We start from the raw sequence: 57,671 nt of genomic DNA on the forward strand, positions 1-57,671 counted from the left end.
ATAGCAGACGATAAAAATAATCTATTAAAAAAGGTTCCAAGCAAAATTTTATTGCTTGGAACCTTTTTGAGACTGGTTATGTCCCAGCCTCCGTCCTTTTTTATCACCTTAACAAATTCGAGCCTTCCCTTACATTTCCCGCAAACATAGCGAAAAGTATCCACTTTTCTTTTGCGCCTATAGACAAGATGACATTCCTTGCATCGATATATGACCTGCCGCTCAACCTTCTTATCCTTCTTAGATATAATTGGCGTGCAATGCCTAGGAGCCTGCACGGCAGCCATTAGTTCTTTAAAATCCTTATCTCGATGTTGATATCCCTTTCCTTGCAGGTGCAGATGATAGTGGCATAATTCATGCTTAATAATGCCTTCTAACTCCTTCATTCCGTGCACTTCGTAATACTTTTCGTTGATCTCAATATTATGTGTACGCAGCAAGTAACGGCCGCCGGTTGTCCTTAAGCGCCTATTAAACAATGCTCTATGCAAAAACGGGCGGCCGAATGAAGTTAAAGAAATTCTCTCTACTAATTGTTGTAACTCTTCATTTGTCATAGCCCAGCCGCCCTCTCATTATTCTTGAGGAGAAACCATGGTTAAAGATACTCTTCCCTTCGCCTCATCTACCTGCTCTATCCAGACTGTCACAATCTCGCCGACTGTTACGACATCTAATGGATGCTTCACAAAGCCTTTTTTTAATTTAGAAATATGAACAAGGCCATCCTCTTTGACACCAATATCTATAAATGCGCCAAAATCAACAACATTTCTCACTGTTCCCTGCAGCTCCATTCCTTTCTTTAAGTCCTCGAGCTTCATTACATCCGTCTTCAGCAAAGGAGTCGGCAGTTCATCCCGAGGATCACGCCCTGGCTCCTGCAAGCTGCTTATAATATCTTTCATTGTAAGTAAGCCGATACCTGTCTCCTTTGTTACCTGTTCAACATCCAAACGCTCTAGCTCCTGCCTCAGCTCGGAAGTTCCGATGTGGCTCGTTTTAAAACCAAGGCTTTTAAGCAAACTCTTCACCTCAGAATAGTTTTCAGGGTGAATAGATGTCCGATCAAGCGGTTCTTTCCCCTCCGCAATGCGGAGGAATCCAATACACTGCTCGAAGGTTTTCAGGCCAAGGCGCGGCACCGATTTCAGCTGTGACCGACTCGTAAACCTTCCATTCTCTTCCCTGTACTTCACAATATTTGTTGCGACCGTTTTGTTTAGCCCCGCAACATATTGTAAAAGCGAAATGGAAGCAGTGTTCACATTGACACCAACCTGGTTTACAGCTGTTTCTACTACAAAAGACAGCGAGTCGTTCAGCTTCTTCTGTGAAACATCATGCTGGTATTGCCCCACTCCTATAGACTTCGGATCAATTTTTACCAGCTCTGACAATGGATCTTGAAGCCTTCTTGCAATTGACACGGCACTCCTTTCTTCTACTTGAAGGTCAGGAAACTCTTCCCTTGCTATATCAGAAGCTGAATACACGCTGGCTCCGGCTTCATTGACAATAACGTAAGCTGCGGAGTGTTCACCTTCCTTTAGTGTGTCGGCCACGAATTGCTCTGTCTCCCTTGAAGCTGTGCCGTTTCCGATCGCAATAATTTCTATCTTATAATCCTTAAGAACCTTCCTTAACATCTCTTTTGCCTGTTCCTTTTTGGAAACAGGCGGATGTGGATAGATTACCCCTATGTGCAGCATTTTCCCTATCTCATCTACTACAGCAAGTTTGCAGCCCGTCCGATAAGCCGGATCCACTCCCAATACAACCTTTCCTTTCAACGGCGGCTGCAAAAGCAGACTTCTTAAGTTTTCAGAGAAGATGTGAATAGCCTGGTCTTCTGCTTTCCCAGTCAATTCATTTCGAACTTCCCTCTCTACTGATGGCTGAATAAGCCTTTTGTAAGCATCCTGCAGAGCCTGCAGCATGTACCTTCCGCCATCTGTTTCTTCTTTCACCTTGAAGTACCTTGCCATATAGCGGACCATCTTCTCACTATCTGCCTCGATACTGACCTTTAAAACGCCTTCCTTCTCCCCCCGATTTAACGCAAGAACGCGGTGCGGGACGATACGAGCAATGGACTCTTCGTAGGCATAATACATCTCATATACGCCCTTTTCATCGCCTTCTTCATTTTTCACTGCTGATTGGACCTTTCCTCTTCTGAATGTTTCATCTCTTATCCACTGACGAATAGAGGCATCATCAGCTGCCTGCTCAGCAATAATATGTAAAGCTCCTTCTAATGCTTCTTCGGGCGTTGCCACCTCTTTTTCTTTAGATACATACTTTTCCGCTTCCTTCATCACCGAAGCGTGCGGCATAGCTAGAATCCACTTGGCCAGCTGCTCTAAGCCTTTTTCTTTTGCGAGGGCGGCTTTTGTGCGACGCTTTTGCTTATAAGGGCGATATAAGTCTTCCACCTTCTGCAGCTTCTCCGCTCGCAGCACCTGCTCCTTCCACTCATCCGTAAGCTTCCCCTGCTCTTCAACCAGCCGGATTACTTCTTCTTTACGGTTGACAAGGTTTTGCAGGTAGTTCCAGCGAGTAATAATCGACTGAATGGTTACTTCATCGAGCGCGCCTGTCCGTTCCTTTCGATAACGGGCCATGAAAGGAACCGTATTTCCTTCCTCCATCATCTCGATTACCGCACGAACTTGCTTTACCTGCAGCTTCTCCTCTTCCGCCGCTTTTTTTATTAATTGCTCCTTCGTATAAAGACCTTCCATACGCCCGTCTCCTTTCAATTTTGTTTTCATACAGAAAAAAAGCCTGCATTCATTAAAGCAGGCTTCCAACAATATAAGTAGCGTCGTCATTCGAACGAAGTGACTCTTCTTGAAGAATCGCAGAAATTTGTTGAACAGATCGGTTTTTTAGCATGTTTTTCACATTAAGAAGGTTAAGGCCATCAGAGTGTAAAAGAAATTTACAGTTCGACTCATAGCTAAAGCGCTGGGTTCGGTATTTCTGCGGGCGCCCTGACAGGTAACCTGTCACTGGCAGTGGATAGGTTAATTTCCCTTCATCTGTATACAGATAGAAACGAATGTTCCCTACACAGCTATACTCGAACTCCTGTGTATCGAAATACACCTTCAAGATCCCGACAGCTGCTCCTCTTTTTTGGTAAAGAACCCGATTGCTTATGTTCATCAGACTATCTACCGACTCGGCATGGTGTTCCTCCACCGCTTTCACTACTGCATTGGAAGAGTGATAAGCGAACTCTCCACTGCCTAATCCATCAGCTAGTACACAAATTAAATACTCGTCTGTCATGTGAATATAGTAGCTGTCTCCACAAAAGCGGTTGTCGTTCTTAGCCGATTTCTTAGCTACTACTTCTAGGTGCTCGTTTTGAAGATGAGCCATTAAGACAAACGCTCCGTTTTCAACGATTCAGCGTCAATCGCTTCCTTCAGTTTCTTGATAGCCCGTCGCTGCAGGCGCGAAACGTGCATTTGAGAAATATTTAATTTCTCCCCCGCATCCTTTTGGCTCATGTTCTCTAAATATGTGTACTGAATAATTTGACGCTCTCGATCAGAAAGCACGTGAAGTACTTTCTCTAGCACAAGACGCTGGTCCACTTTCTCGTACCCCTGCTCTTGACTTCCGACAATGTCCAGCAGTGTGACGGTGCTGCCTTCAGAATCAGCTTCAATAGAATGATCCACGGATAACGCTTGATAGCTTTTTCCCATTTCCATCGCTTCTAATACTTCCTCTTCCGAAATATTTAAGAAGCGGGCAATCTCTTCTACCTTTGGTGATCTTTGTAATTCTGAAGTTAGCTCCTCTACAGTGGATTTAATCTTCGGGCCAAGCTCTTTAATACGTCTCGGTACATGAACACTCCACGTTTTATCCCTTAAGAACCGCTTAATCTCACCGACAATCGTTGGCACCGCAAATGCCTCAAAGCTCTTTCCATAAGAATCGTCGTACCTTCTTATCGCACCGAGAAGCCCCATCATGCCAACCTGAACGATATCCTCATGATAAGACTTTCCTTTTGAATATTTGCGAGCAATGGATTCTACCAGTCCCTGATAATGCTTAACCAGCTTCTCTTGTGCTTCCTGGTCCTCTTCGGACTGGTAACGCTGTATCCATTCAATTACTTGCTGCTTAGATTCGTGATTAGGTTGAGATGGTTTCGGCATCCCTCTCCACCTGCTCTCCTTCAAGGTACTTTGTCATAAATAAAGTGACCCCTTCATTTTGGTGAACCTTTACTTCATCCATCAATGTTTCAATGAGGAATAAACCTAAGCCTCCTTCACGCAGAAACTCAACAGAGCCTTCTTTATATGGCCCTAATGCTTTTTTCGTTTCGCGGAAATCAAAGCTCTTTCCACTATCTGAAACCATGACCTCCAAATGCTTTTCGTAAAGAGCAAATCCTACTGTGACTTCACCCTTTTCATCGCCCTGGTAAGCGTGCTGAACAGCGTTAGTGATGGCTTCGCTAGTAGCTATCTTCAAATCTTCGATCGCATCATATGTAAAACCCATTCTGCTCGCAATTCCAGAAAGCGTTAGACGAATAACGCCTACATACTCCGGCTTGGCTGGGATCTTCATCTCGATGTAATCAAACGCACCCATGTCAAACGCCACCTTCTACTTCAGTATTAATATTCATAATATCGGCTAGTCCTGTAATATCAAATAGTCGCTGCAAGCGCTCAGAAAGCCCTACAAGCTGTAAAGAGCCTCCCTTAGCATTCAGGCTCTTGAAAAGTCCTACAAATACACCAAGCCCTGTACTGTCCATATACTCTACTTCCGACAAATCTATGACTAGCTTAGCGTTTTCTTGCTCCGCATGAGGCGTTACAGTCTCACGAAGTTTAGGAGCTGTATACGCGTCAATTTCTCCAGCCACATTCACTTTTGTGTATTTTTCTGTTTCTTTTATATCAATTTTAATGTTCATTATATCCACCTCTTTTTTAATACTTCGACATTTAAAAAGTATACCCAGTTAAGAAAAATACTAAACATGTATTTATTTAATTCTTTTTATAATAATCAGCGTAAAGTCATCTCTTAACTGGAAATCTTGCAAATACTCAAGCTCTTTATATACTTTATTGACAATCTCTTGGGCTCCTAAGTGGATATACTTCTTGATATATTCCTTTAATGTATCTACTTCGACAAAGCCATCCTTTGTACGGCATTCAGTCACACCGTCAGACATTAAAAGAATAATATCGCCTACTTCTACTTTCTTTTCATATTGCCGATATTTTGTCTTTTTGTCGATGCCAAGCAAGAGTCCCCGCGCATATATCTCCTCAAAATCTTCTATTTCATGGTTATAAAAGAAGCCGGGCTCATGGCCTGCAGAGGCATAGTGGAACACATGTGAATTCGTATCATACATACCGTAGAACATCGTGATGAACATCGTCGGGTCTACGTTTTGCTCTACGACTCTATTCAAGCTTTCAAGCACAAGGCTTGGCTCTTGCCTTCCCTCTGGAAGACTGTCCATGGAGTACTTGATCATAGACATGCACAAAGCAGCCGGTATCCCTTTTCCGATCACGTCCGCAATTGCTACACTGACAGCTCCCTGTTCATCCTGCACGAAATGATAATAATCTCCGCTCATTTGTCTTGCCGGAACACTGAGCGCTCCGATTTCGAGACAGTCCACATCAGGTATTTGCGTGCCAAGAAGCGTCTGCTGCATGTTCGCCGCTACTTCTATCTCGCTTTTCAACTCCTGCTGAATGGTACGCAAGCTTTGATGTTCACGATAAGCAAGCCCATAACTCATCATCACTTCAAGTAAAATATCGAAGGAAGGCATGACAGACCCTAAGCTTTCAGCCCCCATTTCTGCCAGCGCTGTTCTATGGAGACTGATAATTTCCTCAGGAGAAATTTTGTACTCAATGGATTTCCTGCTAAATTTCTGGCTGAGGTATAGAGCTTTCTCATCCTGATCTTTCATATAACTCTCAAGAATTTCTTTATATTTTTCGTACATTACGTCCCTAAATCCCATAAAACGCCCTCCTTACCGGAGCCACTTGATTGCTTTAATCAGCGTCCCCTCTCCGGGATTTGACTCAATGTGGAACTCATCTACTAGTCGCTTTACGCCAGGTAACCCGGCTCCCAACCCTCCGGAAGTGGAAAAGCCATCCTCCATTACTTTACGAAGGTCACTAATACCAGGGCCTTGATCCTCTGAGATGATAACGAGCCCTATTTTGCCTCCGGATTCCGTTTTCTCGATGCATACTTCACCCTGCTCAGCATACAGATAGATGTTACGCGCCAACTCACTAATAGCTGTTGTAATACGGGCCTGGTCAACTGTACCGAAGCCAAGATCCCTGGCCACGTTGCGACCGAGTTGCCTTGCAGCAACAATGTCCCATTCGTTTATTATTTTGACACAAGAATCCATCGATTAGTCCTCCAGTTCCCGTTGAAGTTTCTCCAACCCTTTTTCTAAGTCAAGCGCTGTCAAAACATCTTCAAGACGTATGCCTAGTTCAATCAGCGTAATAGCAACGGCTGGCTGGATTCCTGTGATCATAACTTTTGCGCCCATCAGCTCTGACATGCTGATGACATCCCCAAGCACCTTAGCGATGAAAGAGTCGATAAAATCAATGGAAGTGAGGTCAATCACTACCCCTCTAGCGCTTGTTTCATGAATTTTATGCAATAGGTCTTCCTGGAATTGTAAAGCAGTTTGATCATCCAGTTCCCATTGGATAGAGATTAATAAGGTATCATGGAGTTTTAAAATTGGTATTCTCATCGTTTCTCCTCCACTTCGATGATTTTTCGTTCTGTCATTTCAAGCGCTTCCTCAATTCCTTTTTTAAGCGTGCTTGTTGTGACAATCTGATCCAAATTAATGCCTAGTGTAACAATTGTTTGAGCGATTTCCGGACGAATACCGACAAGCATACATTTTGCGCCGACCAGACGCACAGCATCTGCTGCTTGAATAATATGATGGGCAACCATTGTATCTACTACAGGTACGCCTGTAATGTCAATTAGTACGACTTCAGAACGATGAGTAACAACACCATTCAGCAAATTCTCCATAATCAGCTTTGCCCGCTCCGTATCAATCGTACCGATCAGCGGCATAACAGAAATCTTTTCGAACACCGGAATCAACGGTGCAGATAGTTCTTGAAGGGCGATCTTCTGTAAAGAAACAGTCCGCTCCCATGTGTTTGTATATGAAGCGATAATGGCATCATTTAAAGGGAACATCCAATGGTCGAATTCCGTCACAAATTCCATGAAATTGTCACGGTCAACTAACCCGTCCTTCCTCATTCCATCTGAAACAATTTGGCGAAATGTTTGCAGCCCCAGTGTTACTACATTCAGCGGCCAGCCGAACTTTACGATTTTTTCAGCAAATCCCGTCAACTTCGCCTGAAATTCCCGCTCTGTTTCAGTGAAGTTCGAAATGAGGAGCTCAATAAACTCGCTGCTCGTTTTTGTGAACATTTGAGGAGACATGGCTGTAAATGTCCGTTCATCTGCTTGTTGACGCATTTGCTCAATCCAGTCATTCAAAATTTCACCTTTATGAGTTTGTACATAATTAAAAATTAGCTTACGCATTGAGACATCTCCAATTCTTTTTTTAAACGGCTGCCCAGGTTCTTTTTTCTATGTCGCGCCGTTCTATATGTAAGAACTATTGCCGCTCGTCTTGATTACGTTCATTTTAACAAGTTCAACTAAGAAAAGGAACTTTAGAGTTTTTCCAGTTGATGATTCATCTTCTTGATTTTGAATAAACTAGCAGATCCGATATATATGTTTGTCTTAATTATCCTAATCCCTGCTCCGCTTTCAGTTATATATGTTTAATAAAAGATTATAATTATTTATTATAATCTTTATTTCGACAATAAAAAAGCAAGAGCCTGCCTGTCGGCTAAAATTGCTATTAAAAAAATAAGACGCCCGCTAGAAGAAGCTAGTGAGCGTCTAGATTAAAATTGAATAAGTCCTAAACTAATTTGCAAGGCTTCGTCTACTTTTTCCATCATTTCTTCATCGAGCTGAGTAATTTTGTCCGTTAAACGCTGCTTGTCGATGGTTCGAATCTGTTCAAGCAAAATAACGGAGTCACGTTCAAAGCCATAGCGTTTTGCATTAATTTCAACATGGGTAGGCAACTTAGCTTTTTGAATCTGTGCTGTTATAGCAGCAACAATAATAGTGGGACTGAACCGATTCCCAATGTCGTTTTGAACTACGAGAACAGGGCGCATGCCGCCTTGCTCTGAGCCGACGACAGGGGACAGGTCTGCAAAATATACGTCACCACGTTTAACTATCACACGGATTATCCTCCACTTACTAAACGTTCCACTGTGTTGCCAGCCTCATGCTCAGCCTGCACAGCTTCTGAGGCGAGCGCTAAATTAATCTTAGCCATTTCCATGTATCCACGACGCATGGACTCCATTGTCTGGCGCTTTTTTCTTTCACGAAGATACATTTTAGTTGCTCTGTAAATAAATTCGCTACGATTAATTTTTTCTAGTTCCGCATATCCGTCTAGTTCTTTGACGAATTGTTGAGGCAAACGAATTAACACTTCTGTTGTTGCGCTTGTTTCAGACACGAACTACACCTCCACCAAATCACTACACCCGTCTCTTTAACTGTCCTTTTCATAATAACACCTTTTTTTCTGAATGGGAAGGTGAAATCTGCATTGTTATGCATTCCCTTGAAAGGCTTCAGTCCTAAAAAACTTAAAAAACCGTTGCTTTCCCGCTCGAGATTATCTATTAAATTAGATCAAAGGATTGACAATCTCGACAATTTTTCCAGATTTTTTGTAAACTCTTGGTACTCGAGCCGTAATCATGCAAGGCACTTCATAATTAATGGTGTCCATTTTAACTGCAATTTCATCCATGGTAATTTCTTCTTCCTGCTTGCCGATTAATGTCACCTTTGTTCCCGGAGACATATATTCAGGCAGACGTATCATGCATTGATCCATACAGATCCGGCCGACAATCGGCACTCTTCTCCCATCTGCTATTACTTCCTGGCCTTGCAGCCTGCGCAGCCAGCCGTCTGCATACCCAACTGGAAGAGTAGCAATCCACTCCTCCCCTTGTGCTTCGTAGGTAGCCCCGTAACTGATCTTTTCTCCGCGCTTCAGCTTCTTAACTTGAGCTATTTTCGTATGGAGGGAAAAGGCCTGCTTAAGCGGGAAGGGCAGCAATGGCTTAATATCCGGTGAAGGTGAGAGTCCATACATGGAAATACCAAAACGAACAGCATCGAAGCGGGCTTTTGGAAAGCGCAGCGAAGCAGCACTGTTTGCACAATGAACAAAAGGCGGCTTCTCTTCCAGCGCTTCGACCATCTCTCTAAAAGCACTGTATTGGTCCTCGAAGTACTCTGTATCTACTTCATCCGCTGTAGCAAAATGAGTAAACACCCCTTCTAAAGCCAGCTTTGGGGATTGACGTATAAAGGCCTCAATCTCTCGAAGCTCTTCCTTCGTCTTCACTCCCAAGCGGCCCATTCCTGTATCGCATTTAATATGAACACGGAGTACCTGCTGATCCTCCAACAGCTTCTCCGCTTCCTGCAGCCACTCTAACTGAAAAACAGTCAGAGAAATGTCTCGCTCCGCAGCCAAACCCGCTACATCCGGCCTGCTTGCTCCCAGCACAAGCAACGGCACGGCTAAACCGGCTTTTTGAACAGATAACGCTTCGTCAAAAAAAGCAACAGCCAGACCTTCTGCGCCAGCCTCTACAGCTGTCTTCGCTACTTGAACATCTCCATGTCCGTAAGCATTCGCCTTAACAACGGCAAATAGCTTTTCATTCTTACCAAGAAGCTTTAGCGCTTCCTTCACATTATAGGCAATATCATCAAGATTAATCTCTGCCCACGTATCTCTATAAAATTTTTGTTCTTTCTCCAATGTGTGTCCCTTCTTTCCTGTCGCTCACATGGTAAACTTCTGCTTTTATTTTTAGCTACAAGCCTCTCTATGTCAATAAGAGGCGAAAGCAGTCCTCATCGATCAAGAGCACAAGAAAAAAAGGAACGTTTCCCATCCGTTCCTTTCATGCATGATCACATTCTCCTATTTTTCCATTGCAGCCTGCATGGACTGAGCTACTTCAATCATCTCTTCCTTGCTTAAATCTTTAGAAGCGACCATATAATCTACACCTTTATAATTCCAGGAAAGCGATTGTTCTGTTATTTCCCCAAAAGCAAATCCTAAGTTCGCTACTTCTCCACTCATGCTTGCCGTTTCAACAGAAGCAGTCGGAAGGGCACTTGCTTTTTCCTGAATAACTGTAAATGCCTTGTTGCCGCCATACGTGAGTACAATACGCTTCCCTTCTGCGGTCACCATTTCATTTTCCTCTAGAAGCTCGCTGCCCATTGACTTGGCATCCGGATAAAGAACAGTGAACTCCTCGTCCTTAGACTGAGCAACAACCGGCATTTCCAATTGGGCGCCCGTCATATTCTTTTTTACATCAAAAGAAGAATCTTCAAACTTTGCATCGAAATCCACCTTCTTAAAATTCACCGTTAATACCGGTTTACGGTCTGGATCCATCACTTTCACAGAAACAGGGCTTAAATCCTTCTTCTGGAAGGTAATTTCCTGTAAAGGAAGCATGTGGCTATTCGGGTACCTTGTCTTCGTTTCGAAGACATAGTGGTTGTCTGTCTCCTTGAAGGTAGCCTCTTGATCACTCTGAATGTCCTTCACAAGCGCTTCAAATAAATAGGCCTGGCTGCTGTTGTTTGGCCATTCACTCTGGAACTTAAAGCTTTTGTTCAAGGAAGGTGTCAGTACGTACACACCCGAGTCATTCTTGAGAATCATTTGGCTCTGGTCCTTCTTCGCTGTCGATAGCTCCACTCTGTAGAAATTATTCTCCTTGTTCCATATTTCCACGTTGTAGGCCTGCTTCTCTTCTCCTGCCTGCAGTGTCATTTGTGCTGTTGCTTTATATCCCTTCATCTCCTCTGCCTTGTTAGCTAAATCCTTCTCTACATCCTCTTTCGACTTCTCCCCGCATGCCGCAAGAACAAATAAAGCAACTAGGCACAAAAGCCAGACGAGCTTTCTTTTCTTCATCCATCACAACCCCTTTCGCATTAAAAATATATGAGACAACCTTCTAAAATATGATTGTCCGAAAAGGGGCTGTCCGGTTTATTTTTCAATGATGACTTGAGCAGCCGCATACTCTCTGCTGTGTGTAATGGACAAATGCACTCCTTCTGAAAAAGGTGCTTGAATATAAGGCTTTCCTTTCTCATCCGAAAGGATCTCGATATCCTGAAAGGAAAGCTGCTCTCCTATTCCACAGCCCATAGCCTTCGCAAATGCTTCCTTCGCAGCAAACCGGCCAGCCGCATATTCATAACGGCGGCCACCGCTTCTGCTTTGATAACTATCCAGCTCAGTCCCTGTAAGTACGCGTGCAAGAAACTTAGGCTGCTTTTCTATGAGCCTCTTGATTCTGTCGATCTCTACAATATCTATGCCAATTCCTTTAATCATACGTTCACCTATTCTCTCTTTTTCGTTCCATACCACGAATAAATACTCTTTGCCTCCGAAGAAGATACGTCCACCATTCTCACTTCTTTTCCAGCCATGCCGCTTTTGATGGTTGCACGTACCGTCGCAAGTTCCCTTTGGCGTTGGCGCCATGTCCGGCTTAATTCAAGCGATTGGATACGGTTCTTCTGCATAAACGAAGTGTGAAGAGCAAGGCTTCTTGACCGAATGGCCAACTGGCCTTCGTGAATATGCCAGCCAGCTGACTTATAACACATATATCCGTATGCAGCAGCTAGAAGCAGCGCCGTCAACGCCCAAAGCCCCAAAGGCCAAAGCAGTACAATGACCAGTACCACCGGAATCACTATGTACAGACAAGCTCTTATCATGTACCTGCCTGCAGCCCTTAAAGGAGCACCCTGAAATTCAACAGCAAAATCATAGGAGGGAAACAGCTCTGACAGCATGGGCAGGGCCTTCTTTTTCCTAATCATCGGCATGATCACTGTATTCATATTCCCTTCCTCCAGAGCAGCACCTCCCGCACTTTCCAGGCGAACCATACAAAAACCCAGCATTTGTCTCAATGGGTTTTCAATTATTGTTATTCCTTGTATGCGGTTAAACGGAATAGTCATTTGCTGCTTTTCCAGCAGCCCCTTCTGAATGATCAGGTCCTCTTCACCTTTTCTTAATGTGAAATTCGCATACTTCAATAAAGTTAAAATAAAAGATATGATCCAAGCGAACAATAGAACAAAAAAAGCACTGACCGCTACAAAAATCGCTCCTAGCTGAACGAAGTGGGAAGCTTCTTCAAAAATTGCCTCATATGGGATCACTTCCTGAAATTGAGACAGGAAAGCAGCGGCTGCAGAAATCACTACCCCCACACCACCTGAAGTAGCGGCCAAGAGCAGCAAGTCTGTAAAATGGGCCCGGTAAAAGGCTTGAGTCTCCTCTTCTTTCTCATAACTAGATGTTTCCTCTTGTTCCACGACCTGTTTCTTCCTGCGTTTCTCCCGCTGAATCGCCTCTTGCAAGCTCTTAGCCTCCTCGATTCCGATGGCTGTCAGTTCCGCCTCCGATTTAGAGCCTTGACTTGATCCTGCGGTTTCCACCTTGACTTTCATCAGCCGAAAGACTTGATGAAGCACCCCTTGAGAAACGTCTAGACTTTGAATGCGTTCGATTGGAATATAGCGCTTTTTCTTAACAAACAATCCATACTCAATTCTTAGTTCGCTCTCTTCTACCCAATAAGTAAAGCGCCACCACCTCACTACACTGGACACGATAATAAATAAAACAGCCGCCCCAATGGCTGCCAGAGGAAGATACCTCCAAATGCTCGACCCTTCTCCGTCCCCGAGAAACAATAAAACGACGACTGGAATGATAAGCTCCTTTAATTCCTTTAGGGCCGTTAACAGTACAGATGCAGGATGCAGCTTTTTCCGCTCAGACATCTTCCTTCGCCACCCTTGCCAGTGATGAAATGACCTGCCTCATCTCTTCTGCTTCCCCCATCTCCACAGCGGGAATCTCATGTACAGTAGCGGCCGTTGAAACCTTAATCGTTCCTAGCCCATACTTACGAAGCAGCGGTCCCTGTTCGGTATCAACATGCTGGACCCGAATCATCGGAATCAATGTATGGCGCACGATAAGCACCCCTCGCTGCAACTCAATCTCCTGCTCTCGCACCTCGTAGCGCCATCTCTTCCACCTGAGGCTTGGAATGATTACGATAACTGCCAACGCCTCTAGTATACCCACAGCCGCCAAAATCGCTGCAATCCACCATGGCCAGCTTTGTATGTATATTACAGCTATAACCCCTGCAATAATGACCCACGCCACAACTGTCCCGATCGCTCCTGATATTCTCCACACCCTTAAGGCCTTCTTTGAGATTCTTTTCCCCAATTCCTCCATCCTTTATCCACACCCTTCATCTCACCTTTTCTCCTTCACAACCTAAACGTCTTGTCTTCAGCAAACCTCTTACCTAAATGATACTACAACCCAAAACACTTTAGCTTCTTTCTCATCCATTTATTTCTAACTTATTTTTATGTATAAAAAAGACTGTTCTCATGCCGGCAGCTGCTGGCACGAGAACAGTCTTTACTCCAATTACTTAGAGCTGTATTTTCTTCTTGAATTGCCTCTTCTGTCTCTATTTCTGTCTCTGTTATAGTTGCGTCCGCCGCCTTGGCGACCACCAGAGTTCTTTCTGGAGCCTGATGACTTCCCGCGGAAGCCGTCTTTCTTCTGCGGCAGCCCCATTTCATCCGTTATGCGGATTGGTGTGCGGTCCGGCTCTTTCGTAATCAGCTTTAATGCAGCTGCTACTAGTTCTTCAGAATCGTACTGATCCAGCAAATCTTTCGCAAAAGATTTGTATTGGTCCAGATTATTCTTCACAACTGATTCAGCCAGATCATTTACAGCCGCCTGCTGCTGACCAATTAATGCGTCATCCCATGTCGGTGCATCCATAGGAGTCATTTTCTTTTTCGTTGTTCTTTCCACTTCACGCAAGTAGCCCATCTCTCTTGGCTCTACAAGCGTAATGGCTACGCCCTCTTTGCCGGCGCGTCCTGTACGGCCAATTCTGTGGACATAGCTTTCAGGATCCTGAGGAATGTCGTAGTTATAAACATGAGTAACGCCAGAGATGTCCAAACCGCGGGCCGCAACATCTGTTGCCACGAGCACATCGATTTTCCCTTCTTTAAAGCGTTTCAGTACGGTTAGGCGCTTCGCCTGAGTTAAGTCTCCATGAATTCCTTCCGCTTGGTATCCACGCAAGCTTAACGCATTTGCCAGCTCATCTACACGTCTCTTCGTACGTCCGAAGATAATAGCAAGCTCCGGAGATTGTACATCAATCAACCGGGAAAGCACATCGAATTTATCGCGCTGATGCACTTTAATAAAATGCTGTTCAATATTAGAAACAGTCATTTCCTTCGCTTTCACACGAATAGTTACAGGGTTATTCATAAATCTTTCCGCTATCGCACGAATTTGCTTAGGCATAGTCGCTGAGAACAGCAAAGTTTGACGTTCAGCCGGCATGTGAGAAAGAATAGCTTCAATATCTTGAATAAAGCCCATGTTCAGCATTTCATCTGCTTCATCCAATACGAGCGTCTGCAGGTGTTCAAGCTTTAAGGTTCTTCGGTTAATATGGTCTAGAATCCGGCCTGGTGTTCCTACAATAATGTGGGGGCGCTTTTTCAGTGCGCGAATCTGACGTTGGATATCCTGTCCGCCATATACTGCCAGGATTCCGATACGCTTGCCGCTTCCAATCTTGTACAGCTCTTCAGAGACTTGGATCGCTAACTCTCGAGTCGGTGCAATAACAAGCCCTTGAACCGTGTGATCATCTGTGTCAACCTTCTCAATCATCGGAACACCAAAAGCAGTTGTTTTTCCTGTTCCTGTCTGAGCCTGACCAATCACATCATTACCTTCAAGTGCAGTTGGAATCGTCTGTGCCTGAATCGGTGTCGCTTCTTCAAACCCCATTTTGTCAATTGCCTTTAAAGTGGGTTCACTTAAGTTCAAATCTTTAAATTTCGTCAATATTTTCTTCTCCTTCTGTTTCAATTGCCGTGACAAACAAAAAATACTCTTCCTATGAAGAGCAAAAGTTACTGCCATCATATCATTTTTTTCCATTCATTTCAATGATGAACAGCAGATAGCTGATGATCGCTCAGCCTACCAAAGTGCTTTAACTATATTTAAATGTAAGGAATGGCTTAATCCAGTATTATTAGTCAGTCACATATCGACTAACGGACAACCATATTGCACGTGCAGTTCGATATCTAATTCACTTTACTACTTTCTGTTAAGAAAGTAAAGATTTTTTCAAATAAGCCTTCCGTGTCTCCTGTGAGGCAAACATGATGTTTTGCATCCGGCACATAATAAAGCTCTTTCTCCTTGGATGCAATATGCTGGTAAATGTATTCTGCACTTTTAGGCGGCACAATGCCATCAGCTAAGCCCTGGACGATAAGTGTCGGTATTTGAATGGTTGCAAATAGCGGTTTGACGGAGGCTGCGACGCGCCGGAATTGGAAGACGGATGACAATGGTGTGGAGAATAGCTTCCTCTTGTACCTGGCAAACAGCTCATTCTCCCTCAGTCTGCCTCTTTTCCAATCTCCCGCTATATCCTTAAGATCTCGCAGCAATTGCCCCACATAAATATATTTAGCCGCTGCACTCAATAATATAAGCTTCTCCACAGAATATTTTTTTGCTAAATAGACAGCAATCAATCCGCCCATGGAAAAGCCGATTACGTACACGGTGTCGCATTCCGTGGCTAGCTCCTGCATTTCCTTCTCGGCACAGTCCAGCCACTGCTTATAAGTCACCCCTTTTAATGCCGGCGGCTCTCCATGGCCCGGCAATGTCGGCACAACAATCTTCCACGAGGTTCTCTCCGATAGATAGTCAGCCAGCGGCTGGACTTCATAAGGAGCACCTGTAAAGCCGTGAATACATAAGCACCCAATCATAGCCATCACCAGTTCCCTTTCAGACAATTCTTATATTGATTCCTTTATTCCCCTTCTTTACCCAAAAGAGCGCTTCCTTAAAAAGAACAGAGGAGGTCCCGAAAGTTTTACTCGGACCTCCTCTGTTCTTTATTATTCTTGATGAGATAATGCTTCTATAACCTCTTCCAGCCTTACTCCTCTAGAAGCTTTCACCAAGATTAATTCATTCCCCGAAATTAAAGAGCGCAGCTTCTCCGCCAGCTCCTTCTTATCTGTAAAAGCAAAAATACGCTCCTCATCAAGCGAAGTCTTCGCCCCTGCGGCAATGAACTGACCCAGCCGTCCAAAGGTGAATACGTAATCAATTGCCTCTCCATCGATCGACTGACCAACTTGGTAATGGAACAATTCCTCATCCAAGCCTAGCTCCAGCATGTCACCGAGCACAAGGATTTTCCTGTCAAAGCCTGGCATCTTCTCTGCCAGTTCAATTGCTGCTTTCATAGAAGTGGGGCTGGCGTTGTAGGCATCATTAATAAACTTCGACCCTTTTATACCGTCTACCCACTCCATCCGCATTTTCGTTAATTCAATGGAAGCCAACGCCGTTTTCATTTCCTCAAAAGACAAGCCCGCTGCCTGCGCTGCGAGCATAGCAGCCATGGCATTTGATACATTATGACGCCCCAGCACCGGCAGGAAGAATTCAATATCAGGGGCAGCATTTACTATGAAGCGGCTGCCATCTTGAAGCGTTTCAGTTTTCAAAGCGTGTAAGTCATTGCTTTCTCCAAAGCCGAATGTCTTTGTTTGTACATCTGTTTCCTCAAGAGCTTCTGTTAAAAGCGGCTCATCCCCATGATAAATCAAAGTGCCGTCTGCCGATAAGCCAGCGATAATTTCAAGCTTAGCCTGAGCAATCGCCTCTCGAGAACCTAAATCTTGAAGGTGTGACTCACCAATATTAGTAATGATGGCAAGGTCGGGAGACGCAATGTTAGTAAGCAATTCAATTTCTCCTTTATTGCTCATCCCCATTTCAATAACGGCCATCTCCGTATCTTTTCTTAAGGAAAGGAGAGTTAGAGGCAGACCAATATGGTTATTGTAATTTCCTTCGGTCTTTTGCACCTTAAACCTTGCAGATAAAAGACCAGCAGTAATGTCCTTTGTAGTTGTCTTCCCGTTGCTGCCGGTAATACCAATCACAGTAGTGGCTGACAGCTCATTGCGGTAAGCCTTCGCTAGCTGCTGCAGCGCTTTTAAGGTATCCTCTACAATCAGGATAGGCAAATTCTCCGGAGGGTTTGGCACATCCTTTTGCCAGAGAGCCGCTGCGGCACCTTGGGCGATCGCCTGCTTAACATAATGATGACCATCTGTATTTTCTCCTTGAAAAGGAACAAACAGCTCGCCGTTCCCAGCCTTGCGCGAGTCAATAATGACTCCTTGCACCACCCGTTCTCGATACTGCTCAACATCGTTTTCTATTTTGATCATGTTTGCTATTTGTTCAATAGTCTTACGCATCATGAAATTATTGTCCACCTTTAAACTGTATATTTGAGTTGCTGCTTCTCTTCATACCGTTCCTTAGCAAGCTCAATTAATTTCTCAATCAGCGCTGGGTAATCCACACCTGTATGCTTCCAAAGAAGCGGGAACATACTAAATGGGGTGAATCCAGGCATCGTATTAATTTCATTAATCACTAATTCGCCGTTTTCCTTTAAGAAGAAATCGGCGCGTACAAGGCCCGAACAATCGAGCGATTGAAAGGCAGTAACCGCCATTTCCTTCATGTTCTTCTGGATGCTCTCTGGCACATCTGCAGGAATGATTAAGGCAGTGCTTCCATCCTTATACTTTGCTTTATAGTCGTAGAAATCCGTTTGAGGAATAATCTCGCCGATCACCGAACAGCTTGGTGTGTCATTACCGAGCAGACCGATCTCGATCTCCCTCGCTTGGATTCCTTCTTCTACGACAATTTTGCGGTCAAATTGGAATGCTTCTTCATAAGCGGCATCCAGCTCTTCGCGATTGGTGCATTTGCTGATACCAACACTCGAACCAAGGTTCGCCGGCTTCACAAAGCATGGATATCCAAGCTTTTGCTCTGCCTGCTTATATGCTGCCTCCTTGTCATGCTCCCATGCTTTCCTTGTCAGCCAGACATACTTCACCTGCGGCAGCCCTGCTTGAGCGAAGATGTTTTTCATAATCACCTTATCCATACCGGCGGATGAGGAAAGAACTCCATTTCCAACGTATGGGAGATTCATCACTTCAAGCATTCCCTGTACTGTACCATCCTCACCGTTCGGGCCATGAAGAAGCGGGAAAATGATATCGTATTTTCTAGCAGCTAAGCTTTCTAATGCTGATACTGCTTCATTCGTTTCAAACTGAAGGTCAGATACTTCATTGACCGGGGCCGTTAATGTTTCGCCTTCGATCCAGTGCCCCTCAATAGTAATATAAACAGGGTAGACCTCGTATTTATTAAAATCAAGCGCACCGGTTACAGCCTTAGCTGTCTCCAAGGAGACCTCGTGCTCTGCCGATTTGCCGCCATATAGTAAACATAATTTTGTTTTCATAATAGCCCTCCAATATGTAAAATGAAAAAATTTCATTGCTTTCTATTCTATCATGCTTTAAGGAAAGAAAAACTACCTTTCCATGAAACTATCTTCCCTAATTTTAAGGAAAGGTGAAGCAGAATCTTACGCATACAATACTAATCAGAATTTTACATTTATTAATCTTTCTATTAACTTTCGTGAAAATAACTTGTATACTCTTTTTTATAAAAATACAAATGTTCATTTCAGGAGGACACATAATGAAACGCTTTGGCTTACTGCCAAGAATTATTGTTGCTATTATCGCCGGAATTATCGTAGGCACCTTTATGCCTGATTGGTTTATAAAGATTTTCGCCACTTTCAATGGAATATTTGGTAACTTCCTTGGTTTTGTTATTCCATTTATCATTATTGGATTTATCGCTCCCGGTATCGCTTCCATCGGCAAGGGTGCGGGCAAGCTGCTTGGCCTAACTACATTATCCGCATATATTTCAACTATTGCCGCTGGCCTTATCGCTTTCTTCGTTGCTCAGTCGCTGTACCCTTTGATTTTATCAAATCAGGCAGCTAAAGCTTTCGATGACCCGTCAAGCGCTCTTTTAGCCCCTTTCTTTGAAGTGGAGATGGCGCCTATTATGAGCGTGATGGCTGCTCTCTTATTTGCTTTCATACTCGGATTAGGTATGGCCGCTATAAAAGGAAACACTTTGCAATCTGCCATGAATGAATTCCGGGAAATTATCGAAAAGATTATTGAACGCGTGATCATTCCATTATTGCCCATTCACATCTTTGGCATCTTTGCCAACATGACACAAGGCGGCCAAGTCAGCGCCATTATGAGTGTATTTGCAAAAGTATTTGTTATGATTATTATTCTTCATGTTCTATACTTATGCCTCCAATACTCTACAGCTGGTGTTTTACGCAAACAAAACCCGTTCTTTATGCTAAAAAGCATGCTGCCTGCTTATTTTACTGCACTTGGCACGCAATCGTCAGCTTCTACGATTCCTGTCACTCTTGAGCGGACGAAGAGCCTTGGAGTAAAGGAGCGAGTAGCTGACTTTTCCGTCCCGCTCTTGGCAACCGTGCACTTGTCAGGAAGTACTATTACTATTGTCAGCTGTGCAATGGCAGTAATGATGTTACAGGATGCAGCTTATTCAATCGGAAGTATGCTTTCTTTCATTTTAATGCTCGGGATCACAATGATCGCCGCGCCCGGTGTTCCAGGTGGAGCAGTCATGGCGGCGCTTGGCCTTCTTGAAACCATGCTTGGATTTAATTCTACTATGCTTTCACTGATGATTGCCCTCTATCTTGCTCAAGATAGCTTCGGCACTGCATGTAACGTAACCGGTGACGGTGCGATTACTGCGGTCGTTGATAAATTAAACAAAGAATAACAGCGAAAGTGCCGAACCAACTCCCGGAATTGGTTCGGCACTTTATTTTTTAATCATTCAAAAACCGAATACTCCACTCTCTTGCCCTTTTGTCAAATACAAAGTATCCGTCCGGCTCTCTTTGGCGGCAATCCGTATATTCCTCAAACATTTCATCCATGTTGATATAATCCCCCACGACCCATACAGGCACTTCCAGCTTGAGGCGGTTGTGCATGGCTTTTGGCAAAGAGACGACCATCCCCTCTTTCATCTTATCTGCAAAGGAAGAAATCATTTCCTTTGGCACAGGCGGGATGGGATCTCCCTTTTTTAAAGAAAAGATCGATTTTTCCACTTTGAAAAAACCCAGCTTGAACGAAATCGCATGGCCCAGCATAAAGTAAAAATCAGGCAGATAGCGGTAATATGTCTTATTCATCCATTTATCTGCCTCAGATAAATAAACATACCGGTTATTTAATTTGCTGTAAAAAGGAAGCTTCAAGTGGTTTTTACAATGTCCCAGATAAAGCAGCTCCGCCACTTCTCTTCCTTCTAATTCATTCAGTCCCTCTATGTCATCAAAATCAATCCAGCAAAACCCGCTATATTCAGAGATAGGCTCTTTCAAAAGCTGAGGGATCTCTTCGGCTTCTACGTAATTCATTCTTGTGTTCATATTAAAATCCGCTTTGTCATATTCATGCTTTAGCAGAAGCAGGTGATTGAGCTCTTTTGAAAGGCTGCGTACAAAGTCATGGAAGTCAATCCCATATGATATTGTATACTGATATTTTGTATTTAAATGAATATAAATAATACCTTCGGTGAACCCCTGACTTTTCAAAACAACGACCCCCGGTTTTCCAAAAATGCAAACGTCTTACTTATTATATAGTATTTTAGCAGGTGAAAGGAAAAAGGCGTTTCAAAAATACAGAAAACTTATAAGTTCTATATCTTTTTTGCTCTTTCACTTTTGACGACCTTCGTTTTATAATGAGGAATAACTGTCAATGTTCTCAACAAGGAGGGATGCTTATGCTGCAAAATTTAACGGAAGACCAACTTACCCTTCTTATTATCAAGGCAATGAAAGAAGGCAAGAAACTAGAGCTGCAAAAGCTGCTGGATGATTTACACCCATATGATATGGCGGCTATTTACACAAGCTTGCCTGAGAAGCAGCAAATACGCTTCCTTCGCCACCTGAGCATCCCGGTTCTTACAGATATGATTCAGGAAATGGAACGGGAAGATCAGCTGAAAGTATTGAAAAAAGTGGGGAAAGAACGCTCCCGTAAAGTCCTTGATGATATGGATAATGATGACCTTGCTTCATTAGTAGACGACATGTCCCCCGAAAGGATGAAGCAGTTCCTTGCCGGAATGAAAAAAGAAGAGTCTACCATTATCCAAAGTATGATGTCGTATCCACCAGAAACAGCCGGCCGGATCATGACCAACCGCTTCGTGTGGATCCGCCATACCTTCACGGTACGCGAAGCAGTTGATAAGTTAAAAACCTTTGCAGAGTTTGCAGAAACGATCAACTATTTATATGTAACGGATGAAGACAAAAAGCTGGTCGGCGTTGTTTCTTACCGTGACCTGCTTCTTGCAGATACGGATGACAAGGTGATGGACGTTATGTCCAGCCGTGTCATTTCTGTCCCTGCCTCTACAGATCAGGAAGAGGTTGCACGGCTTATTGAACGATACGACTTTCTCGCCATTCCTGTCGTTAACGAAGAAGAAGTTCTCGTGGGCATCGTAACGTTCGACGATATTATTGATATTGTCATTCAGGAAGCTAATGAAGATATCGAAAAGTTATCAGCCTCCGGTAAAGCAATTGACTTTGACACGAAAGCGTCGGTCGCTGCTTTCCGCCGCCTTCCATGGCTTGTCCTGCTGCTATTTATCGGTTTGGTCTCAGGAAGCATTATTGCGGGATTTGAAGAGACACTGGCAAAAGTAGTCGCTCTGACCTTTTTTATGCCCATGATTTCCGGCATGACAGGGAATACAGGCACACAGTCTCTTGCTGTTGTGGTACGTGGACTTGCAACACGTGACATCGATACTAAAACAGTCGCACGTCTTGTTTCGCGTGAGTTTGGAGTGGGACTTCTCATCGGCCTTATATGTGCTATCCTGATTTTCCTGATTGCTTTCTTCTGGCAAGGAAGCGCTACTCTAGGAATTGTCGTCAGCTCCTCTCTCCTTTTAACGCTGATTATTGGTACCTTGGCCGGAACGATCATCCCGCTCATCTTGTATAAACTGAATATTGATCCAGCTGTTGCTTCAGGGCCATTAATCACTACGATTAACGATATTTTTTCATTACTGATTTATTTCTCCATCGCCTCCTGGTTCTTAGAGCAGCTTCTCTAGATTCTGCAGCCTGTCCAAGTGGTTCCTTTTCCCTAAATTTGTCCAGAGAAAAGGAACCATTTTTATATAGTCTCGATGTCATACTATGCATTCAAATACATATATATTACCATCTGTCATTTGACTGAATAATCAGTATTTATTATACTGGTTATAAGATTCCTGGACGTTAAGGGGTGATTCGATGGGACATTGACTGTTCAACATCTATTCTCTCGCAAGTATGCTTTCCTAAAAAGACACCTTACCGACGTATGCAAGCAAACCGTCGACTGTCGTGATTAGGTACAGCTCATTTAACAGGAGGTGACTCCTTGTCCGTTGCTCTAACGGATTGAGGGATTTACTTGGACATATTGAATTTAGTGCTCATCGTCATCCTTATTGCTATGACCGCTTTCTTCGTGGTTTCAGAATTTTCTATTGTAAAAGTACGCAGTTCCCGAATTTACCAGCTAGACGAGGAAGGACATCCAAAAGCTCGATCTGCCAGACTTGTGCTCTCTAATCTTGATGGCTATCTATCAGCTTGCCAGCTTGGAATTACAATGACGGCCTTAGCACTCGGATGGATTGGCGAACCTGCTGTAGCGGTGTTGCTAAAGCCTTTGATGCAGGCATTAGCTGTTCCTGCTTCTTTGTCTCACGTCATTGCTGTCGGAGCTGCTTTTTTTATCATTACCTTTCTTCATGTCGTTCTTGGCGAGCTGGCTCCGAAGACATTGGCTATTCAAAAGGCAGAATCCATTACACTTGCTTGTGCTAGGCCGCTAACTGTTTTCTATAAAGTCATGTATCCGTTTATTTGGACGCTTAACGGTGCTGCCCGCTTTATTACAAGCTTATTCGGGATCCCGCCTGCTGCTAAGCATGAAGCTGCCCATACAGAAGAGGAGCTGCGCCTGATCTTGTCGGAAAGCTTAAAGTCTGGTGAGATTAATCCGTCCGAATTTAAGTATGTGAATAACATCTTCAAATTAGATGAGCGTGTCGCTAAAGAAATTATGGTACCGCGTACAGAGATAGTGACTCTATCAAAGGAGATAACCGTACAAGAACTCGTCGGGATAGTCAAAGAGCAAGGGTTCACCCGCTATCCTGTGATTGATGGAGATAAAGACCATGTTATTGGTATTGTTAACTTTAAAGAAGTCTTAACTGATTACATTAAAAAGAAAGAGAATACACAGCTGTCTATTCAACCGTATATTCGTCCGGCTATCCATGTGATTGACTCGGTTCCGCTCCACGAGCTTCTGCTTAAGCTCCAGAAAGAACGCAGCCCAATGGCCGTTTTGATGGATGAATACGGCGGAACATCAGGTCTTTTAACCATTGAAGACATTATCGAGGAGATCGTCGGAGATATTCAGGATGAATTCGATACAGATGAAACACCACTTATTGAGAAAATTACAGAGGGGCATTACATTATCGACGGCAAAGTGCTAGTCGACGAAGTAAACTCGCTTCTTCAGTTAGATTTGGAGGACGAAGATATCGATACGATCGGCGGCTGGATCTTAACCCATAATTTCGAAGCGATCCAGGGAGACACAATTATTCACGGCGGATATATCTTTACAATAAAAGAAATGGAAGACCACCAAATTAAATCGGTAGACATACAGATAAAACGCCCAGTGACCTTGCACACTTCGCTTCTTCCTGACAAGCAGCCGGCCTTGCCTTTCTCTGAATCAAAAGCAATGTTTGAACAGTAATAAAAAAGGGGATGACAAAAAAGTCATCCCTTTTTTTATCAGCTTCTTATCGAAAGGAGCCGAAAAATAAACAAGTAACCTTTATAGTGGAGGAATGCTATGCTCATAGCTCTTATAGCTTTAGCAATGATCTTTATTTATACCGTTGGGGCTACTGCATTCATTCGTTTAACAGGCATAGGCATTTACAAACGAGGGGGTACAGAAAACAAGATTGCCCTAACATTTGATGATGGCCCAGACCCTTTCTATACTCCCCTCTTGTTAGAACTGCTGGAGCGTCATCGAGTAAAAGCAACCTTTTTTGTTGTAGGCACCAAAGCACGGGCTCATCCTGCTATCATTCAGGACATACATAAACGTGGTCACGTGATTGGCATTCATAACGATCAGCATATATCCAATTGGCTGTTACCTCCCCTGCTGTTTAAAAAACAACTAAGAAAAGCTCAAGCAGCCATACTTGAAATAACTGGAGTGGCACCCTTATATTACAGGCCGCCATGGGGGCATTTTAACTTATTTACACTTATAGCTTCTAGACCACTGCATATAATTATGTGGACGGCTATTCCCGGTGACTGGAAAGAAGATGTCGATCCTTCTAGGCTCGCCCATTTATTAAAACAGGCAAGGTCAAAAGGCGCGGTCATTACCTTGCACGACAGCGGCACTACATTTGGTGCTGATAAACACGCACCCAAAAATACCTTGCAAGCATTAGAGTTATTTTTATCGGATAAATCCTCAAGTAACTATAGCTTTGTAACTGTTCATGACCTTTTCAGTGAAGCAATCCGAAGCGGGGAATGATATGGAATCCCAAATTATTTATTACTTTCATCAATATGGATACATTATCCTATTTGTTATTGGTTTTTTCGGTATCGTGGGCATACCTGTCCCGGAAGAGAGCTTTTTTGTTTACATCGGCATATTAGCCAAAAATGATAAGTTATCCTTCTCTCTAGCCTGGCTCTGCCTTTCCACCGGCGCCTTTGCCGGTATGCTGACAAGTTATCTGCTGGGACGTAAAATAGGCAAGCCACTTCTAGAGCGCTATGGAAGGTATTTAGGTATGAGCAAAGAACGGTGGCGGAAGTTCATTCTGCATTGGGATATGAAAAAATCTCTATTTGTCGGTTTTTTTATACCTGGCATCCGGCAATTCAACCCCTATTTTGCAGGCATGTCACGGTTAATTCTAATTTTGTTTGTTCTCTTATCTGCCGCAGGCTCTCTTTCATGGACGTTCACCTATATGATAATCGGTTATATCATTAGTACCTATATAAAGATTGACCCTGAGTACCTAGCAGCAGTTGGCATGATCCTATTTATCCTCTTTGTTATTCAATTGATTTATAAGTGGAAAAAATCCAAAAAACCTTTATCTCGCCAACAAAGCTAAAGGAGGTGTAGCCTGTGAAAATTTTATTGCTGCCATTCTTTCGTATGCCTTCAGGGCATCATAAAGCAGCTGAAGCAATTATAAGCCACCTATCAGAGCTTGAAGAAGACATAGACATAAAAACAGTAGATATATTAAGTTATTTTCACAGTGGCATCGAGAGAGTTTTATCGAACACCTACTTAAAGTGGATAAGTACCCGGCCTGCTTCTTATAGTAAGTTTTATCATTCATTTATGTACGCCGCTGATCAATTACCGAATCGAAAAATTCAGATTTCTGCTTGCTTTTGGGACAAATACATGGAGTGGCGGATGGCAAAGGTATTAGAGGAAGAAGCACCTGATCTCATTATTTGCACACATTGCTACCCATCCAAATTACTGAATCGTCTAAAAAAGCAAAGGAAGGGCTATCCACCTGTTATCAATGTCTACACAGACTTTTTCATTAATGATATTTGGGGCAAAACACATATCGATTTCCACTTTGTTCCCCATAAAGAGGCCAAAGAACAATTGATGCAACACTATGCCTTAAAAGAGGAACAAGTTTTTATTACAGGTATACCAATCCACCCAGCCTTTCACAAGGCGGCTGATAGCCATCAAAAAAATTGTGTGTTAGTAGCCGGTGGCAATAATGGGCTCGGCCAGCTGCATACATTTATAAAACAACTGTCCAGTGAACAGTTAAATTATACTTACAAAATTCTTTGCGGCAATAATAAGAAGCTGTTTCATTGGGTTACTTCTCTCCAGCATGAAAAAATAATAGCCGTTCCTTACACTGGTTCTCGTGAACAAATGAACAGCTATTACGAAGAAGCATCTGCTATTGTAACAAAACCTGGAGGCATCACAATCACGGAAGTTCTGGAAAAGTCCTTGCCTGTCTTTATTTTTGATGCACTGCCCGGCCAAGAAGAAATCAATATGAGTTACTTGCAAAAGCAGCGCTTGATATATCAAATGGACACAGGTCAGGCCATCGAACAGCAAATCACCCAGGTGATTGATAATGAAGAAATTTTGACGTCGTGGCAGCAAAGGCTCTCCCGTTACCAGTCGGAAAAAGAGAAAGATATCAAAACAAGTTTAATCACCATACTGAAGGAAAACCAAAATCTATATATATCTTCATTGAAAAAATCAGCCTTTCCTTCTTATCTCGGCTGATTTTTTCAATTTCCCCTTACATATTCCTGACTCATGATATAATCTATATGGTTTACTTCTATTTTTTATATCAAGCAATTAAACAAGGAACTCTTTTTTACATATCTTCGCAACAGACAGCTCCCTAAAGGTCTTGTCTATTAAATAACAATGATGAACTAAAGAGAGGCGATGAAATGCAGCAGTGGATCGAATCCATTATTGAACAGTTTGGTTATTTTGGTATATTTTTTCTCATCTTTCTAGAAAACGTATTTCCCCCCATTCCATCCGAGGTCATTTTAACACTTAGCGGGTTTTTAACGACGAAAACTGAGTTAACCAGCGTGGGCGTAGTCATAGCCTCTACGTTGGGCTCCGTTGCTGGAGCCTTGCTTCTGTATGGCATAGGGCTTCTACTTGATGTGGAGCGGCTTGAAAAGATCATAGGGCGATATGGCAAGTGGCTGCGGCTCACGATTGATGATGTGCACAAGGCAGACGCCTGGTTTGATCGACATGGGCACTGGACGGTACTTTTTTGCCGCTTAATCCCCTTGATTCGCAGTTTAATTTCCCTCCCTGCGGGCATGTCCAATATGAAACTGGTTTCTTTTGTCCTGTTTACGACACTTGGAACACTTGTCTGGAATACAGCGCTGGTTTCTGTAGGATCGGCAGTCGGAGAGAATTGGGAGCAAATCCTCGTGTACATGTCTTATTATTCTAATATTGTTTATGCCTTAATTGTCATCGGAGCAGCGCTTGCTGTTTGGTGGTATATCCGGCTTCGCAGAAAGCGTACAACAAGACGATAATCACTCTTTTTCTCTGTAAACATACGATGATAACGAAAATAGCTTCTATGTAACGGGCAGCTGAAATGGTTTTTAGACAGCCTAAAAAGCCGATTTTTCTTCCTCGGGAGAACGATCGGCTTCTGTCTTTAAAAGATGGGCTGCGGACAGGTGATGATTTTCTTCGCAGTTATGTATAAACGTTGCAGACTTTATTTTGTCAGGCCTTCGCTTGATTCTCAAGTTTTGGATAACCTTTTAAAGAGTTGAATACTTCCATACGGGACTTTGTTTTTGACACTTTTACTCCTAATTGAGCAATTCGTTCAATCATTTGTAACACTCTTTCATGGTCTCTTCCCAATTTCTACACCTCTTTAAAATTTTTTGTGGTTCTCTTTACGGTTAATATCGAAAATGGTTTCGTTTATTTGAATATTTTTCTTTATCTCTATCTTCCCCCTGCTTCCGTTTATTAATCCAATAAGGATAATTTTTTCACTTGATCGACAAAATTATACAGAAGTCTTGTCCGTTGTAGAAATCTTTCACTTTCCTTGTTAACATAGGAAGGAGTCACTTTTTTTAAGCTAAGAAATTAATCGCAAAGCTGGTGAAAAGAATGGATATAAGTATATGGGCCTCGCTTGCCTACGTTGTGCTGCTTCTCAACTTTGCTTTCTCAATCGCCGTCATTTTCATGGAAAGAAGAGATGCGGCTGCTACTTGGGCATGGCTGATGGTTTTGTTCTTTATCCCTGTACTCGGCTTTATTCTGTACTTGATCTTTGGCCAAAACTTAAGCAGACGGCGCCTCTTCGACTGGGATGATAAAGTAAGAATCGGTACCGAGGCAGCTATTCAGAAGCAGATGCATGATATAAAAAATGAGATGTTCCGCTATGATAACCCTCATACGGAAGAAAATAAAGACCTAGTATATATGCTCCTGCGCAATAATGGGGCCGTCTTAACAGAAGATAATGACGTATCGATCTTCACTGATGGCAAGGATAAATTCACAGCCCTGCTTGAGGATATCCGACGAGCCAAGCATCACATCCATTTACAATACTATATCTTTCGGGTAGATGACTTAGGCAAAGAAATCATTCGGGTGCTAACCGAAAAAGCTAAGCAGGGTATAGAAGTTAGAGTGCTGTATGATGAAATGGGTTCCCGCCTCACCCGAAAAAGACATTTCAAATCACTGATTGAGGCCGGCGGCATTGTGGAAATCTTCTTCCCTTCTAAGATCCCCTTCATTAACCTGCGGCTCAACTACCGTAATCACCGCAAGCTCGTTATTATTGACGGCGAAATCGGCTATGTTGGAGGCTTTAATATTGGGGATGAATACCTTGGCCGCAACCCGAGATTCGGTTACTGGCGTGATACGCACCTGCGGATTGCGGGAACAGCCGTTCATGCGATTCAAACCAGGTTTATTCTAGACTGGAACCAAGCCTCTAAGCGATACGATATCCATTACTCTGACCGGTACTTCCCTAAAAAGCCATCTCAGAACGATGTTTCTATGCAGGTTGTGACAAGCGGACCTGATTCCGAATGGGAGCAGATCAAATACGGCTATATTAAAATGATTTCTTCAGCACGTCAATCTGTTTATATCCAAACACCTTACTTCATTCCGGATGACAGCCTTCTTGATACATTGCGGATCGCAGCCCTGTCCGGTGTGGATGTAAGAATTATGATTCCAAACAAACCGGATCACCTGTTTGTATACTGGGCTACCTACTCCTATGTTGGTGAGCTATTGAAAGCAGGCGCAAAAATATACATTTATGACGCAGGATTCATCCATGCCAAAACCATAGTTGTGGATAAAAAGCTAAGCTCTGTTGGAACAGCCAACATCGATGTGAGAAGCTTCCGCCTCAACTTCGAAGTGAACGCCTTCATTTACCATCACGAAACTGGAAAGAGACTGGCCGACATCTTTGAGCAGGATATGAAACAGTCCTTCGAATTAACACAACAGCTGTACAAACAGCGCTCCAACATTGTGAAGTTTAAGGAATCCATCTCAAGGCTCCTCTCTCCAATTCTATAAAGAAGGCAAAGAAGATGAAATGTGATTGTACGTTTCATCTTCTTATTTTATATCTTTATGCAGGAAGTCAATAGAAATCTTAAAAAAAATGTGACAACTTAGTTAAAATATTTTGAATTTTCAGTTAAGAAGTTTTATAATATAAGATACAAACTACTAATGAGGTGATTATATGAATCCAGCTATTACGCAACGGCTAAATAAACAAGGATTGATTTTCGCCGCTGTCCACTCTGTATTCTTCTTGAACTTAGCCTTCGACTTTATCAACTTCTACTGAGCAGTTTGTCAGGCTGGGAAGAGCCGCTTTTCGCCAAAATAAGGTCATACCTATAGGTACAAGCATGAACCCCACAGCCTGAATCAGCCGTTTAACGGTTGGTTCTTTTTGCGTTTTGCATCACACCGTTAGCGGCAAAAAGAGCCTCCTCTATCTCTTCTTCCAGCTTCCTCACAAGTTCGTCAACGGTTTGCTGCCTGCTAAGGCGTGGACTTTGACCAGACCAGAGAGACATCAGCTCTTTCTTATTTAATTCTCCGGCTTTCTTTCTCATTTCGGCTGTTAACACGTGCTGAAGAGGATAAGGCGGAAGTTCTCTCTCCTGACCCTTTAATCCTTCTGTAAAATGGTTGGAAAGACCTTGTGCTGTTTTGCCCGTGAATGCTTTTGTATACACAAGATCTGTTTCACTGGCTGTAAGAACAGCCTCCTTATGAAGGGGATGCGCCCCGCTTTCTTCCGTTACGAGAAACGCTGTTCCCATTTGTGCGGCTGAAGCACCTAGACAAAGGGCTGCCGCTACGCCTTGCCCATTCATTAAACCGCCTGCCGCAACTACAGGAACACTGACCTCCTGAACCACTTGAGGAAGCAGAGACATCAGACCAATCATATTCTCTGGCGCTTGAAATGTCCCCCTATGTCCACCCGCTTCACTTCCTTGCACGACGATGGCATCCATTCCTGCTTTTTCGCATGCCTTCGCTTCATCTACCGTGGTAGCCGTGCCTACTGTGATAATACCGTTGTTCTTTAATTCTTCGATGGCGGCTTGCGGCGGCAGCCCAAATGTAAATGAGCACACCTCCACTTTCTCCTGCACAACAACGGCCAACTGTTCCTCAAAAGAGGACGAAATAACTGGCTCTGCTACCGGGCTTCTCCCTACCTCCTCTAAATAAGGTGCAAGGAGTTCATTGGCTTTGGCCACTTGTCCTTCCGCTGCATGTACTGGCTCTGGTACAAATAAATTCACGCTAAATGGCGCATTTGTTTGTTTCTTTACACGCTGGATAAATTCCTCTGTCTTCTCACCCGATAAATACCCTGCCCCTATGCTGCCAAGCACTCCCGAACGGCAGGCGGCTGCTACGAGTTCAGGGGTTGTTACTCCTGCCATAGGTGCCTGCCATACAGGCAGCTTTATATTTAATCCAAGCATATACTCACCCTCCATTCTACTGGTTGCTTTTTAGCACAATATTCTTTTAAAATAATAAAAAACGAACAAAGGAGAAAACGAATGAACAAATCAGAACTGGAATCAAGAATTGCTGAACTTAAAATGGACTATATGCGCATTCAGGGAGATATTGAAAAGCTCGAGTCCACTGGGAATGGTGTAACAAAAGCAGAAGAACAGCTTATTCGTATTGAAGATGAACTGAAGAAATTAAATGAGCAGCTTGTAAAGCTCTCATCTTAATAAAGTATTCTGGGCCCGTTTATTTCTGCAACAGGCTAAAAAAACATCAAGCCACAAGACAGAGTATTTAACGAAAACTAGACCCGTTTTCTCGGGTCTTTTTTGCGTTCATTAACGACTTAAGCTTAATAAATGTATATAAAAATATTTTACCTTATAATCTGCAATTAAATGATTTTTCTAAAAATTAAGTTCCTAATGTTTTTTAACACCCAAATTCAACTCCTTAACTTGTCAAAGCTGAATTCTCTTATATAACTTGCATAGAGCTTCTTATTTCTTTATTTTGCTTTAAGGCTAAATACAGCAGTGTACATTGTTCAAACGATTGAATATCCATATTTAGAATTTGGCTCAGCTGGTTAAGACGGTAAAGAAGCGTGTTTCGATGGACATATAATTCTCTGGCTGCCTGACTGACATTCATCCCTTGTTCACAATAGACAAGGAATGTTTTAGCTAATACAGGAGCATTGGAATGAGAGAGCAGCTGTGCCAAATAATCATCCAGATCCTCAGAGAAAGACGTGCTTACTTCCTGAATAAATGTATTCAGAAGAATGTCCCAATCATTAAATGCAAAGACGCTGGAAGAGGCTCCCTTCTGTTTCCTGCCAGCCTCAAGTGTTCGTTCCGCCTGTCTATACGAGCGTCCTACTCCCGAAAATCCGGTGTAGCTATTCCCGTAAGAAATGCATACTTCATTAGGGATGGAGTGGTTTTTGAGCAGCTGCTTCAGCCTCTTCAATGCCCCTTCACACCTTACCCTTAGCTTGCTAAAATCCTCGCTCTTCACATACTTGAGAACAATCCATTGTTTCGGATTAATGGGACTGATAATATCTTGCGGGTGATCCTCAAATAAATCGCTGAGCATTAGGAACAAATCATATTGAGAAAGGTGAACAGGATGCTGCTTATCCCCCTTTGATGAATGCAAGTGGGGCATATCAATTAAAATGCAAAGACGCGGGTAGCGAAAATGAAAGCCGGACATCTCGCAGTAATTTTCAAGTGTCTCCTCATTATCCCACTCCTTAAAGTGGATTAAATGCTGAATAAAGAGCTCTGTTGTCTTCATTTGAATATAAAAAGATTCTGCGCGGAATGACTCTCGAAGCATCATTTCTACATAGGATTGTACAAATTTGACATACCGCTCTACCTGTTCAGGCTCACCAATGATTCCCAGCACACCGATTAGCTGCTGCTGAAAGCGAACGGGTGTTGCAACACCCGGCAATACGTTATTCTTGTTTTTGATTTTATCTCTCGTAAAAACAACCGACCTCCCCGCTTTAATGACTTCTTCCGTCACCGCGTGGTAAGAACCGATCCTTTCTAAATCATTACAGCCTATGATCACTCCTTCTGCGTTTGTGATACTTATAGAAACATCCAATACACTAGAAGCCTGGTCTACGATGGATTGGGCAATTTGTTCAAAGAACTTCACACTGCCACCCCCGCATTTATAAATATTTAGAGACGAATCCTGATACCTTAGTTAATTTTGAGGTTAATTATAGCAAATTTTTTGTATAAGTTGCATATTGAGCTAAATATTTTTCTGAATATAATGAATATTAAATTAAATGAGGGGGCGTATAGCATGACAAAAGCAGATATTATTATCGTGGGCGGTGGAGTGATGGGCTCCAGCACAGCCTATTTTTTAAGAAAAAGCGGGTACACAGGAAGAATCATCGTCTTTGAAAAGGATCCCATTTATGAATTTTCCTCCACCCCCCGCAGTGCTGGAGGGATTCGTCAGCTATTCACAACAGCTATCAATATTCAACTAAGCCGCTTTAGCTTAAAACAATATGAAGCGTTTCCTGAGGCCATGGCTCTGGATGGTGAACCAGCAAAGATCGATTTCCGGCAAAGAGGCTATCTGTTCTTAGCCACGCAGGAAATGGTCTCGTCCATTCATGAACAGAAAAAACTGCAAAATGAATTGAATGTACCCTCCCAATTTCTTCTTCCCGATGAACTTCGTTCGATTATTCCCGAACTGGAAGTCAGTGATCTTGCTGGCGGGCTCTACTGTTCAGAGGATGGTTATTTAGATGCTTACTCGGTAATGAAAACTTATAAAAAACATGCACAAAGATTAGGTGTTGAATACATTTTAAAGGAAGTCGACACCTTTCTAACGGAAAATGGACAAATGAAAGGGGTTCGCCTGCTTGATGGCGAAGAGTACCACTCACCGATTGTCATCAATTGCGCTGGGGCATGGGGAGCTCTATTAAGTGAAAGAATCGGACTGCCATTACCTATCGTACCATTGAAAAGACAAGTCTTTCAATTCGATCCATCAGTACCGCTCCAAAAGCCTCTTCCGCTTACAATCGACCCAACTGGAGTGTACTTCCGCCATGAAGGCGACCGCATTATCAGCGGTTTTTCTGAAAATATAAAACCCGGCATCGACTTCTCTTGGAAGCGCTCTCATTTCGAGGAGCTGTGGCCTGTCTTAGCTCATCGCGTTCCTAATTTTGAAAGCGTCAAACTCGAAACAGGCTGGGCTGGTTTATATGATTTCAATACAGAAGACCAAAATGCCATTATTGGAGAGCATCCTCAAATGAATGGCTACTACATGGCACTTGGGTTCAGCGGTCACGGTATGCAGCAGGCCCCGGGAGTCGGCCTTGGGCTAGCTGAATTAATTTATAAAGGAAAGTATGAAACATTAGATCTGACTCCTTTGCGCGTATCACGTTTTGCAGAAAACGACTTAGTGCTTGAGCAGGCGGTCGTGTAACTCATCAGGAATGAAACTGAGCCTCTGATGTTCTTGCGCGGAGGTTCAGGCAGCTCATTCACAGCACGTTATACAGACATCTCATCCGCTGCTTATTAAGGCTGCGGACATCTCTATAATTGATCAAATATTCCAGTAAAGAGGTGAATATATGTGTTAATCCTAAGCCAAGAAAGCGTAGACCAGGCAGTAAGCCTAACGGATGTCATGGATGCCGTCGAGCTGGCTTACCGTCTCTATGATGAAGAACAGTTTCATATGGATGCGAGGACCCATATGTCTTGTGACGAAAACACGTTGCTCCTCATGCCTTGCGCTGCCAGCGATTCAATCGGCACAAAAATCGTCACCGTTTTTCCCAACAATGAAACCCACCCGGTTACGCAAGGACTCATGCTCTTAACAGATCGAACAACTGGTGAAGCAAAAGCTCTCTTAAATGGCACCTATTTGACCGGCTTGCGCACCGGGGCACTAGGAGGGCTTGCTGCTCGTTATCTATCACCTCGCTCTGCCTCCTCCCTCGGCTTAATCGGTACAGGCGTACAAGGATTTTATCAACTGCTGGCTATTAGTGAAGTACGTCCCATTGAACACATCTACTTGTTTAACCGCACGAAAGAAAGAGCTGCCACTTTTAAACAGGAGATCCAGTCTCGCTTGCCTACCCATGTAAACATACATGTAGCTGACAGCCCTGAACAAGTTACCCGCCACTCGGACATTATTGTAACGGCCACCACGTCTGAAACACCTGTCCTGCCTAATGAACGTCATATGTATAATAGCAAAACCATTATTGCCGTAGGATCCTTTCAGCCACACATGAGAGAATTGCCAGATGAGCTTTTTAAGCAAGCTGACTACCTGTTTATTGACACACTTGACGCTATGCAAGAAACAGGAGACGTCATTACTCCCATCAAGAATCAATGGATCCACAAGTCTCAATGTATTCCCTTTTCCAGCATAGTCGCCGGTCACGTATCGGTTTCCGCTTCTAAGGACCGGCCCATGATTTTCAAATCCACCGGCATGGCCCTCTTTGATGTCATCGCTGCTCAAACCATTTATGAAAAAGCCGTGCGGCAAGGGGCCGGACAAACAATTAGCTTATGAATTCACTTAAAGGGGTTGATACAGTATGAATACTATAATCACAGTAGAATTTATTCTTTATTGCTTTTTCGTATTAGGTGTCGGTTATCTATTTAGCCGCAAAGAAATGGACCATGCTTCTTTCCTGCTTGGCGGCAAAAAGATTCCCGGCTGGGTGCTCGCCTTCTCCGAAAGAGCAACCGGTGAGTCAGCTTGGCTGCTCCTCGGTTATACCGGGTTCGTCTTTGCGACGGGTCTTTCGGGTGTATGGGTAGCAGTCGGCATTACTCTAGGTATTGTTTTTGCCTGGTTGTTTCTGGCTAAACGATTTATGAAGGAAGCGGAAGAACATCAAATCATGACTTTGCCTGGTTATCTAGCAAAACGTTTCGGCAGTCATGGCAAAATTATTCTTTGGATGTCAACCATTTTAATTGTGAGCTTTATGATGTTCTATTTCGGCGCTCAGATTGCGGGTGCTGGCAAGACCCTCTTTACCGTCTTTAATATCAACCCGACAACCGGTGCGATTCTCAGCGTGGCCATTGTTATCGTCCTTTCCTATCTTGGCGGGTTCACCTCAGTTGTATGGACAGACATGATTCAAAGCTTAATGATGCTCGCCACATTAGTCATATTGCCTATTGTTGCTCTCTTCCATATACAAGCTGCTGATCTTTCCATCAGTGAAGCTTTAGCTTCAGCTGGACCAGCAATGGACTCTTGGACAGGCGGCGTCACTGGATTTGCCCTCGGTCTTCTCCTTTTCAATAACTTTGCCTGGTTTTTCGGTTTCCTTGGCGGCCAGCCACAGCTTAGCGCCCGTTTTATGGCACTTAAAAATGAAAAAGAAGCAAAAACCGCAAGCCGTGTCGCTATTATTTGGACCATTTTAGCCTACGGCGGTGCATTTATGATCGGCCTCACAGCGCTGACGTTATACCAAGGCCAAGGGTTTGCCGATGTAGAAACAATCCTTCCATTTATGGTTCTCGATCTATTGCCACCTTGGATAGCGGGACTGTTGCTCTCTGGTATATTGGCAGCCATTATTTCCACAGCAGACTCCCAGCTGCTCGTTATTACCAGCTCTGTGAGTGAAGATATCTTTAATAACGCTCTGAACAAGAAGCTGACAGAAAAGCAGCTCGTGATGATATCAAGGATTACGATTATTACCGCAGGGCTGTTAGGCTTAGGAATTGCTTTAACCTCTGATTCACTCGTTTACCTTGTTGTCAGCTGGGCGTGGGCCGGAGTGGGCTGTACACTCTCTCCTGCTATTATTCTCACTTTCCTTTGGAAACGATATTCGGGAATCGGGGTGATGGCTACGATTCTATCCGGCTTTATTAGTACAGTTCTCTGGATTTCTACTCCTCTTGAAGCAATTATTTCTTCCCGGTTTACGACATTTTTCATTGCCGCCTTCTTTGGTATTGTGTTCAGCCTGCTCTTCCCAGCTAAAGAAAACAGCAAAGTAACAGAGGATACAGGTATGACGACGGAAAGCATTAGCTAAACAGCCGCTTTCCAACATAAAAAGCTGTCTGAAAGCCAATAATAATCGGCTTGCAGACAGCTTTTTCTATGTTATGATTTTTACCGAATTCTGTTGGTCTAGTAATACTTCCATGACCTTTCATACACCTCAATGAGGTTAGGGCGAATCAATGTGTTAGGCTCTAATTCAACCAGCCGCCCGTTCTCATCTTCTATTTGCTGATCTTCATCTTTTCCAAATTGGGCAAGCGCCGGCAACAGCTCTGTTGTTAAATAGCGGGTTTCTGCCTGAATCTCTATTTCCTCTATTGAAACCGGCTGACGCGAAGCAAGGACAAACCCCCAGCCGCCAAAGCTCGGAATATCCACATGCAGATTTTGGGTAAAGAGCCCTGTGGATTCGATTGTCTCATTAATCGTCCAGTATACTTGCGGGGCAAAGACCGGACTTGTTGCCTGTACCATCATCGTCCCTCCAGGCGTCAAATGATTGCGAAGCAAAGAATAAAACTCTATGGTGTAAAGCTTGTTCAACGATTCATTATTCGGGTCAGGCAAATCTACTATAACTATATCATAGAAGGTTTGCTCCTCTTCAAGAAAGCGGAAAGCATCCTGATGGACCACCTTTACTTTCTCATTTGTCAGCGATTGCTCATTCAACTCGGTCAGTAAATGATGTTCATTCGCCAGCTCGACCATCTTAGGATCAAGATCAACGAGTGTGATGGACTGGACATCCTTATACTTTAGTAACTCTCTGGCAGCCAGTCCGTCGCCGCCCCCTAAAATAAGCACTCGCTCACGGCTGTCTGCTGCGGCCATCGCCGGGTGGACGAGCACCTCATGGTAACGATGCTCATCAGAAGAGCTGAATTGCAGCTGGCCATCTAAATAAAGCCGTGTATCTCCCGCTTCGCGCGTTAATATGATCTGCTGGTAGTTGGTTTGCTCGGAGTATACGATCGGGTCTTTGTACAGCTTCTGTTCAAAGTGAAAGGCCGCTTCCTCCCCGAATAGAATACCAGCAATAATGATGACGAGAAGGAAGCCTCCCGCTCCCGCATGCAGAGTAAACCTAGGAAGCTCCTCTCGAAACTTAATCGCGATCCATAAAGCCACAGCTACGTTGATTAGCGCGACGATAAAAGCCGTTTTAACAAGACCAAAATATGGGCGAAGCAGAAACAGGAACAAGAGGCCGCCGATTAAGCCGCCAGCATAGTCGGAAAAGAGGACTTTGGCCGTGCTTTTACGGAGTGTAACTCCGATATCGTTCGCTTTGCGAATTAAGACAGGCAGTTCTACTCCAGTTAATGTTCCAACCATTAAGGTGACTCCATATAGGAAAAGAGCATCCGTACCATCCGGGAGATAAGCGGTCACCCCAAACAGGAGCAAGGCTGAAAATCCGCCAATCAACCCAATGCCGTATTCAATCCAAATAAATGACAGAATCAGCTGCTTTGTAATTCTTTCACTGATATACGCACCAATACCCATGCCCGTGAGAAACAAAGAAATGGTCAGCGTGTACTGCTTTACTCCATCTCCAAGTATGTAAGAGCCAAGAGCACCGAACAGCACCTCAAAAATGATGCCGCAAATAGAGACAATGCCCGAAGCCCAATAGATACTATTACTTCTTTTCAATAACTCTTCTTGATGTACCTGTGTCATTTCCTATACTCCATTACGTGATGGACGCGCCAATAACGAACGAAAGACCTACAGACACACAGAAGGAAACAAGACCAACTGCAATATTTCGCTCTTTAAGCTGCTCTTCCACCGAGAAACGACGGGTAAATAGCTCAAATAATAAATAAGCAATCATTTGAAGAACTATTCCGTACGCCCCCCAAATTAGCGTCTCTACAATCGTATCATTATGAAAAATAGAAAAGGCCAATATGATGCATATCCCAATGACTTTGCCGCCGATAGATAATGCGACGGCCCCGTTCCCCTCTTCAATCTCCTGCCAATCCTTATACTTTTTCGTAATAAGTTCAAAAATAAACAAGCCGACTACTACAATGAAAACGGCTGCCGCAAAATAAAGAAACGTTAATAAAAACGAGTTCATTTTCTTTCTCCTTTACTCAATAACTAAATTATTTTCCTGATCCTGGTCCGCCACCCCGGAAGAGTGAGCCTCGTCCGCTTGACCCTGAGACAGATCCTCCTGAAGCTCCATAGCCGCCGTAGCAGTCATTATTATAGGCAGATCCGCATCGATTGCGCTGAGAACTATCCCAACCGCCGCCAAACATATTCGTGAGCATATGGCCTAGAAGCATGCCCTGGAAGAACCCTGGATTGTAATGATTGCGAACAAACTCTTGATCAGACAGCTCGATCAGCGTCTGATTCTGATTATCCGGATTTTCTGTCATAATAACAAATTGATCATCATAAATAAGCACTTGTCTTCCATTGACATATTTGCCTGTCTCGTCGGGCTCCTGTACCTGGATCAACTCATTGGCTACTTCCTGGACTTGCTGATCTTCAGCTAAGTATACATACGTTTCTGCACTATCATAATTGCTGGTAATTACGTCCACAAACGAATAGCGGCTTTCTATGTAATCTTCTATCTGTGATGCCGCCCCGCAGCCGACCAGCAAACCGGCTGCGGAAACCAGCAAAACAAAGAATAAAACGACTCTTTTATTCATGGATAACACTCCGATAATAAGGGGAAAGAATTATTCTTTCCCTAATTTTTTCTTCAGCTCTGCTAACTCCTCATCAATATCACTGTTCTTTTTAAGGGCATCCAGCTCGTCATCAATGCTTCGGGAAGAGGAACGCAAATCATCCGATGTTTCAGCTTCCGCTTCGTACTGAAGGACCTTTTCTTCCATACGCTCAAAGCCCCGGCGTGACTCGTCACCTCCCACAGACGACATGGCACGGTTCATCTTGGTTCTTGTTTTTGCTGATTCGGCGCGTGCTTTCAATGAATCTTTCTTCAGCTGCATCTCTTGGTATTCACGCTTCATTTCATCCAGCTTTTCTCTCAATGCCGCCGCATCCTGTTCAGCCTGCTTGTGCGCCCCACGGAAGGAATCCGCTTGGCCTTCATGCACTTTCTTGTCCTCAAGAGCACGGCGGGCGAGGTCTTCATTTCCTGCCTCTAAAGCGTCAACGGCTTGCTGCTGGCGCTTGGCTGCCATACTTTCGGCATCATTGAGCTTCTTCTTCAGCATTTTTTCATTGGCGATTTGTTTAGCGACAGCTGTTTCTGCATCACGGATGTCTGCTGCCATTTCTCTCATAAACTGATCAAGCATCTTTACCGGGTCTTCAGCTTTGTCTAAAGCAGCGTTTAATTCTGACCCTACATAAGTCTTTACTCGTTTGAAAAATTGAAACATATTATTCTCCTCCTAGTCAGTTAGCTTCCTGCTAAAATTTTGAGTTCGTATTCTTCAATGGTATAACCGTAGCTGACTTCCACTTCACCGCCCCATACCTCAACAGACAAGAAATGTTCGCCCGACTCATCCTCAAAGTCGAAGTACTTCACTTCTTTGCCATGCACATTTTGGCTGCGTCCCTCTCCTTTGACATAAGCTGTCCCATGCTCCTCAAGCCTATACTTCCGCCCGTCATGAGTCACTTGCTTCGGTATAGGTTCATTCAGCGGCAGCTTGACCGTCCGGTACATGCCGAGTTCCAGTTCGTCATCCATTTCGACGCCCAGCCACAAAACTCCTGTTTCTCCCTGCAGCTGATAGGCATCCCACACAAATCCGCTATCGTTATAGCGAAGCTTTCCTACCACCTGATAATCCTGCAGATCATATGTAACAATATCTCCGATCCGTAAGTTCGAAACCGTTCTTTTTTCGACTTTCGGCGTTTCCTTCTGTCGATTAAACAGTCTATCAAAAAAACCCATGCGTTCACCCCCGGTTCTCAGCATCCTTCTGCTGAACTTATTATTTCTCTATGGTATACGCTCTTTCTTCCAGAAAGTTTCATTCGATTTGGAACTTTTGATCTTTTAAGGCACAAATACATCTATATGCTGCTTGAGCACCTTAAGATTTAGAGGTGTTTGCCCTCCCGCATCTCCGTCTATGTTGACTGCCAGCGGTTTAGAGGATGAGATAACCGCTTCTTGCGTCCGGAAATAAATCACATCTTTATCCTTTGTGAAATCCCCTCTCAGCAAATTGACTCCGATTCTAGCCAACTGAGGAAGCGACGTATCCTGAATGACAAAACAGTGCAACAGACCATCATCCGCCCTTGCCCCTGGGGCTGCCTGTTCAAAACCGGCGGCTGAGCTTGTCAATACAGCCAGAAATAGAACAGCCGGCCCCGTCCATTGCTGCCCAGAGGATTGAACCGTAATATCAAACGGCTCCTGGTTAACTAATGTTTTCGCTCCTTCAAGAAAGTAAGCCAGCGAACCGAGCACTGTTTTTTGCTCGGCTGATACTTCCGCCGTCGTCTCAGCAATCTTTCCAAGACCTATAATATTAATGAAGTAACGGTCGTTAACCCTTCCTGTATCTACCTTTCTTAACTTTCCCTGCCCGATGACCGCAATCGCTTCTTCCGGTTTAAGCGGGATACGAAGACCATGGGCAAAATCATTCACTGTGCCAAGCGGGACGACACCAAGCGCAGGGCGATGCTCCTTGCCTCCCATGCCATTGATGGTCTCATTAAGTGTGCCATCTCCTCCGATAGAAATAATGGCATCGTACCCATGGATACATGCGTCGGCAGCAAATGCAGTTGCATCTCCCTCCCGCTCTGTATACCGTACATTAGAGTCATATCCGTTATGAGTCAACTGAGCCTTCACCAGTTCAATATATTTCTCTGCTTCCTCTTTCCCTGAAGAAGGATTAGCAATAATCATCGACTTCTTCAATCATTCTCCCTCCTGCCTGTCTTTTTGCTCCTTTCATCCTCCGTCTGAGACCTTCGCCGGAGGTAAAACATCAGTGTACCCATTTCTTCATTCAGCAGCAGTTCCATCTCCTCTAAGTCTTTCCTCGTAACAACAGGATCTTTCTCCGACCAATTAACGATATACACGAAATAAAATTGATGAATGGTACGAAAAATTACATTTGAATGAGGAAATTTATCAAATACTGCCTTTATATTATAACGACGAGAATACGCCCACTTGACAAGCCTCACCTTCTCTTCACCTGCTTCGCTTCTTTCCTTTTCTATCTATACCCCTTCTGAAGCCTTTGAACTCTGTTTATGCTATACTCGACAAAACTACTGTTTAATCCACAAAAATAGTAAAAGGGATTTACACTTTGTCCTAGAAGTTATAAATTATTGATAATGACTGATTGTCCCGTATGCAGCCATTGGACGTTACTAATCACTTTGAACGGAGGGATAACATGGAACAGGCTTATTTCAGCTCAGAGGTTGCCAAAAGTCTCGGCATCGGAGCTAGTACATTAAGAAAATATGCGTCAGCGCTCGAAGAAGCAGGCTACCATTTTGATAGAGGGATTAATAATTCACGTGTTTTTTATCAAAAAGACATTATTACCATTCAACGCTTGTTGAAAATGATACATGATCAAAATATGAGTCTCGCAGATGCGGTTGAGCTGGCCATGAAGATGGAGACCCCCCAAACTCCTCCCGCAGCCCAGCAGGCTGACCAAGCACAGGAAGCACAGGCTCCCGCTTCCCTAAGTAACACGGAAGAACTACATGAAAGAATCAGCCGCTTAGAAGAACAGCAGGAAACACTTATTGAGGTAAATAAAGAGCTTGTAAGAGAACTTGCTCAATATCAGCGCTGGATGAAGGATAAAATGGAACAGATGGAGCATCAGGAAATCGCCATTCGAGACCGCTTATTGTTAAACAGCACCCAGCCATCCAATATTAAGAGAGAACCTCCTAAATACCGTATTCCTTCAATCTTCTCGTATTTAAAGGCGAAATTTAAGAATAAAAAAAATGAAGAAGCGAGCTTTAATTAAGCGGTACATCAGATTGGTGACAAAGCCGGCTGCGTGACTCCCCCGGCTATAATAATAGAGATTATACCAAAACAGTCATGGAGGAGAAAAAGTGCCGTACACAGACGGCAAAGAAAAAGCAAGCGTTTGTCAACAGTCTGATGAAGCCAGCTTAAATGACGCGGCTTCATTTTTCTTTGCAGAAGTTTAACCCGCTATGTAAAATGAGTCTAATACTATGCTTATAGAAAAGGGAGTACATACGATTATGACGAAAAAAGCGATATTTTTTGATTTAGATGACACACTTGTTAATGACCGAAAAAGCATCCAAACCGCCTTCGATGTTACGTGCGGCGACTTGGAGCAAGAATATGGAATCAGCAGCCAGGTAATCGAGGCTGCTGTCAGAGAAGCGGCCCGTGAGCAGTACCAGCGCTATTCCTTCTATCCGGTCACACTTCAGCTCGGCATCAATCCATTTGAAGGTCTTTGGGGAGATTTCGGCGATGTTCATCATTGGCAGCTGAGGCAAATGGGGAAGGATATTAGCGACTACCAGCTTCAAACCTGGACAAACGGTTTGAAAGCAGCTGGTATCAATGAGGGAGCAGCCTGGGCAAAGGAGCGTTTCCGCGAGGTCCGGCGTTCTTCACCGTTTTTGTATGAAGAAACTTATAGCGTCCTCGAGCAGCTTAAAGCAGCCGGCCTTCGCCTATTGCTCTTAACCAACGGAGCTCCTTCTCTTCAACTGGAGAAGCTTAGAATGCTCCCTGAGCTGCCTCCTTACTTTGAGCATATTCTTATTTCAGGAAACTTCGGCTTCGGAAAACCGGATTCAGCCATTTTCCATCATGCGTTGAAATTGATGGATACAGCTCCTGAGGAAGCAGTTATGGTTGGTGATAATCTAAGCACAGATATACTGGGCGCTACTCGTGTTGGTATGGATTCTATCCTTATTGATCACGGCGACGGCCGAATTGTAGAAGGTGCGAAGCCAACTCATACGGTTTCCTCTCTTCAGGAGACTCTTGATGTTATCCAGAAATTAACAAACAACTAAAAGGTTTCTTTCTCCGTAAATAGGGAATATAAAACAGAACCTATTTATAGAATGAAAAAGGAGAGAGAGAATCATGAACAGCCATATAGAGAACAGAACTCCGGAGGAACAGCCGCTTCATGCTTCTAAACTGGATATCCACGTATTTGATCAAAAAGGGAGTTTTCCTTTTAAAGACAAGGACTTATCTTCTAAACGAGTCTATGAAGTGCACGACGAAACTTTACGTACACCGCTTGAAAAAGCGGATGTATTTGAACAGTTATTAAATATTCCAAATCAGTGTGAACTTTGGATTGTTCCTGTTACGGCGGAAACAACCGCTTTGACGAAGTCTATTCAAGACGAGAAATCTAGTGCCTTGTTTGACATGCTTGCTTCTGTTAAAGACAAAATGCAGTTTGACCGCACCTTTTTGATTGCCGAAGATGGCGTGTGTGAGGGTGTGTGCGAGCAGCTTAAAGCACTCGGCTATACATTTACAGAGAAGACCACAGAGGAATTACAAGAGGTAAAGGTAGAATTTTAAAGCGCTAGGCTTGCGGCCTAGCGCTTTTTTTGTTCCTTCTTTTGTTTTTCATCGAAGCCAATCACATTTTGTTTCAACTCATCAGATAGCTGAGCAGATGAGCCAAGTACAGAAATATCTCCATTTGATTCTAATATCACCGCTGTTACTTCCTCCATGGACCCATGCCCTGCTTTTCGAATCGCTTGAAACAGATCCATTTCCGTAATTCTTTCCTCCTCCATCGCCTTGTTCATGTATTGACGATTATAATAAAGAATTCTCGGATTAGACTTTACAACCTGATCGATCCCTTTGGATTTTGAAGATGCCCAGGCAACGAGGTATTGCATGTAAATAAGCAATATAAAAGCAGCAACCCCTTCAGCTAATGGTACTTTTTTATCGAGAAGGATAGTTGACAACGTCGAGCCCAAAGCAACCGTTACAATTAGATCAAAAGCATTCATCTTTGCTAACGTTCTTTTTCCGGAAACCCTTAAGAAAAAGACGATAGCACTGTAGGCCAGCACACCAACGATCAGAATTCGCAAAATCGGCTCCCAGCTTTGAAAAAACATTTACAATTCCGCCTTTGCTGCATTAATGGTTTACCCTCCCTTTTCCTTTATAAGCCGGGATTAAACCATATATTCACTCATTAAGTCTATCGGACTTTTGGCAAGCGATCAGCAAAGAATAGCATTTACGATTGGCTGGCTTCTGACTGTCTCTTCTTTCGTTGGCTGACCGATAAAACCTCTGGATTCGTTACTACTTCAATCACAGACGGACGTCCGCTCCGTCTCGCCCTCTCCAGTGCTGGCAAAAATCCGTCATTCGCCGTCACACTCTCTCCATAGCAACCAAACAATTCGGCTATTTGAGCGAAAGAAGGGTTGGATAGCTCTGTACCGATTGTCCTTCCTGGAAAGTGTTTTTCCTGATGAGCGCGTATCGTGCCGTACATTCCGTTATTCACAACAATAGCAATTACAGGTAATTGTGCACGAACAGCCGTTTCCAGCTCCTGCATGGTCATCATAAAGCCGCCATCTCCCGAGAATGATACGACTGTTCTCTCCGGCTGAGCCGCTTTCGCTCCGATTGCTGCAGGAAGTCCATAACCCATCGCTCCTGAGGTTGGACCGATATACGTATTTTGACGATTAAACCGATAATAACGAGCCAGCCAGCCGAAGAAATTACCCGCATCACTCGTTATAATTGTATCTTCAGGAAAAGATTTTCTTATATCATACAGCAGGCCGTCCATATCTACATATTGCTCTGAACGGTCATTTGGCGGAGAAGAAAAAGCCATATACGCTTCATGCAGTTCTTTCACTGCTCTTTTCTTGTCTTGATCACTGACTGGAACAGCGCGAGACAGCGCCTTTTGCAGGAACTGTTTTACGTCCGCTGTGATACCGAGCATAGCCGGATAGACTTTGCCAATGCTGTCGGAGCAGATATCAACTTGTATCACTCGCGGCTTCTCTCCAAGAAGGGTATAATCCTGCGTAGTCACTTGAGAAAAGCGCGTGCCAAGAGCAACCACAAGATCAGACTGCTTGATATATTGAACGAGCCGCTGGTCTGGACCGAACCCCAGCCAGCCCGCATAATGAGAATGGTGGTTCGGGAACGCATCGAACCGGCGAAAAGAGGTGGCAACAGGCACGCTCATCGTTTCCGCTAGCCTCATCAGCAAATCCGCCGACTTCGTCTGGGTCACGCCGCCGCCCGCAATGATCACGGGACGCTTAGCTCCCCTTATCTCTAGAAGCGTCTGCCGGACAGCTTCTTCCGATGACTCGGCTGCTTGCTCGCGTAGCACCGGTTGCTCTACATAGTCAGCGACATCCTCAAGCATATCATGCGGTAGTGAGACGACAACCGGGCCAGGACGGCCGGAACGTGCCATATAGAATGCCCTGTGAAGCAGCTCAGAAATTCGATCTGCCGAGTCAATCTCTATTGCCCATTTGCACAGGTGGCTGAAGTAAGCTGAAAAATCTACCTCCTGGAATGCTTCCCTCCCTTTAAAGGGCCGCTCTACCTGGCCAATAAGGGCAACGAGCGGCGTAGAATCCTGCATGGCTGTATGCAGGCCAATAGAAAGATTAGCTGCTCCCGGCCCTCTTGTCGCCATGCATACGCCTACTTCGCCAGAAGCCTTCGCGTAGGCCTCGGCCATAAAGGAAGCTCCTCCTTCGTGTCGTGTAGAAATAAGCTGAATGGAAGGGTGTTCATAAAGAGCATCAATTACTCCCAAATAACTCTCACCCGGTACGCAAAATGCTTTCCTCACTTTTTCCTTCTCCATTACTTTAACAACAATTTGGCCTCCAGATAATTTCACCATCTCGATCCCTGCTTTCTGCTTTTAAAATACATAAACAGCTCAACGACCTGCTAAAAAAATAAGCAGAAATGCATGCTCACATAGCTGCGAGGCACTTCTGCTTGCGCATGGCATATCTCTTTCTCAAAATAGATTAATAATTATCGATTTGTGCCCGCTGGATTTTTCCGCTGTAATCCACATATACAGATTTCCACTCCGTATACACATCAAGCGATGCAACCCCTGAGTCTCTGTGTCCATTGCCCGTTCCTTTCGTACCACCAAATGGCAGGTGAATCTCTGCTCCTGTTGTCCCGGCATTAATGTATACGATCCCTGTATCTAAGTCTCTCATGGCTTGGAAAGCTCGGTTTATATCACCGGTGAAAATGGAGCTTGATAAGCCAAATTCCACGCTATTATTTACTTCGATCGCTTCTTCTAGACTTTTCACCGGGATGATGCATGTAACCGGGCCAAAAATCTCTTCCTGGGCAATCCGCATATCTGATTTCACGTCTGTAAATAAAGTTGGTGCATAGAAGTTTCCACGCCCTAACTCATTTTCAGTAACAATCTCACCGCCTTTTAACAGCTTAGCCCCTTCCTCTTTGCCAATCCGCACATATTCATGAATTTTCTTAAGGGATGATTGATTAATAACAGGCCCCACATCCACTGATTCATCTAATCCGTCACCGAGCTTAAGTGTTTCCATTCGTTTTAATAGCTTTTCCTCCAGCTCTTCTTTAACAGATTCATGAACGATGATCCGGCTGCAGGCTGTACAGCGCTGGCCGCTCGTACCAAAGGCACTCCACACGATGCCGTCTACAGCTAAGTCAAGGTCTGCATCCTCCAAGACCGTCACAGCATTCTTCCCGCCCATTTCAAGAGAAGTCCGCTTCAGAAGCTCGCCTGCGCGCCCATTAATTTGTTTGCCGACTTCATTCGAACCTGTAAAGGAAACAATGTCGATGTCCGGATGCTCCACGATGGCATTGCCTACCTCACTCCCCGAACCATGTACAAGGTTCACCAGTCCCTTTGGCAATCCAGCTGCTTCGTAAATCTTTACAAACTCGCCAGCCAAGAATGGTGTTTCAGAGGCTGGCTTCCACACGACTGCATTTCCCGTCACAAGAGCAGGCAGTGATTTCCACGAGGCGATAGCAATAGGAAAGTTCCACGGCGTAATCAGGCCAGCAATGCCGACAGGTACCCGGACGCTCATCGCAAATTTATTGCGCAGCTCCGATGGCACCGTGTCACCGAACATGCGGCGGCCTTCACCCGCCATATAAAAGGCCATATCAATCGCTTCCTGCACTTCCCCTCTCGCTTCAGCGATCACTTTCCCCATTTCTTTCGTTAATACTTGGGCGAGCTCTTCCTTTCTCTCCTTAAGCAGCCCTGCTACTTTATAAATATAATCTGCACGTTCAGGGGCAGGTACGAGCCTCCATTCTTTTTGCGCCCTTTTGGCTGCTTGCACTGCTCTGTCCACATCTGCTTTCGTAGAAGCTGCCACTTCTCCCAGCACTTCTCCATTGGCTGGGTTGATATTTTTGATGAACTTTCCTGATTCAGATTCCACCCATTCACCATTGATAAAGTTCAAATACTTTTTCACTCGCACAGATTGTTTGCTCATATTGATTTCTCCTCTCTGTTTTTATTAATTACCAGCTCTTTTTTCATGCGATGAATGGCTTCCTTGAGGCGATCAGTCGGCACCGACAAGGAAATGCGGAAGTAACCTTCCCCCGACTCTCCAAAAGCAGTACCTGGAGTGACAATAACTCCCGTTTTCTCTAAGACGCTGTCAGCAAATGCTGCTGAGGTATAACCTTCCGGCACAGATGCCCACACAAAGAAAGTTCCGCGGGCTGCTTTTGCTTTTATTCCAATGGATCTCAATGCAGCTACCATTGCTTGCATCCGCTCTTCGTAAACAGCATTGCTTGCTTGTACACAATCCTGATTGCCCGTTAATGCATAAGCTGCTGCCTTCTGAATAGGTGTAAACTGGCCGGTGTCTGTATTACTCTTATAAATGGATAAGGCCTTAATCACTTCTTTATTGCCGACCGCATAGCCAATTCTCCAGCCAGTCATGCTGTATGTCTTCGATAAAGAGCCAAACTCTACAGCTGCCTCCTTCGCTCCTTCCGCCTGAAGGATGCTAGGCGCTTTATATTCTCCAAAAGTGACCATATTGTAAGCGGCATCGTGGGCAATAACAATCTCATGCTGCTTGGCAAAGGAAACAGCTTCATCGAAAAACGCCTTTTCTACTGTGGCGGATGTAGGATTTCCCGGGTAATTAAGGAGCAGAAGCTTGGCCTGACTGGCAATCCCGAGGGGAATCTCCTGAAGCTGGGGCTCAAAGTTGTTTTCCTCTAACAGCGGCATCTTGTACAACCGGCCGCCTGCCAATGAAATAGCCATTCGATAAGGAGGGTAGCCGGGATCCGGAGCGAGCACAATTTCACCCGGGTCAATTACTGTGGGAACTAAATGGGCCAACCCTTCCTTTGAACCGATTAGCATCAAGACTTCTGTATCAGGATCTAAGTCAACATCAAATTGCCGTTTATAAAAGTCAGCCACCGCTTGTCTAAATTCAGAGCATCCATTAAAACTTGGGTATTTAAAATTCTCTGGATATGCCATCTCGTCTATGAGCTTTTCTACAATGTGCCTCGGTGTCGGCAAGTCTGGATCCCCTATTCCTAAGTCAATCACATCCACCCCCTCTTGCTGCATCTTCTCTTTCTTTTTCTTAAACTCAGCAAACATGTAAGGCGGAATTTGAGCAATTCTTTGCGATCGATAACGCATGGCCTAGCACACCACCTTATACTATTCTCAATATTCAGAAACAAATCACTTGATATTCTTACTGTAACTTCTCTCACTTTTATAAACTATGGGCTTTTTATACAAAAATGACTGGAAAATAACTAGGATTATCCATACAGTTTTCACAAAGGCTAGCTATGGAAGCAGAAGAGGCGAAATGCTATCAGCTCATGAACTCCCATCTATTCAATAAAAGGGTATTCAGCTAATTGCTGTTGCTGCTATAAGCTGCTTCTGAATATCATACATGCACCGTCTAAGCCCGCGTGAAGAAGGCTACGGAGGAAAGAGGCAGCTGCTACCGAAGGATATAAAAAAGAAGCAGGATAGTACCTGCTTCTTTCAGGGTGTTCTATAGGTTAAATGCTCGCAAAGCATCCGCGCTGGCGAAGCAATTCACGATCTAAGTCAGGGTTTACCTCAAATGCTGCACGTCCATGAAGCCAGAATAGATTATTCAGCATAACAAGATCGCCAACTGGAAGTTCCAGTTCAATCACGCTCTTATCATTCTCCATAGAGTCAGACAGCTCTTTTAAGTATTTTGCCTGATCAATTGTTTCTGGATAAGCAAACTGGTCGATAAAACAGATGCAAGGCTTGTCATTTACCTTGAAGAAAGTCGTACGCTCAATTTCCTGGCCAACATTTTTGCTGCTTGGCGCTTTATACGTAAATTTGTAGTTGGCCAGCGGATGAGTAGAGAACTTCTCCAGTTCTGCCCAATCATCTAAGTGAAGAAGGCGAGATTCTCCGCCTTTGGCGTTTTCTTCTTTCATTTTCATCATTAATAACCAATCTGTCGGCTCATCAACGAATGTACCGTCTGTGTGAAGAGTAAACCGGCGATACGCTTGGCGAAGGTAAGAGTCGCTATTGTCTGTGTGTGCAACGGTAAAGCGCGCATAATACTTGCCTGTCATCGCGTCAAAGTTCGGCGTGCCTACAATATGGCTTAAAGCAGTCGAGAAGATAACATAATCGTCTGTATCAAGCGATTCATCCCGCAGACCGATTGTAAAACCGCCAGACTCACGATCTTGGATAATGCCTCTTAATACATCTTGAAGGTCCTCTCCTGCCAGCTGTAATAAGTAATAAGCAACGATACGTCTAGCATAAGGTGTATACTCTAAATGCTGTACAGATATGTCTTCCGCTTTAATCTTGGCAAAGAAGTCTCTGATAACTTGGCGGTCAAGCTCGAGGTGATAAAGACGGTCACTTTGCGGATGAGGCTTCACCTCGTATCCTGCTGTTTTGCGAATAAACTTTTTCTCTTCGTTTGCTACTGTACTCATCATTCATTCCTCCTATATGGATAAAAATTATGGATTTGTTCGGTCGGAAAACACAAAAAGCCAGTTTACACCTATTGCGTACAAGGTTGTAAACTGGCTATATTTACGTTCCTGCTTCATGGAATTGAAGTCACGGTAAATATTTCAGTCTCATATTTGGTTTTCCGCTCAAACAATTTTGTATAGAGATATTTGCGATTTTGAAACGGCGTGTTCCAAAAGGCAAATACTTATTTCATATGTTATTAACAGTATATTCTGTTATCATAAAATTGTCAATATTTTTAATTACTTTTCTTCTTTTTTTGCTACCTGCTGATAATGAAGATGCAAATCATTTAATGCAGCGGCTAATGCATTGGCTGCTTTCCCTTTGTAAAATTGCTGAAGGGCTTGAAGGGGTTCCTCTATCCCGTCCTTTAAACTAATTCCCTTTAGAAGGTTTCCGATAAATTCCCGCCCATGTTGGGTCGCCAATGTACAGGAGGCTTCTATAATAACTCCGTATTTCACATCCACCTCGGCTGTAATCGTTAATGTGTCAAATACGCTTTTCGCTGCCATTCCTTGTGGCAAACGAGCATGGCCTGCGATGAACATCACTCTTGAATTGACCATACAACAATCTCCCTCCGCTTATAAACTCGCCGCGCTTTTCGCTTCTGTTAAGTGAGGCTGATCAGCGATCTGGCGAACAATTTCTTTTCCAATTTCAATAGAAGCTGTTGCAGCTGGAGATGGGGCATTACACACATGGATGCTTCTCTCCCCGTTGATCATATGAAAGTCATCAACAAAGCCGCCATCTGATTTCAGCGCCTGAGCACGCACACCGGCGGGGCCCGGTACTAAGTCCTTCTCTTGTATTTCTGGAATTAACTCCTGCAGGCTCGCCACGAATCTGGCTTTACTGATTGAGCGCGCCATTTCTTCAAGGCCTTCACCCATGAATTTACTGGCCAGCTTCCAGAAGCCCGGGTAGCCCATCACTTCCGCGAAATCCTTCAGATCAAAGTCTGTTAGTTTATACCCTTCCCGCTTAAAGCTGAGTACGGCGTTTGGACCGGCATCTACCTCTCCGCCGATCATGCGTGTAAAGTGTACACCAAGGAAAGGAAACTTAGGATTTGGTACAGGATAGATTAGGTTTTTAACCAGGTGTCTTCTCTCTGGCACAAGCTTGTAATATTCTCCGCGGAACGGAACAATCTTTACATCTGTTCTATAACCAGCGAGCTTTGTCACCCGGTCGCTATGGAGACCCGCACAGTTAATCAGGAATCTGGCTTTGAACGTGCCTTTATTCGTTTCGATCGTCACACCGTCATTCAGTTCAGAGATATCTTCCGCCTTCGTGCCAAGCTGGATATCCGCTCCCTGTTTACGAATAATTTCTGCAAACTTCTCTGTTACCTGCTTGTAGTTAACAATTCCAGCTGCTTCTACTTTAATGGCCGCTTTTCCATTAACATGAGGTTCAATTTCATTCAGTTCCTCTTTGCTGATTTTTCTTATGTCTAACTGATTTTCCAACCCCCGCTTATATAAATTATCTAAAAGCGGAAGCTCCTCATCCTTCGTAGCCACGATCACTTTCCCGCAGATATCGTGTTCAATGTCATGCTCCTGGCAAAATTGTGTCATTGATTTACTTCCTTGGCGGGCAAACCGTGCCTTATAGCTTCCTGGTTTGTAGTAAATCCCTGAATGAATGACACCGCTGTTGTGGCCTGTTTGGTGAGCAGCCAGCTCGTTTTCCTTTTCAAGCAGCAGCACCTTTGCATTCGGGTAACGTTCATACAGAGCCTTTGCCGTGGATAGACCGACAATTCCCCCTCCAATAATCGCGAAATCGTACATTTTCTCTTCCCCTTTCAGTTATGTATCTTCCTTTCGTCACTTGGGCATCTGCTGCCCCTTAGCGGTTTCAAGCTCAGCCATGTAAGCAATTAAATTATTCTTTGTGCGCAAAATATGATATTCAACTGCTGCACGAAGCTCGGCAGGATCATCTCTGACAGCTGCCTCATAAATCGATCGGTGTTCCCTTTGCGTTTCGGGATAATAGTCAGCAAGCAAGCTCGGGGCAATCGGTGAAATCCCGAAGTTTTCCACTACATTCACTACTCTCTTCCATGGACATCCTTTTCTAAGAAGCTGATGAAAGCGTTCATTAAGGGAGATATAGTAATCATTTGTCTCGTCACTCAGCTGAAGCGCTTCCATCCTTTCGACTGTTTCACGCAGCTCTTCCTTGTCTTCTTCCGTTAAAAAAGGAAGCGACTTTTCTACTGCAAGACCTTCTAAATAGGCCCTTAAGTGATAAATTTCTTCAATATCTTCCTTTGTGATCGGCGTTACAATCGCTCCTTTATGAGGAACAATCTTAACCAAACCCTCAGACTGAAGCTGAGCCAGTGCCTCCCGAATCGGCATCCGGCTCACATTCAGCATGTTTGCCCAGTCTTCTTGAATCAGCCTTTCTCCTTCTTCAAAGGTCCCATTCAGGATTGCCTGTCGCAAGTTTTTCGTAACGTAATTGACAACGGTTGTCTTGTCTTTTGATGGCTGAAAATTCATAAGCAAACACTCCAGCAACTAGCAATGTTTTGTATATTGGATACAAAAAATATACCATGCTTCAAGATCAATTGCAACAACATTTAGAAATATGCAATTTATCTTTTAATTTTAACTAGTATATCTTTTTTTAATCTTATAATTGGATACAATTTATTATTTCTTGATGGGGCTGATATTGATATGGGAACCACCTGCTCTCTTCTCCTGGATAACCACCGACATAGGACAGCTCTTGCACTTTCTGCATTTTTCTGCTTGTTTGCACATCGCTTTTCTTCCTCCATTGTTCGTTATTAGTAAACACCAAAAAGCCAGCAGCATTTTCGTATAAGAAAAATACCGCTGGCTTAACCTGCGCGCTTGTCTTCTGTTCCCGAAGACTAAAGCAGATTTAACAGCTTCCATATGAAAAAAAGACAGCAGAATGGTTTATTCACTTGATCATAAAGAGGTTATCTTTAAGGAAGTGACTTTCCATGCCACTTTATTATTAATACATCTATTTTATATATTTCTTAATTTTTCGTCAACTATTTTTTATATCGGAAGCAATTTTCTTTAAAAAGGCATTTGCCAGTTCCTTGCTCGTCACGATACGCCGGCCGCCTCCTTGGATAAAATGAGGGTTACCACCTCCTTTTCCTTCAATAAGTGGAAAGATCAAGCTGGCGTACTCCTTTAAATTAATAGTCGTTGCTGCTCCAGCTGCAGCAACCATTTGAAGCTTATCTTCCCCTTCTGCTATCAAAAGAACGATAGCATGCTTTTCCTTACTGACAATCAGCCTTGCCAACTTTTGCAGGCTTTGAATGGAGCGCCCTTGAAACACCTCAATGACAGCCTGCTCATTTGAGTGCTTCTGCCAAAGAGCGCCAGCTTCATATTCAAGGAGACGCTCTTCTCTGTCTTCCAGTTCAGCCTGCAGGTCTTTCCTCTCCTGAAGGAGCCGTTCCGCCGCTTCACTCATCTTAGCCTGCGGGCTATTCAGCAGCTGCGCTAATTTTTTGAGCACCGCTTGCTTGTCATGAAGCTGCTTTAGTACACGGTGACCACAGACAAATTCCAAGCGTGCCTGCTTGCGTTGCCTTTCCCATTTGAGCAGCTTAACCGCCATGACCTCACCTGTTCTGGAAGGGTGCGTGCCGCCACAGCCGTTATAGTCCCAATTCGGAATAATCACGAGACGAACATCTCCCGTGACAGCAAGTGCTTTTCTTAACGGATAACGGGAAGCTTCCTCTACAGTCATCCACTTTGTCTCAACAGGACGGTTGTCCAGGATAATCTCGTTTGCCTTTGCTTCCGCTGCCACCATCTGCTCTTCGGACAACGCTTCTATATTTAAATCAATAGTCACTGTGTCTTCACCCAGATGGAAGCTCGTTGTAGGTATATCAAAAAGCTCTTCGAAGGCGGCGGATAAAATATGCTGCCCCATATGCTGCATATGGTCGAAGCGCCGCTCCCAATCAATTTCTCCGAACACTTTCCCCTTTGGCACATCTTCGCCAGCTCTTAAATAATGACGGATTTCACCGTCAACTGTTTGAACATCCAGCACTTCTCGCCCGTCCAGTTTTCCTTGATCAGCCGGCTGCCCGCCTCCCTCCGGATAAAAAGCAGTCCGGTCTAATACAACGAATGGTCCCTTCTCATGATCGGCTCCGCTTTTTATGACTTCTGCATGGAACGACTGCTGGTATGCATCTTGATAAAATAGCTTCTCTGTCACCATAGCTCCTCCTTCTGCCTCTTCTATAAGGGCGGGTTTTTAACCAATATAACAAAGGAGCAATAAAAAAAGCTATTTGCCGTTTGAACAGGCAAATAGCTTGCTATTGTAAGAAACAATGGGAGCAATCCCTGCCGCTTACACGAACAGGGCTTACTCTTATTTTATTAATTGACGCCTCTCATCATTCCATGAATTTTCTTCGAAGACAGATAGAGGATCACACCAAGGATAATAGAAATCCCTCCGATGACACCAAAATAAACAATCTCTGTTTCCGGAGAATAGAAACGGACAATTTGAGCATTGATGGCCTGCGCTGAAGCATTTGTCAGGAACCACAGGCTCATTGTCTGTGCTGTAAAAGCAGCCGGGGCCAGCTTCGTTGTCGCTGATAAGCCGACCGGAGAAAGGCAGAGCTCACCAAGAACTACTAGGAAAAAGCTCAGTACCAGCCACATTGGATTCACTAAAGTCTCTGTTCCATTCGTGTATGCTGGAATAATCATTACGAGGAACGATAAACCAGCAAAGAACAAACCGAGTGAGAACTTCTTAGGTGTAGATGGCTGGCGGTTGCCAAGCTTGATCCACAGCCATGCGAAGACCGGAGCAAGAAACACGATAAACAACGGATTCAATGATTGGAACCAAGAAGACTGAATTTCTATACCGGCAAACTGCAGCTGTGTCCGTTCATCTGCATAACGCGCCAAGATGATGGCTCCCTGTTCCTGAATCGCCCAGAACATCATCGCTGCAACAAATAAAGGAATATAAGCAAGCAAACGAGAGCGTTCCACCTCTGTCGTCTTCTTGCTGCGGTACATAAATGTAAAATAGGCAGCAGGAATCAAGATACCTAGAATACTTACCATGAAAATAAACCGCTCGATCGTCAGCAAGCCGGTCATGATACCGACAGCTCCTAAAATGACAATAACGAGGATACCTAAACCGATACGGGTTAAAGTTTTTTTCTTTTCCTCACCTGTTAAAGGGTTAGGTACATACGTTCCAGCTAAGCCTAGGCTTTTCTTTTTCGTTACAATGAACAGCACAAGACCAAGGAACATTCCGATTGCAGCAAGACTAAATCCAAGGTGGAAATTGTATTCCTGTCCTACTGTTCCGACAATAAGTGGAGCAATTAAAGCCCCGGCGTTAATTCCCATGTAGAAAATACTGAAGCCCGAATCGCGTCGAGGGTCTTCATCTGCATAAAGATCACCAACCATGCTTGATACGTTCGGCTTTAGTAAGCCTGTACCAATAACGATCAAAGCCATGGAGATAAATAGAGCCGATGCACCAGCAGGCACAGCAAGAGCGATGTGACCAAACATGATCAGTACGCCGCCCCAGAAGACCGTTCTCGAAGTACCAAGAAGCCGGTCAGCCAGCCACCCTCCAATAATTCCAGACATGTACACTAGCGAACCGTAGATCGCCATAATAGAGGCGGCTGTTGCCTGGTCAAATCCTAACCCGCCTTGTGTTACTTCGTAATACATATAATAGAGCAGAATTGCTCTCATTCCATAATAAGAAAAACGTTCCCAGAACTCTGTGAAGAACAAAGTAAATAGCCCTTTGGGATGTCCAAAAAATCCCTTCTGAGGCACGCTTTGGACAATTTTATCCTTGTAACGGCTGTCCAATTAAAGCTCTCCTTCCTTTTAACGCCTAATTATTTCTGAAAGTTCCTTCAACTCTCTCGATAGGCATAAGTTATATTAAAAAAATGAAACCACTATATAGTAAGTCTATTTCACTTTTCTGTCAATTACTTGTTGCTATTTCGAAATAATAATAATTTTCCCACTTACCTCACTATTAGTTCTCTATTCTCACATACACAAAAAAGCATGACAGAAAACGCCCTGTCATGCTTTTTTGCTAATTACTGTTATTATTTAGAATGTGTCATTTCTTGAAATACATTTGTTAGCACTGGAACGATTTGCTTCTTACGAGATACAACACCCTTCAATACGATCGTGCGGTCTTCAGCTAGAGGCGTATTAAATGCTTTTTCTACGCTTTCTAATTCACTGCCCGCTACAATGCCGACCGAATCGCTGTTTAAAATATCTGTGACAACGAATAGGAATAAATCCAGCTTCTTATCAGCAACCGTGCGGTTAAGCTCATTTTCGACCTCTTCTTTGCGGCTTAACACATCATTTACGTCTACCGCATTCACCTGTGCTACCTCTACTTGGTAATCACCCATAGAAAATACTTTTGAATCAAGGGAAACAAGCTCTGCAGCTGATGTCTGGCTTAGATCAGCCCCTGCTTTCAGCATAGCTAGTCCATATTCTTCTGCATTCACTCCCGCAATTTCTGCTAACTCTTTCGCTGCTTGTACATCTTCTTCTGTGCATGTTGGTGATTTAAATAAGAGTGAATCAGAAATGATGGCTGATAACATAAGCCCTGCTACATCCTTCTGAACTTTCACACCGTTTTCCTTATACATTTTGTTCAGGATCGTAGCTGTACAGCCAACTGGCTCCGCACGAT

At 43.9% G+C, this 57,671-nt stretch carries 57 protein-coding genes and 1 pseudogene (1 of these 58 running past the window's edge); 15 read left to right on the forward strand and 43 right to left on the reverse strand.

Going from position 1 to position 57,671, the window contains the following annotated elements; all coding sequences use genetic code 11:
* Positions 1-107 precede the first annotated feature (107 nt).
* The 21 genes and pseudogenes from QY97_RS03450 to QY97_RS03550 form a co-directional block, all read right to left on the reverse strand.
* Positions 108-560, reverse strand: a pseudogene (locus tag QY97_RS03450) (SprT family protein); the annotation flags it as partial.
* Positions 561-578: 18 nt separating this feature from the next.
* Positions 579-2,750 carry a Tex family protein gene (locus tag QY97_RS03455; RefSeq protein ID WP_039230164.1) on the reverse strand — a complete coding sequence of 724 codons (2,172 nt, stop codon included), beginning with the start codon at positions 2,748-2,750 and terminating at the stop codon, positions 579-581.
* A gap of 52 nt (positions 2,751-2,802) precedes the next feature.
* On the reverse strand, positions 2,803-3,396 hold the full coding sequence (locus tag QY97_RS03460; RefSeq protein ID WP_039230166.1) for a PP2C family serine/threonine-protein phosphatase: 594 nt from the start codon (positions 3,394-3,396) through the stop codon (positions 2,803-2,805).
* The gene (sigB, locus tag QY97_RS03465; RefSeq protein WP_039230167.1) at positions 3,396-4,190 is read right to left on the reverse strand and encodes an RNA polymerase sigma factor SigB; all 795 of its coding nucleotides are present in this window, start codon (positions 4,188-4,190) and stop codon (positions 3,396-3,398) included. Before sigB ends, QY97_RS03460 begins: the two co-directional genes overlap by 1 nt.
* Entirely contained in the window at positions 4,168-4,635 is a 468-nt protein-coding gene (gene rsbW / locus QY97_RS03470; RefSeq protein ID WP_039230168.1) for an anti-sigma B factor RsbW, read from the reverse strand. Before rsbW ends, sigB begins: the two co-directional genes overlap by 23 nt.
* 1 nt (position 4,636) lies before the next feature.
* The gene (locus QY97_RS03475; protein WP_039230169.1) at positions 4,637-4,966 is read right to left on the reverse strand and encodes an anti-sigma factor antagonist; all 330 of its coding nucleotides are present in this window, start codon (positions 4,964-4,966) and stop codon (positions 4,637-4,639) included.
* A gap of 72 nt (positions 4,967-5,038) precedes the next feature.
* Complete coding sequence (locus QY97_RS03480; protein WP_039230172.1) at positions 5,039-6,049, reverse strand: PP2C family protein-serine/threonine phosphatase; 1,011 nt, start codon at positions 6,047-6,049, stop codon at positions 5,039-5,041.
* Between the two features lie 12 nt (positions 6,050-6,061).
* Positions 6,062-6,457, reverse strand: coding sequence for an anti-sigma regulatory factor (locus QY97_RS03485; protein WP_039230174.1), 396 nt, complete (start codon positions 6,455-6,457; stop codon positions 6,062-6,064).
* 3 nt (positions 6,458-6,460) lie between these two features.
* A complete protein-coding gene (locus QY97_RS03490) occupies positions 6,461-6,817 on the reverse strand; it encodes an STAS domain-containing protein (RefSeq protein ID WP_039230178.1) in 357 nt (118 codons plus the stop codon).
* Positions 6,814-7,647 (reverse strand): RsbT co-antagonist protein RsbRA, encoded by an 834-nt coding sequence (locus QY97_RS03495; protein ID WP_039230191.1) that lies wholly within the window; start codon positions 7,645-7,647, stop codon positions 6,814-6,816. The genes QY97_RS03490 and QY97_RS03495 overlap by 4 nt, the downstream gene beginning before the upstream one ends.
* Positions 7,648-8,024: 377 nt before the next feature.
* Positions 8,025-8,375, reverse strand: a complete 351-nt coding sequence (locus tag QY97_RS03500) for a type II toxin-antitoxin system PemK/MazF family toxin (RefSeq protein ID WP_039230196.1) — start codon at positions 8,373-8,375, stop codon at positions 8,025-8,027.
* 5 nt (positions 8,376-8,380) lie between these two features.
* Positions 8,381-8,662 carry a CopG family ribbon-helix-helix protein gene (locus QY97_RS03505; RefSeq protein ID WP_039230199.1) on the reverse strand — a complete coding sequence of 94 codons (282 nt, stop codon included), beginning with the start codon at positions 8,660-8,662 and terminating at the stop codon, positions 8,381-8,383.
* 174 nt (positions 8,663-8,836) lie between these two features.
* Positions 8,837-9,991, reverse strand: a complete 1,155-nt coding sequence (alr, locus tag QY97_RS03510) for an alanine racemase (RefSeq protein WP_039230203.1) — start codon at positions 9,989-9,991, stop codon at positions 8,837-8,839.
* Positions 9,992-10,156: 165 nt separating this feature from the next.
* The gene (locus QY97_RS03515) at positions 10,157-11,173 is read right to left on the reverse strand and encodes an outer membrane lipoprotein-sorting protein (RefSeq protein ID WP_039230207.1); all 1,017 of its coding nucleotides are present in this window, start codon (positions 11,171-11,173) and stop codon (positions 10,157-10,159) included.
* Between the two features lie 78 nt (positions 11,174-11,251).
* The gene (gene acpS / locus QY97_RS03520; RefSeq protein ID WP_039230210.1) at positions 11,252-11,602 is read right to left on the reverse strand and encodes a holo-ACP synthase; all 351 of its coding nucleotides are present in this window, start codon (positions 11,600-11,602) and stop codon (positions 11,252-11,254) included.
* An 8-nt stretch (positions 11,603-11,610) separates the two neighbouring features.
* Positions 11,611-13,074, reverse strand: coding sequence for a PH domain-containing protein (locus QY97_RS03525; protein WP_039230211.1), 1,464 nt, complete (start codon positions 13,072-13,074; stop codon positions 11,611-11,613).
* Positions 13,067-13,543: a PH domain-containing protein gene (locus QY97_RS03530; protein ID WP_039230218.1), complete on the reverse strand. Its 477-nt coding sequence runs from the start codon at positions 13,541-13,543 to the stop codon at positions 13,067-13,069. Before QY97_RS03530 ends, QY97_RS03525 begins: the two co-directional genes overlap by 8 nt.
* Positions 13,544-13,744: 201 nt before the next feature.
* Positions 13,745-15,205, reverse strand: coding sequence for a DEAD/DEAH box helicase (locus QY97_RS03535; protein WP_039230221.1), 1,461 nt, complete (start codon positions 15,203-15,205; stop codon positions 13,745-13,747).
* Positions 15,206-15,453: 248 nt separating this feature from the next.
* A complete protein-coding gene (locus QY97_RS03540; protein ID WP_099098529.1) occupies positions 15,454-16,161 on the reverse strand; it encodes an alpha/beta hydrolase in 708 nt (235 codons plus the stop codon).
* A gap of 126 nt (positions 16,162-16,287) precedes the next feature.
* Positions 16,288-17,670 (reverse strand): UDP-N-acetylmuramoyl-tripeptide--D-alanyl-D-alanine ligase, encoded by a 1,383-nt coding sequence (locus QY97_RS03545; RefSeq protein WP_039230223.1) that lies wholly within the window; start codon positions 17,668-17,670, stop codon positions 16,288-16,290.
* A 17-nt stretch (positions 17,671-17,687) separates the two neighbouring features.
* Positions 17,688-18,740, reverse strand: coding sequence for a D-alanine--D-alanine ligase (locus tag QY97_RS03550; RefSeq protein ID WP_039230226.1), 1,053 nt, complete (start codon positions 18,738-18,740; stop codon positions 17,688-17,690).
* Positions 18,741-18,985: 245 nt separating this feature from the next.
* Between QY97_RS03550 and QY97_RS03555 the strand changes: the two genes are divergently transcribed.
* On the forward strand, positions 18,986-20,140 hold the full coding sequence (locus QY97_RS03555) for a dicarboxylate/amino acid:cation symporter (protein WP_039230228.1): 1,155 nt from the start codon (positions 18,986-18,988) through the stop codon (positions 20,138-20,140).
* Positions 20,141-20,189: 49 nt separating this feature from the next.
* On the opposite strand, the gene QY97_RS03560 is transcribed toward QY97_RS03555, so the two are convergent.
* Positions 20,190-20,969, reverse strand: coding sequence for a hypothetical protein (locus QY97_RS03560; RefSeq protein WP_039230231.1), 780 nt, complete (start codon positions 20,967-20,969; stop codon positions 20,190-20,192).
* A gap of 194 nt (positions 20,970-21,163) precedes the next feature.
* On the opposite strand from QY97_RS03560, the gene mgtE reads away from it, so the two are divergent.
* The 6 genes from mgtE to QY97_RS03590 all read left to right on the forward strand — a co-directional run bounded on the left by mgtE (position 21,164) and on the right by QY97_RS03590 (position 27,632).
* Positions 21,164-22,522, forward strand: a complete 1,359-nt coding sequence (gene mgtE / locus QY97_RS03565; RefSeq protein ID WP_039230235.1) for a magnesium transporter — start codon at positions 21,164-21,166, stop codon at positions 22,520-22,522.
* 347 nt (positions 22,523-22,869) lie between these two features.
* Positions 22,870-24,246 carry a hemolysin family protein gene (locus QY97_RS03570; RefSeq protein WP_039230238.1) on the forward strand — a complete coding sequence of 459 codons (1,377 nt, stop codon included), beginning with the start codon at positions 22,870-22,872 and terminating at the stop codon, positions 24,244-24,246.
* A gap of 99 nt (positions 24,247-24,345) precedes the next feature.
* Positions 24,346-25,059: a polysaccharide deacetylase family protein gene (locus QY97_RS03575; RefSeq protein ID WP_039230241.1), complete on the forward strand. Its 714-nt coding sequence runs from the start codon at positions 24,346-24,348 to the stop codon at positions 25,057-25,059.
* 1 nt (position 25,060) lies between these two features.
* Positions 25,061-25,657 (forward strand): DedA family protein, encoded by a 597-nt coding sequence (locus tag QY97_RS03580; RefSeq protein WP_039230243.1) that lies wholly within the window; start codon positions 25,061-25,063, stop codon positions 25,655-25,657.
* 14 nt (positions 25,658-25,671) lie between these two features.
* Entirely contained in the window at positions 25,672-26,835 is a 1,164-nt protein-coding gene (locus QY97_RS03585; protein ID WP_052717103.1) for an MGDG synthase family glycosyltransferase, read from the forward strand.
* Between the two features lie 176 nt (positions 26,836-27,011).
* Positions 27,012-27,632: a DedA family protein gene (locus QY97_RS03590; protein WP_039230246.1), complete on the forward strand. Its 621-nt coding sequence runs from the start codon at positions 27,012-27,014 to the stop codon at positions 27,630-27,632.
* A gap of 199 nt (positions 27,633-27,831) precedes the next feature.
* Here QY97_RS03590 and QY97_RS20365 read toward each other — a convergent pair whose 3' ends face one another.
* Positions 27,832-27,975 (reverse strand): Lmo0850 family protein, encoded by a 144-nt coding sequence (locus tag QY97_RS20365; RefSeq protein WP_156994516.1) that lies wholly within the window; start codon positions 27,973-27,975, stop codon positions 27,832-27,834.
* Between the two features lie 258 nt (positions 27,976-28,233).
* Between QY97_RS20365 and cls the strand changes: the two genes are divergently transcribed.
* Positions 28,234-29,688 (forward strand): cardiolipin synthase, encoded by a 1,455-nt coding sequence (cls, locus tag QY97_RS03595; RefSeq protein WP_046128667.1) that lies wholly within the window; start codon positions 28,234-28,236, stop codon positions 29,686-29,688.
* Between the two features lie 371 nt (positions 29,689-30,059).
* Here cls and QY97_RS03600 read toward each other — a convergent pair whose 3' ends face one another.
* Positions 30,060-31,130 (reverse strand): NAD(P)H-dependent flavin oxidoreductase, encoded by a 1,071-nt coding sequence (locus QY97_RS03600; RefSeq protein ID WP_232506235.1) that lies wholly within the window; start codon positions 31,128-31,130, stop codon positions 30,060-30,062.
* An 81-nt stretch (positions 31,131-31,211) separates the two neighbouring features.
* On the opposite strand from QY97_RS03600, the gene QY97_RS03605 reads away from it, so the two are divergent.
* Entirely contained in the window at positions 31,212-31,394 is a 183-nt protein-coding gene (locus tag QY97_RS03605; protein WP_039230255.1) for an SE1832 family protein, read from the forward strand.
* Positions 31,395-31,644: 250 nt separating this feature from the next.
* On the opposite strand, the gene QY97_RS03610 is transcribed toward QY97_RS03605, so the two are convergent.
* A complete protein-coding gene (locus tag QY97_RS03610) occupies positions 31,645-32,850 on the reverse strand; it encodes a CdaR family transcriptional regulator (RefSeq protein ID WP_039230257.1) in 1,206 nt (401 codons plus the stop codon).
* 156 nt (positions 32,851-33,006) lie between these two features.
* Between QY97_RS03610 and QY97_RS03615 the strand changes: the two genes are divergently transcribed.
* The 3 genes from QY97_RS03615 (at position 33,007) to QY97_RS03625 (ending at position 36,787) form a co-directional block, all read left to right on the forward strand.
* A complete protein-coding gene (locus QY97_RS03615; protein WP_039230260.1) occupies positions 33,007-34,167 on the forward strand; it encodes an NAD(P)/FAD-dependent oxidoreductase in 1,161 nt (386 codons plus the stop codon).
* A gap of 153 nt (positions 34,168-34,320) precedes the next feature.
* Entirely contained in the window at positions 34,321-35,286 is a 966-nt protein-coding gene (locus QY97_RS03620; RefSeq protein WP_039230261.1) for an ornithine cyclodeaminase family protein, read from the forward strand.
* A 25-nt stretch (positions 35,287-35,311) separates the two neighbouring features.
* On the forward strand, positions 35,312-36,787 hold the full coding sequence (locus tag QY97_RS03625) for a sodium/proline symporter (protein WP_039230263.1): 1,476 nt from the start codon (positions 35,312-35,314) through the stop codon (positions 36,785-36,787).
* 98 nt (positions 36,788-36,885) lie between these two features.
* On the opposite strand, the gene QY97_RS03630 is transcribed toward QY97_RS03625, so the two are convergent.
* The 7 genes from QY97_RS03630 to QY97_RS03660 all read right to left on the reverse strand — a co-directional run bounded on the left by QY97_RS03630 (position 36,886) and on the right by QY97_RS03660 (position 41,943).
* Entirely contained in the window at positions 36,886-38,448 is a 1,563-nt protein-coding gene (locus QY97_RS03630) for a polyamine aminopropyltransferase (RefSeq protein ID WP_039230264.1), read from the reverse strand.
* Positions 38,449-38,461: 13 nt separating this feature from the next.
* On the reverse strand, positions 38,462-38,857 hold the full coding sequence (locus tag QY97_RS03635) for a DUF350 domain-containing protein (protein ID WP_039230268.1): 396 nt from the start codon (positions 38,855-38,857) through the stop codon (positions 38,462-38,464).
* A gap of 28 nt (positions 38,858-38,885) precedes the next feature.
* Positions 38,886-39,452 (reverse strand): DUF4247 domain-containing protein, encoded by a 567-nt coding sequence (locus QY97_RS03640; protein WP_039230271.1) that lies wholly within the window; start codon positions 39,450-39,452, stop codon positions 38,886-38,888.
* 30 nt (positions 39,453-39,482) lie between these two features.
* Positions 39,483-40,154, reverse strand: a complete 672-nt coding sequence (locus QY97_RS03645) for a PspA/IM30 family protein (protein ID WP_039230272.1) — start codon at positions 40,152-40,154, stop codon at positions 39,483-39,485.
* 20 nt (positions 40,155-40,174) lie between these two features.
* Positions 40,175-40,681: a DUF4178 domain-containing protein gene (locus QY97_RS03650; protein ID WP_039230273.1), complete on the reverse strand. Its 507-nt coding sequence runs from the start codon at positions 40,679-40,681 to the stop codon at positions 40,175-40,177.
* A gap of 105 nt (positions 40,682-40,786) precedes the next feature.
* Positions 40,787-41,668 carry a diacylglycerol/lipid kinase family protein gene (locus tag QY97_RS03655; RefSeq protein ID WP_039230276.1) on the reverse strand — a complete coding sequence of 294 codons (882 nt, stop codon included), beginning with the start codon at positions 41,666-41,668 and terminating at the stop codon, positions 40,787-40,789.
* Entirely contained in the window at positions 41,665-41,943 is a 279-nt protein-coding gene (locus QY97_RS03660; RefSeq protein ID WP_046128444.1) for a hypothetical protein, read from the reverse strand. Before QY97_RS03660 ends, QY97_RS03655 begins: the two co-directional genes overlap by 4 nt.
* A 218-nt stretch (positions 41,944-42,161) precedes the next feature.
* On the opposite strand from QY97_RS03660, the gene QY97_RS03665 reads away from it, so the two are divergent.
* The 3 genes from QY97_RS03665 to QY97_RS03675 all read left to right on the forward strand — a co-directional run bounded on the left by QY97_RS03665 (position 42,162) and on the right by QY97_RS03675 (position 44,332).
* On the forward strand, positions 42,162-42,758 hold the full coding sequence (locus tag QY97_RS03665) for a MerR family transcriptional regulator (protein ID WP_052717104.1): 597 nt from the start codon (positions 42,162-42,164) through the stop codon (positions 42,756-42,758).
* Between the two features lie 217 nt (positions 42,759-42,975).
* A complete protein-coding gene (locus tag QY97_RS03670; protein ID WP_229731533.1) occupies positions 42,976-43,803 on the forward strand; it encodes an HAD family hydrolase in 828 nt (275 codons plus the stop codon).
* A 73-nt stretch (positions 43,804-43,876) separates the two neighbouring features.
* On the forward strand, positions 43,877-44,332 hold the full coding sequence (locus QY97_RS03675) for a hypothetical protein (RefSeq protein ID WP_046128668.1): 456 nt from the start codon (positions 43,877-43,879) through the stop codon (positions 44,330-44,332).
* A gap of 17 nt (positions 44,333-44,349) precedes the next feature.
* On the opposite strand, the gene QY97_RS03680 is transcribed toward QY97_RS03675, so the two are convergent.
* The 11 genes from QY97_RS03680 to QY97_RS03730 form a co-directional block, all read right to left on the reverse strand.
* A complete protein-coding gene (locus QY97_RS03680) occupies positions 44,350-44,892 on the reverse strand; it encodes a DUF421 domain-containing protein (RefSeq protein ID WP_039230278.1) in 543 nt (180 codons plus the stop codon).
* Between the two features lie 125 nt (positions 44,893-45,017).
* Positions 45,018-46,679, reverse strand: coding sequence for a thiamine pyrophosphate-dependent enzyme (locus tag QY97_RS03685; protein WP_039230280.1), 1,662 nt, complete (start codon positions 46,677-46,679; stop codon positions 45,018-45,020).
* A gap of 133 nt (positions 46,680-46,812) precedes the next feature.
* Complete coding sequence (locus tag QY97_RS03690) at positions 46,813-48,315, reverse strand: aldehyde dehydrogenase family protein (protein WP_039230283.1); 1,503 nt, start codon at positions 48,313-48,315, stop codon at positions 46,813-46,815.
* Positions 48,312-49,505, reverse strand: a complete 1,194-nt coding sequence (locus QY97_RS03695; protein WP_039230285.1) for an LL-diaminopimelate aminotransferase — start codon at positions 49,503-49,505, stop codon at positions 48,312-48,314. The genes QY97_RS03690 and QY97_RS03695 overlap by 4 nt, the downstream gene beginning before the upstream one ends.
* A gap of 380 nt (positions 49,506-49,885) precedes the next feature.
* A complete protein-coding gene (gene glaH / locus QY97_RS03700; RefSeq protein ID WP_039230288.1) occupies positions 49,886-50,827 on the reverse strand; it encodes a glutarate dioxygenase GlaH in 942 nt (313 codons plus the stop codon).
* Positions 50,828-51,115: 288 nt separating this feature from the next.
* A complete protein-coding gene (locus QY97_RS03705; RefSeq protein WP_039230290.1) occupies positions 51,116-51,445 on the reverse strand; it encodes a DUF3870 domain-containing protein in 330 nt (109 codons plus the stop codon).
* 18 nt (positions 51,446-51,463) lie between these two features.
* The gene (gene lhgO, locus QY97_RS03710) at positions 51,464-52,687 is read right to left on the reverse strand and encodes an L-2-hydroxyglutarate oxidase (protein WP_039230298.1); all 1,224 of its coding nucleotides are present in this window, start codon (positions 52,685-52,687) and stop codon (positions 51,464-51,466) included.
* 36 nt (positions 52,688-52,723) lie between these two features.
* Positions 52,724-53,407: a GntR family transcriptional regulator gene (locus QY97_RS03715; protein ID WP_039230299.1), complete on the reverse strand. Its 684-nt coding sequence runs from the start codon at positions 53,405-53,407 to the stop codon at positions 52,724-52,726.
* A gap of 529 nt (positions 53,408-53,936) precedes the next feature.
* Entirely contained in the window at positions 53,937-55,145 is a 1,209-nt protein-coding gene (locus tag QY97_RS03720) for a serine-tRNA(Ala) deacylase AlaX (RefSeq protein ID WP_039230301.1), read from the reverse strand.
* Positions 55,146-55,309: 164 nt separating this feature from the next.
* Entirely contained in the window at positions 55,310-56,803 is a 1,494-nt protein-coding gene (locus QY97_RS03725; RefSeq protein WP_039230303.1) for a peptide MFS transporter, read from the reverse strand.
* 251 nt (positions 56,804-57,054) lie between these two features.
* Positions 57,055-57,671, reverse strand: the 3' portion of a protein-coding gene (locus tag QY97_RS03730) for a manganese-dependent inorganic pyrophosphatase (RefSeq protein WP_039230305.1). 331 nt of this gene lie beyond the right edge of the window; the window shows 617 of its 948 coding nt (coding positions 332-948); the start codon falls outside the window, past its right edge — the gene reads right to left on this strand; the stop codon is at positions 57,055-57,057.

Origin of the sequence: Bacillus thermotolerans, assembly GCF_000812025.2 — a bacterium.
Lineage (GTDB): Bacteria > Bacillota > Bacilli > Bacillales > Domibacillaceae > Quasibacillus > Quasibacillus thermotolerans.

What these genes read in the sequence shown, in the direction of transcription:
- QY97_RS03455 (WP_039230164.1), bottom strand. Translation starts at nt 2,750, where the DNA reads ATGGAAGGTCTTTATACGAAGGAGCAATTAATAAAAAAAGCGGCGGAA.
- QY97_RS03460 (WP_039230166.1), bottom strand. Translation starts at nt 3,396, where the DNA reads ATGGCTCATCTTCAAAACGAGCACCTAGAAGTAGTAGCTAAGAAATCG.
- sigB (WP_039230167.1), bottom strand. Translation starts at nt 4,190, where the DNA reads ATGCCGAAACCATCTCAACCTAATCACGAATCTAAGCAGCAAGTAATT.
- rsbW (WP_039230168.1), bottom strand. Translation starts at nt 4,635, where the DNA reads ATGGGTGCGTTTGATTACATCGAGATGAAGATCCCAGCCAAGCCGGAG.
- QY97_RS03475 (WP_039230169.1), bottom strand. Translation starts at nt 4,966, where the DNA reads ATGAACATTAAAATTGATATAAAAGAAACAGAAAAATACACAAAAGTG.
- QY97_RS03480 (WP_039230172.1), bottom strand. Translation starts at nt 6,049, where the DNA reads ATGGGATTTAGGGACGTAATGTACGAAAAATATAAAGAAATTCTTGAG.
- QY97_RS03485 (WP_039230174.1), bottom strand. Translation starts at nt 6,457, where the DNA reads ATGGATTCTTGTGTCAAAATAATAAACGAATGGGACATTGTTGCTGCA.
- QY97_RS03490 (WP_039230178.1), bottom strand. Translation starts at nt 6,817, where the DNA reads ATGAGAATACCAATTTTAAAACTCCATGATACCTTATTAATCTCTATC.
- QY97_RS03495 (WP_039230191.1), bottom strand. Translation starts at nt 7,647, where the DNA reads ATGCGTAAGCTAATTTTTAATTATGTACAAACTCATAAAGGTGAAATT.
- QY97_RS03515 (WP_039230207.1), bottom strand. Translation starts at nt 11,173, where the DNA reads ATGAAGAAAAGAAAGCTCGTCTGGCTTTTGTGCCTAGTTGCTTTATTT.
- acpS (WP_039230210.1), bottom strand. Translation starts at nt 11,602, where the DNA reads ATGATTAAAGGAATTGGCATAGATATTGTAGAGATCGACAGAATCAAG.
- QY97_RS03525 (WP_039230211.1), bottom strand. Translation starts at nt 13,074, where the DNA reads ATGTCTGAGCGGAAAAAGCTGCATCCTGCATCTGTACTGTTAACGGCC.
- QY97_RS03530 (WP_039230218.1), bottom strand. Translation starts at nt 13,543, where the DNA reads ATGGAGGAATTGGGGAAAAGAATCTCAAAGAAGGCCTTAAGGGTGTGG.
- QY97_RS03540 (WP_099098529.1), bottom strand. Translation starts at nt 16,161, where the DNA reads ATGGCTATGATTGGGTGCTTATGTATTCACGGCTTTACAGGTGCTCCT.
- QY97_RS03545 (WP_039230223.1), bottom strand. Translation starts at nt 17,670, where the DNA reads ATGATGCGTAAGACTATTGAACAAATAGCAAACATGATCAAAATAGAA.
- QY97_RS03550 (WP_039230226.1), bottom strand. Translation starts at nt 18,740, where the DNA reads ATGAAAACAAAATTATGTTTACTATATGGCGGCAAATCGGCAGAGCAC.
- QY97_RS03555 (WP_039230228.1), top strand. Translation starts at nt 18,986, where the DNA reads ATGAAACGCTTTGGCTTACTGCCAAGAATTATTGTTGCTATTATCGCC.
- mgtE (WP_039230235.1), top strand. Translation starts at nt 21,164, where the DNA reads ATGCTGCAAAATTTAACGGAAGACCAACTTACCCTTCTTATTATCAAG.
- QY97_RS03575 (WP_039230241.1), top strand. Translation starts at nt 24,346, where the DNA reads ATGCTCATAGCTCTTATAGCTTTAGCAATGATCTTTATTTATACCGTT.
- QY97_RS03580 (WP_039230243.1), top strand. Translation starts at nt 25,061, where the DNA reads ATGGAATCCCAAATTATTTATTACTTTCATCAATATGGATACATTATC.
- QY97_RS03590 (WP_039230246.1), top strand. Translation starts at nt 27,012, where the DNA reads ATGCAGCAGTGGATCGAATCCATTATTGAACAGTTTGGTTATTTTGGT.
- cls (WP_046128667.1), top strand. Translation starts at nt 28,234, where the DNA reads ATGGATATAAGTATATGGGCCTCGCTTGCCTACGTTGTGCTGCTTCTC.
- QY97_RS03600 (WP_232506235.1), bottom strand. Translation starts at nt 31,130, where the DNA reads ATGCTTGGATTAAATATAAAGCTGCCTGTATGGCAGGCACCTATGGCA.
- QY97_RS03605 (WP_039230255.1), top strand. Translation starts at nt 31,212, where the DNA reads ATGAACAAATCAGAACTGGAATCAAGAATTGCTGAACTTAAAATGGAC.
- QY97_RS03615 (WP_039230260.1), top strand. Translation starts at nt 33,007, where the DNA reads ATGACAAAAGCAGATATTATTATCGTGGGCGGTGGAGTGATGGGCTCC.
- QY97_RS03625 (WP_039230263.1), top strand. Translation starts at nt 35,312, where the DNA reads ATGAATACTATAATCACAGTAGAATTTATTCTTTATTGCTTTTTCGTA.
- QY97_RS03630 (WP_039230264.1), bottom strand. Translation starts at nt 38,448, where the DNA reads ATGACACAGGTACATCAAGAAGAGTTATTGAAAAGAAGTAATAGTATC.
- QY97_RS03635 (WP_039230268.1), bottom strand. Translation starts at nt 38,857, where the DNA reads ATGAACTCGTTTTTATTAACGTTTCTTTATTTTGCGGCAGCCGTTTTC.
- QY97_RS03640 (WP_039230271.1), bottom strand. Translation starts at nt 39,452, where the DNA reads ATGAATAAAAGAGTCGTTTTATTCTTTGTTTTGCTGGTTTCCGCAGCC.
- QY97_RS03645 (WP_039230272.1), bottom strand. Translation starts at nt 40,154, where the DNA reads ATGTTTCAATTTTTCAAACGAGTAAAGACTTATGTAGGGTCAGAATTA.
- QY97_RS03650 (WP_039230273.1), bottom strand. Translation starts at nt 40,681, where the DNA reads ATGGGTTTTTTTGATAGACTGTTTAATCGACAGAAGGAAACGCCGAAA.
- QY97_RS03665 (WP_052717104.1), top strand. Translation starts at nt 42,162, where the DNA reads ATGGAACAGGCTTATTTCAGCTCAGAGGTTGCCAAAAGTCTCGGCATC.
- QY97_RS03670 (WP_229731533.1), top strand. Translation starts at nt 42,976, where the DNA reads ATGCTTATAGAAAAGGGAGTACATACGATTATGACGAAAAAAGCGATA.
- QY97_RS03675 (WP_046128668.1), top strand. Translation starts at nt 43,877, where the DNA reads ATGAACAGCCATATAGAGAACAGAACTCCGGAGGAACAGCCGCTTCAT.
- QY97_RS03680 (WP_039230278.1), bottom strand. Translation starts at nt 44,892, where the DNA reads ATGTTTTTTCAAAGCTGGGAGCCGATTTTGCGAATTCTGATCGTTGGT.
- QY97_RS03685 (WP_039230280.1), bottom strand. Translation starts at nt 46,679, where the DNA reads ATGGTGAAATTATCTGGAGGCCAAATTGTTGTTAAAGTAATGGAGAAG.
- QY97_RS03690 (WP_039230283.1), bottom strand. Translation starts at nt 48,315, where the DNA reads ATGAGCAAACAATCTGTGCGAGTGAAAAAGTATTTGAACTTTATCAAT.
- QY97_RS03695 (WP_039230285.1), bottom strand. Translation starts at nt 49,505, where the DNA reads ATGCGTTATCGATCGCAAAGAATTGCTCAAATTCCGCCTTACATGTTT.
- glaH (WP_039230288.1), bottom strand. Translation starts at nt 50,827, where the DNA reads ATGAGTACAGTAGCAAACGAAGAGAAAAAGTTTATTCGCAAAACAGCA.
- QY97_RS03705 (WP_039230290.1), bottom strand. Translation starts at nt 51,445, where the DNA reads ATGGTCAATTCAAGAGTGATGTTCATCGCAGGCCATGCTCGTTTGCCA.
- lhgO (WP_039230298.1), bottom strand. Translation starts at nt 52,687, where the DNA reads ATGTACGATTTCGCGATTATTGGAGGGGGAATTGTCGGTCTATCCACG.
- QY97_RS03715 (WP_039230299.1), bottom strand. Translation starts at nt 53,407, where the DNA reads ATGAATTTTCAGCCATCAAAAGACAAGACAACCGTTGTCAATTACGTT.
- QY97_RS03720 (WP_039230301.1), bottom strand. Translation starts at nt 55,145, where the DNA reads ATGGTGACAGAGAAGCTATTTTATCAAGATGCATACCAGCAGTCGTTC.